This is a genomic window from Streptomyces sp. SolWspMP-5a-2 (assembly GCF_900091845.1).
Lineage (GTDB): Bacteria > Actinomycetota > Actinomycetes > Streptomycetales > Streptomycetaceae > Streptomyces > Streptomyces doudnae.
This window is the reverse complement of the sequence record NZ_FMCI01000224.1, coordinates 1-47,147: the sequence shown is the minus strand read 5'-3', so window position 1 is coordinate 47,147 and position 47,147 is coordinate 1. Positions and strand designations below refer to the sequence as shown.

Here is a 47,147-nt window from a genome sequence, read left to right as displayed (position 1 = left end):
CGCCGTCCGGCCTCGCCCGCGGCCCGCCCGCGCGGCGCTCACAGGACGGCGACGGGCGCCACCGGGGTGCCGGTCGCGCCGGCGAACGGCTCCGGCATCGCGGACAGCAGGAAGGTGTAGCGGCCGGTCTCTCCACAGGCTGTGGACAACTCTTCGAGATTCCAGTTCTGGCCCTGGAGCATCCCCATCTCCACCAGGTGCAGGGCGTGCACCGGCAGCCACAGGTCCTCGATCTCCGGCGGGAAGACCTCGAAGGTCAGCGTGTCGTTGGCGACGGCGGCCACGTCCCGGGCGTGGAACCACTCGGGCGTGCGCACCGAGAGCCCCGGCGACGGGTACGCGTACCCCTCCCGGTCCCCGGCGAGGTACGCCCGTATCTGGCCGGTCCGCACCAGCACCACGTCCCCCGCCCGCACCCGGGTCCCGGCCAGCTCCTGTGCCGCCTCCAGGTCCTCGGGCGTCACCGCGTGCCCGCCCGGCAGCCGGTCGGTGCCGTGCGCCCGCGCCACGTCGAGCAGCACCCCGCGCGAGACGAGGTGCCGGGCGGTGGCGATCGAGCTGAACGCGGCGCCGCCGTGCGCGGTCACCGAGTCGGCCGGGCGCCCGTTGTACAGGCGCCCCGAGTGCGAGACGTGGGGCAGCGCGTCCCAGTGGGTGCCGGCCTGGAGCCCCATCGTCACGGCGTCGTCGCTGCACGCGACGGTGCCGGGGCCGAAGATCTCCTGGTTGATCTGCACCATGGCGTGCAGCGGGTTGACCCGCCCCGGGATCAGCCCGCTCTGCACCCCGTCCTGGCGCAGCGGCAGGGCGAGCGGGACGCGGCGGCCGGTGCGGACCCCGGCCGCCGCGTCCCGCACGACGGCGTCGGTGATCAGGTTGAGGGTGCCGATCTCGTCGTCGCTCCCCCAGCGTCCCCAGTTGTTCACGCGCCGGGCGATCTCGTGGAATTCGGCGGGCAGCGACATCGGCTCTCCCCAGGGCTTGTCTCCGGGTGTCTGGCGGGTCAAAAATCTAACGGACCGTCAGAAACCGCGGGAAGGGGCCGGGCGTGGGGAACTTCTTGGCAGGCAGGGTGGTCGCCGTGACGGGCGCGGGACGCGGCATCGGCAGAGCGGTGGCGCTCGCCGCGGCGGCCGAGGGGGCCAGTGTCGTCGTCAACGACTACGGCGTCTCGGTCGCGGGCGCCGACCCCACCAGCGAGATCGCCGACACGGTCGTCAAGGAGATCGAGCAGGCGGGCGGCACGGCCGTCGCGGTCGCCGACGACATCTCCACCATGGCGGGCGGCCGTCGCGTCGTGGACACCGCGCTGGCCGCGTACGGACGGCTGGACGGCGTCGTCTGCGTCGCCGGCATCCTGCGCGAGCGGATGCTGTTCAACATGTCCGAGCAGGAGTGGGACCCGGTGATCGCCACCCACCTCAAGGGCACCTTCACCGTCTTCCGGGCCGCCTCCGCCGTCATGCGCGCGCAGCGCGGCGGCACCCTGATCGGCTTCACCAGCGGCAACCACCAGGGGTCGGTGTCGCAGGCCAACTACAGCGCGGCCAAGGGCGGGATCATCTCGCTGGTGCGCAGCGCCGCCCTCGGACTCCACAAGTACGGGGTGAGCGCCAACGCGGTCGCGCCGGTCGCCAGGACCCGGATGTCGGCCGGGGTGCCCATGGAGCTGGCCGAGATCGGCGAACCGGAGGACGTCGCCGCGCTCGTCGTCTACCTGCTCTCCGAGCGGGCCCGGGAGGAGGGCATCACCGGGCAGGTGTACACCGTCGCCGGACCCAGGATCGCGGTGTGGGCGCAGCCCCGGGAGCTGCGGGCCGCGTACGCCGAGGGGGGCTGGACGCCGGAGCGGATCGCCGCGGTCCTGCCCCGGACGGTGGGCACGGACCCGATGCCGCTGCTGGAGCGGGTGGCCGAGATGGGGCGGGCCGCGCGGGCGGGGGAGCGGCCGAACACATGACGGGCGGGGCGCGCGCGGAGCGCGTCCAGCCGCCCGGTCCGGTACGTCGGCGCCAGGAAGGGAACCTCGTGGACTTTGGATTCGCCGCCGGGGACGAGGAGTTCAGGGCCCGCGCGCGGGACTGGCTCGCGGCGCACGTGTCCGGTTCGGGCGACCGGCGCGGCTGGGAGCGCGTCCTCGGCCGGGACGGCTGGATCGGCCTCGGCTGGGGCGAGGAGGGGTACGGCAACCGCACCGCGTCCCTCACCGAACAGGTCGTCTGGGCCGAGGAGTACGCCCGCTCGGGGGCCCCGCCGCGCTCCGGGCACATCGGGGAGAACCTGCTCGCGCCGACGCTCCTCGCGCACGGCACCGACGCCCAGAAACGGCGCTTCCTGCCCGCCGTCGCCGCCGGTGAGGAGTGGTGGTGCCAGGGCTACAGCGAACCCGGCGCGGGCTCCGACCTGGCGGGGGTGCGCACCCGGGCCGAACGGCAGGGCGACGGCCACTACCGGATCACCGGGCAGAAGATCTGGACCTCCCTCGCCCACGAGGCCGACTGGTGCTTCGTGCTGGCGCGCACCGACCCCGACTCCCGGCGCCACCACGGGCTGGCCTTCCTGCTGGTGGCGATGGACCAGCCGGACCGGATCGAGGTGCGGCCGATCCGGCAGCTCACCGGCACCAGCGAGTTCAACGAGGTCTTCTTCGACGGGGCGCTGGCCCGCGCCGAGCACCTGGTGGGCGGCCCGGGGGACGGCTGGAAGGTCGCCATGAGCCTGCTCGGTTTCGAGCGCGGGGTGTCGACGCTGGCCCAGCAGATCGGGTTCGCGGCCGAGTTGGGGCGGGTGGTGCGCACCGCCGTGGAGAGCGGCGCCGCCGCCGACCCGGTGCTGCGCGAGCGACTGGTCGCCCTCTGGGCCGAGTTGCGGGCCATGCGCTGGAACGCCCTGCGCACGCTGGGGGGTTCGGGAGACGCCGGGGCGCCCTCGGTCGCCAAGCTGCTGTGGGCGGGCTGGCACCAGCGGCTCGGCGAGCTGGCGGTGGCGGTGCGGGGCGCGGCGGCCGGGGTCGGCCCCGCGGACTGGACGCCCGGGACGCCGTACGCGCTCGACGCGGCCCAGCACCTGTTCCTGTTCTCCCGGGCCGACACCGTCTACGGCGGCTCGGACCAGATCCAGCGCACGATCATCGCCGAGCGGGTGCTCGGGCTGCCGAGGGAGCCGAAGGGGGCCGTGTGATGCGCGGTGTGGTGTGGGACGGGACGCGGGTGGAGGTCGTCGACGACCTGGAGGTGCGGGACCCCGGCCCGGGGGAGGTGCGGGTCGCCGTGCGGGCGGCCGGGCTGTGCCACAGCGACCTGTCGGTGGTCGACGGCACCATCCCGTTCCCGGTCCCCGTGGTGCTCGGGCACGAGGGCGCCGGGGTGGTGGACGCGGTCGGGGACGGGGTCACGCACGTCGCGCCCGGCGACCACGTGGCGCTGTCCACCCTCGCCAACTGCGGGACCTGCGCGGAGTGCGACCGGGGCAGGCCGACCATGTGCCGCCGGGCGATCGGGCGGCCGGGGCGGCCCTTCACCCGGGGCGGGCGCCCGGTGTTCCAGTTCGCGGCCAACTCGGCGTTCGCGGAGCGGACCGTGGTGAAGGCGGTCCAGGCGGTGCGCATCCCCGCCGACCTCCCGCTGACGTCGGCGGCGCTGATCGGCTGCGGGGTGCTGACCGGCGTCGGCGCCGTCCTCAACCGGGCCGCGGTCGACCGGGGCGACAGCGTGCTGGTGATCGGCACCGGCGGGGTCGGCCTCAACGTCCTGCAGGGGGCGCGGATCGCGGGCGCCGTGACGATCGTCGCCGTGGACGCCAACCCGGCGAAGGAGGCGGTGGCCAGGGAGTTCGGGGCGACCCACTTCCTGACCTCCACCGAGGGCGTGCGGGAGATCCTGCCGACCGGGGTGGACCACGCCTTCGAGTGCGTGGGCAGGGTCGAGCTGATCCGGCAGGCGGTCGACCTGCTGGACCGGCACGGGCAGGCGGTGCTGCTCGGGGTGCCGCCCGCGACCGCCGAGGCGTCCTTCCTGGTCTCCTCCCTCTACCTGGACAAGTCCGTCCTCGGCTGCCGCTACGGCTCCTCGCGCCCGCAGCGGGACATCGCGCTCTACGCCGGGCTGTACCGCACCGGGCGGCTCCTGCTGGACGAACTCGTCACCGCCACCTACCCGGTGGAGGACTTCGCGAAGGCGCGCGCGGACGCGGAGGCGGGCCGGGTGGCACGCGGCGTGCTCACGTTCTGACGCCGCGTCAGAGTCGGGCCGTCAGGCCGCTGTCGGCGCCCGCCCGGAACGTCCGCCGGTAGGCCGTCGGCGTCACGCCCAGCACCGCCTGGAGGTGCTGGCGCATCGACTGCGCGGTGCCGAACCCGCAGTCCCGGGCGACCCGGTCGACGGACAGGTCGGTCGACTCCAGCAACTGCCGTGCCCGCTCCACCCGTTGCCCGGTCAGCCACTGCCCCGGGCTCACCCCGACCTCCTCGCGGAAGCGGCGGGTGAAGGTGCGCACCGACATCGCCTCCCTGGCCGCCATGTCCCGGAGCTGGAGCGGCTCGTGCAGCCTGCCCAGGGCCCAGGCGCGGGCCGCCGTGGTGCTCGCCGACCGGGGCTCGGGCACCGGTCGGCGGATGAACTGCGCCTGGCCGCCGTCCCGGTGCGGCGGGACCACCGTGCGCCGGGCCACCTCGTTGGCGACGGCGGCGCCGTGGTCGCGGCGGACCATGTGCAGGCACAGGTCGATGCCGGCCGCGACCCCCGCCGAGGTGAGGATGTCGCCGTCGTCGACGAAGAGCACGTCCGGGTCGACGGCGATCCGCGGGAAGAGGCGCTGGAGGCGGTCGGCGTCCGCCCAGTGCGTGGTCGCCGGACGGCCGTCCAGGAGCCCTGCGGCGGCCAGCACGTACACCCCGGTGCAGATCGAGGCGAGCCGGGTGCCGGGGCGGATCAGGGCCAGCGCCGCGGCCAGCTCGGGGGTGAGCACCCCGTCCTCGAAGACCGGCCCCAGCTCGTACGAGGCGGGGACGACGACGGTGTCGGCGCCCGCGAGCGCCTCGGGCCCGTGCGGGACGTCCACGGTGAAGTCGGCGTCGGTCTCCACCGGGCCCGGCGGGCGCACCGAGCAGGTCACCACCTCGTACAGCGGGCGCCCGTCGGCGTCCACCGGGCGGCCGAAGACCCGGTGCGGTATGCCCAGCTCGAAGGGGAGGAGGCCGTCCAGGGCGAGGACGACGACCCGGTGCGGGCGGTGCTCCGGTGCGCGGCTCATGGCCCGATCCTAGCGAACACTGTCCTTCGGGCCACTCGCTGCACGGGCGGTGCCGAACGGAAGCTCTACGACGTGACGCAGACAAACGACTCCGCCGCCGTCGCCGACCGGGCCCCGCGCGGTCCCGCGCCCGCCGCCCCCCGCGTCCACCGCGCGTGGTTCGTCGCGGCCGTGACCTTCGTGACGATCGTCGGCGCCGCCGCCTTCCGCTCCCTGCCCGGACTGCTCATCGACCCGTTGCATCTGGAGTTCGGCTGGTCACGTGGCACGATCGGGGCGGCCGTCTCGGTCAACCTCGCCCTGTACGGGCTCACCGCGCCGTTCGCGGCGGCCCTGATGGACCGCTTCGGCATCCGCAAGGTGGTCGCCGTCGCGCTGACCGTGATAGCCGTCGGCGCCGGGTCCACCGTCTGGATGACCGCCGCCTGGCAGCTCATGCTCAGCTGGGGCCTCCTGGTCGGCCTCGGCTCCGGGTCGATGGCGCTCGCCTTCGCCGCGACCGTCACCAACCGCTGGTTCGCCACCCGGCGCGGCCTGGTCACCGGCATCCTCACCGCCGCCTCCGCCTCCGGCCAGCTCGTCTTCCTGCCGCTGCTGTCCTGGATCGTCGAGACCCACGACTGGCGCCCGGCCGCCGTCACGGTCGCCCTCGCCGCGCTCGCCGTCGTCCCCTTCGTCTGGCTGCTGCTGCGCGACCACCCCGCCGACATCGGCCAGAAGCCCTACGGCGCCACCGCGTTCGTGCCCAGGCCCGCCCCCGTCAGGGGCGCCGCCCGGCGCGCGGTGACCGTCCTGCTCACCGCCGCCCGCACCGGCACCTTCTGGCTCCTCGCGGGCACCTTCGCGATCTGCGGCGCCTCCACCAACGGTCTGATCCAGACCCACTTCGTGCCCGCCGCCCACGACCACGGCATGCCGGTCACGGCCGCCGCCTCGCTGCTCGCCGTGATCGGCGTCTTCGACGTGGTCGGCACCATCGCCTCCGGCTGGTTCACCGACCGCTTCGAACCGCGCAGGCTGCTCGCCGTCTACTACGCGCTGCGCGGGGTCTCGCTCCTGTTCCTGCCCATGCTGCTGGCGCCCAGCGTCCACCCGCCGATGCTCTTCTTCATCGTCTTCTACGGCCTCGACTGGGTCGCCACCGTCCCCCCGACCGTCGCCCTGTGCCGCGAGCGGTTCGGCGACGACAGCGCGATCGTCTTCGGCTGGGTCCTCGCCTCGCACCAGGTCGGCGCGGCCCTGGTCGCCTTCCTCGGCGGCCTCGCCCGGGACGCCTTCGGCAGCTACGACATGGTCTGGTACGCCTCCGGCGCGCTGTGCGCGGCGGCGGCCCTGATGGCGCTGGTGATCCGCCGCCGGCCGGTCACGGTCCCCGGCTGAGCGGCCCGGAGCGGCCGGGGGGCCGCGGTCAGGGCAGGAAGCGGCCCCGGTGGAACAGCAGCGGCGCCGCCGAGCCGTTCCCGGTCCCCAGCGCGTCCACCCGTCCGACGACGATCAGGTGGTCGCCGCCGGTGTGCACCGCGTGGACCGTGCAGTCGATCCAGGCCAGGACGCCCGCGAGCAGCGGGGCGCCGGAGCACGGCGCCGGGGTGTGGGCGACGCCCAGGAACTTGTCCGTGCCGCTCGCCGCGAACGCCCGGCACAGCGGGCCCTGGTCCGCCGCGAGGACGTTGACGCAGAAGACGCCGGCGCGGGCGATCCTGGGCCAGGTCGTCGAGGCGCGGCCCACCATGAACGCGATCAGCGGCGGGTCGAGGGAGAGGGAGGTGAAGGACTGGCACGCGAAACCGGCCGGTGCGGAGTCCGGATCGGCGGGCGGCGCCGTGACGACCGTGACGCCGGACGCGAACTGGCCCAGGACCCGGCGGAACTCGGTGCGGTCGACCGGGGCCCGCTCGTCCTCCCGGACGCAGCGCAGGCCGGTCGCCCGGCGGGGGTGCGGCCGGGGGGCCGACCTGAGATAGCGCACTGCCGCTTCGGCCGTTCCCGCTTGTCCCATCACCCCTCCATTGAAACTGACGGAGTGTCAGATGGGAAGGCGGGCGGTGCGGGTACTTCGGGCCGTCCGCGGGCCCGGCGCCCGCCGCGCGGGGATCAACGGCCCCTGAACACCGGGGACTCGCGCGCGGCGAAGGAGCGCAGGCCCTCCTGGGCGTCGTGGGTCGCCATGTTCAGCTCCTGCGCCGCCGCCTCCGCCGCGAACGCCGCCGCGCGGTCCGTCTCCAGGGAGCTGTTGACCAACTGCTTGGTGAGCGCCAGGGCCCGGGTGGGACCGCTCGCCAGCCGGTCCGCCCACGCCGCCGCGGTCTCCGCCAGCTCCGCGTCCGGGACGACCCGGTTGACGAGGCCGAGGCGCTGCGCGTCGGCCGCGCCGAGGGCGTCGCCGAAGAACATCAGCTCCTTGGCGCGCTGCGGGCCGATCAGCCGCGGCAGCAGATAGGCGCCGCCCGCGTCCGGGACCAGGCCACGGCGGACGAACACCTCGATGAACCGGGCCGATTCGGCGGCCAGCACCAGGTCGCAGGCGAGCGCCAGATGCGCGCCGAGGCCCGCGGCCGTGCCGTTCACGGCGGCGATCACCGGCTTCTCGCAGTCCAGCACGGCCCCGATCAGCCGCTGGGCACCCAGGCGGAGCGTCCGGGAGACGTCCCCGGCGACCCGCCCGGTACGCGGAGGACGGCCGGACGTCTCCGCAGTAGCCGGGACGGTGGCGGGGGGCGGGGCGGTGCTGGGGTCGGAGGGGGCTCCGGGGCTCGGGGTGGTGCTGGGGTCCGAGACGCCGCCGGGACCCGGGGTGCCGCCGGGACCCGGCGGGTTGACCGGGGGCGGGGTGGGTGCCGGGGCGGGTGTCGGGTCGCCGCGGAGGTCCGCGCCCGCGCAGAAGCCGCGGCCGGTGCCGGTCAGCACCACCGCCCTGACCTCGGGGTCGGCCGAGAAGGCGGTGAACAGTTCGATGAGCCGGTCGCGCTGGGCGGGGGTGAGCGCGTTGAGCGCCTCGGGGCGGTCCAGGGTGACGGTCGCGACCCGGCCGCTCACCCGGTGGTGGACGGGGATCTTCACCGGCACACCGCCAGCGCGTCCAGTGCCACCGCGCCCTGCCCCTGGGGCAGCACCACGAGCGGGTTGATGTCCAGCTCGGCGAGGTCGGAGCCCAGCTCCAGGGCCATCCGCTGCACCCGCAGGACCACCTCGACGAGCGCCTCGACATCGGCGGGCGGGCGGCCCCTGACGCCGTCGAGCAGGGCCCGTCCGCGCAGGTCGCCGAGCATGTTCCTGGCCTCGTCCTCGCCGAACGGCGGCACCCGCACCGCGACGTCCCGCAGCACCTCGACCAGGACGCCGCCGAGCCCGACCGTCACCGTCGGCCCGAACAGCTCGTCGTGGGTGACGCCGACGACCATCTCGACGCCCCGCTCCACCATCTGGCACACCAGGACGCCGTCCAGCGCGATCCCCTGGAGGCGCGCGATGTCCGTCAGCTCCCGGTAGGCGTCCCTGACCTGGCTCGCCGAGGTGAGCCCGATCCGCACCAGGCCCAGCTCCGTCTTGTGGCCGAGCCGCGCGCCGGACGCCTTCATCACCACCGGGTAGCCGACCAGCCCCGCCGCCCGGACGGCCGCCGCCGCGCTGGTCACCAACTGCTCGCGGGGCACCCGGATGCCGTACGCGCGCAGCAGTTGCTTCGCCGCGTGCTCGCTCAGCTGCTGCCCGGGGGTCATCAGGGCGCGGGCCTTGCGGAAGGACGGCGAGGGGGTGCGCGGCGCCTCGTCGAAGGGGGAGCGGTAGCCGGCCGTGAAGCGGTGGTGGGCGAGGTAGGCGCGGACGGCGGTGATGCAGTTGCCGACGGTCCGGAAGGTCGCCACCCGGGAGGAGCCCAACAGGACCTCGCGGTAGGCCGGTTCGGTGCCCACCGGTGAGCCCCACACCACGCACACCAGCTTGTCGGTGTGCTCGGCCGCGTCCACCAGGTCCCGCACCAGCCGGTCGCTGAGCGGCGGGAAGGGGCCGGTGACCGGGCAGATCAGCACGCCCACCGACGGGTCGTCGAGGAGCGCGTCGATGATCTTGCGGCCGCGGTGGTCGCCGACCGGGTGGCCGCCGTTGTCGACCGGGTTGGCCACGTCCAGGTACTCCGGTATCCACTGGTGCAGCTGCGCCTGCCTGGCCGCGGAGAGCGCGGGCAGCCGCAGCCCCGCCTCGGTGGCGAGGTCGGCGAAGTGGGCGCCGGTGCCGCCGGAGATGGAGTAGACGGCGACGCCGTCGGTGACCGGTGGCCTGGCCCGCGCCAACAGGGCGGCGGTGTCCTGGAGTTCGTCGAGGGCGTCCACCCGGATCACGCCGAACTGCCGCATGGCCGCGTCCACCACGGCGTCGGCGCCGGTGAGTTTGCCGGTGTGGGAGGCGGCGGTGCGCGCCCCGGTCTCGGTGCGGCCGACCTTCACCGCGACGACCGGCACCCCGCGCCGGGCGGCCCGGTCGGCGGCGAGCAGGAAGGACCGGCCGTCCTTGAGGCCCTCCAGGTAGCAGGCGATGGCGCCGACCTCGGGCCGCTCGGCGAAGTAGGAGAGGAAGTCGGCGCTCTCCAGGTCGGCCTCGTTGCCGGTGGGCGCCCAGTGGGAGAGCCGCACGCCGAGTTCCTGGAGGGCGAAGACCGGGCGGCCCTGGTGGCCGGACTGGGTGATCAGGGCGATCGCCGGGCCGTCGAGGTCGTCCCGGAAGCGCTCGAAGGCGTTCAGGTTGGTGTTGGGCCCCAGCAGCCGCGTGCCGGTGCGCCGCACGGCGTCGGCCAGCCGCTCCTGGGCGGCCCTGCCGTCGGCGCCGGTCTCCGCGAAACCGGAGGCGAAGACGACCGCGAAGCGCGCCTTGGCCTCGGCGAGCCGCTCGATCACCGGGACCGGGTCGGCGACCAGCAGGACCGCGAGGTCGACCGGTTCGGGCAGGTCGGCGACGGAGGGCAGGCACGGGATGCCGAAGACGGACGGGCGGGTCGGGTGGACCGGGTGGATCCGGGCGCCGACCCGCCGGGCCCACTCCACGAGCTGCCGGGTGACGCCGGTGTTCGGGCGCCCCTCGGCGTCCGAGGCGCCGACGACGGCGACCGATCCCGGCCGGAAGAACCGGTCGAGGTCGGGGACGTCGGCGTGCAGGGGCCGGCCGCCGACGTCGAGATCGCCGACGTCGGCCGGCCTGCCGTGGACGGCCGGTCCCGGGTGCTCGCCACAGGCGATGACCCGGGCCCGGCGGGAGTCGGTGGTGAGGGTGCCGTGGGTTGATCCAAGCATCGGTCCGCCCGCTCCTGTGTGACAGCCATTATCTGACGCACTGTCAGATTACTGAACTGACAGTCCGTCAGGAACGGGTGTGCACGCAAAGTCGAACATCGGGGCGGACCGTTGCCACCGGCGCCGCGCGGTGCCGTGGGCGGATGACCGCACGCGTCCCCGGCCGCCGGCCGGGCGGGCGGCGCCGGAAAGCTGAGCGGCGCTCACATTCTGGCCCCGGCGGACGGTCCCGCACAGCCCCCCGGGCCGCATCGGCCGCGCGGGCGGCGGAAGTCGGCCACGGGCGCCACCGCCCGCGCCCGGAGCCCGGACACGCCCCAGAACGTGTCTGACCGTGCGCGTCGTTGCCCGGAGGGCGGAGGGAGATGGTCGGACGCGCCCTAGGAGGCCGTCCGGCGGCGGGCCGCGCGGCGCTGGTCCCGGACGACCGCCTTCGCTATCTTCTCCGCGTCGCGGGCCAGTTCCCGCAGCATGCCGCTGATCGGGTTGGTGAACCCGGTGAAGTGCAGCCCCGGCGCCCCGGACGCGGTCCGCGCCCCGTGGGCGACCGGCCGGCCGCGCCCGTCGAGGACGTCGAGATGACCGACGAGGTTCTCCAGGCCCCGCGCGTACCCGGTGGCCGCGATCACCGCGTCCGGCTGGAGCAGGGTCCCGTCGGCGAGCCGCACCTTGCCGTCCTCGAAGCCGTCGACGGCGGCCACCACCTCGACCGACCCGGTGCGCACGGCGTCCACGAGGCCGACGTCGAGCACCGGCACCGCGCCCTGCCTGACCCGGCTGTAGAGGCCGGTGTCCGGGCGGGGCAGGCCCTGCGCGGTGAGGTCGGGGACGCTGATCCGGCACATCGTCCTGGCCAGCCGGTCCACCAGCCGCACCGGCAGCCGCCTGACCAGGACGCTGGAGTACTGGGCGGCCCAGCCGAAGGTCGAGCGGCGCACGATGTGCGGGGTGGTGCGCACCGCGAGCCTGACCCGGGCCGCGCCGCCCTCCACCAGGTCGACGGCTATCTCCGCGCCGGTGTTGCCGACGCCGACGACGAGCACGTCACGGCCCGCGTACGGCTGCGCGTTCCGGTACCGCCCGGCGTGCGTCAACTCGCCCCGGTAGCCCTCGCGTCCGGGCCAGTCGGGGACGCGAGGGGTGTGGTTGAAGCCGGTGGCGACCACCACCGCCGAGCCGGTCAGCTCCCGCCCGCCGGTGGCCCGCAGCAGCCAGCCGGTGCCGTCGGGCGCGGGCTCCACCCGGGAGACCTCCACCCCGGTGACGATCTCCAGCTCGTGGTGCTCCGCGTACTTCTCCAGGTACCGCACCACGTTGTCCCGGGCCACCCAGCGCCCGAACCGCCGGGGCATCGGCAGCCCCGGCAGGGCGGAGAGGCGCCGGGTGGTGTGCAGGCGCAACCGGTCGTAGTGGCCGCGCCAGGACGCGCCGACCGCGCCGCTGCGCTCCAGGACCACGGCGCGCACGCCCCGGGCGCGCAGCGCGTGGGCCACGGAGAGTCCGCCTGGACCGCCGCCGATGACGTATACGGGGCGGTCTGCGTGCTTCGGTCCGGCGGTCGGTGCGGACGGTGTGGAGTCGGCCATGAGCGCGAGCGTAATCACGTACGGGGTTGATGGGTCTCGGTCAAGACCGGAATTGGTTGCTAATTGATCACGCCTGGGGACACGGCGGTGCGCGCGCGGGGTGCCCCAACTACGGCGATCCGGCCGCGCGCGGGGCCCCGACGGCGTACCCCGGCCCGCCGCGCGGACCTCCCGCCCCCGCCGATTCCGGCCCGACCCCTCGGCAACCGACCGCAACTGACGTACCGTCAGATTTATGGATGCGATCTGGCTCGACGGGGCCGAGTGGCTCGCGATACTCCGCATCGGCCTCGGCCTGTGGTGGCTGGAGAGCTGGCGGCACAAGGACAGGAAGGGCTGGTTGGAGCGGGGCACCGGCATCGCCTGGGCCGCCGACGTGGCGTCCGGACACCGCTGGAAAGCGGTGCGCACCGGCTTCGCCGCCGTCGTCGAACCCCGGCCGCGCGTGATGGCCCACCTCGTGGTCCACGCCGAACTCGCCCTCGGACTCGGCCTCGTGGCCGGTCTCCTGACCCCGGTCGCGCTCGCCTGCGGCCTGCTCCTGAACGTCCTCTACTTCACCCTCATGATCCACGACTGGGCCGAGCAGGGGCAGAACGCGATGATGGCGCTCATCTCGGCCGTCGCCCTCTTCGCGATGTCCTGGCAGAGCTGGTCCGTGGACAGCGCGCTCGGACTCTTCCGGTGACCGCGCCGCGCCACGACCTCCCCGAGGCCGACGCCTTCACCCGCGCCTACTGGGAGGCGGCGGCCGGGGGACGGCTGCTGCTGCGCCGGTGCGGGGCGTGCGGACGGGCCCACCACTACCCGCGCGAGTTCTGCCCGCACTGCTGGAGCGAGGACGTGACCTGGGAGACCGCGAGCGGCCTGGCGACCCTCTACACCTGGTCCGTGGTCCACCGCAACGACCTGCCCCCCTTCCGCGACCGCACCCCGTACGTCGCCGCGGTGGTCGACCTGGCCGAGGGGCCGCGGATGATGACCGAGCTGGTCGGGGCGGACAGGGACCGGCTGCGCGCCGGGGCCCGGCTGCGGGTGGCGTTCCGGGACGGCGTGCCGGTGTTCCGGCCCGGGGACGGGTGAGTGCGCCCCCGCGCCGGGCGGCGGGCGGCGGCCGAGCGGCGATCCCGGCGCGGGAATGTCCGGGAACGGCTTGAATAGGCTGATGGCCTCCAGCGAACAGCACCTCTTCCCGCCCTCCGCCCCCTTCCCGGTCCTGCACGGACACGGGCTGCGCCTGCGGCACTGGGACGCCACCTCCGAGGCGGACGTCGAGACGTGGCTGCGGGGCAGGACCGACCCGGAGTTCCAGCGCTGGAACACCCCGCTCAAGGCGATGAACGACCTGGTCGACGCCCGCGCGTCCCTCGCGGAGAAGGCGCTGGCCGCCCCCGAGCGCACGGTGGCCGACTACTGCGTGACGGACGCGGCCACCGGAGCGGCCCTCGGACACATATCGGTGGACGCGATCAACCCCGTGATGCGGACCGGCAGGATCGGCTACTGGGTGCTGCCCGAGGCGCGCGGACGCGGCGTCGCCAGCCGGTCCCTGGCCGTGGTGTCCCGCTGGGCGCTGGACGAACTGAAGTTGCAGAGGCTGGAGTTGGGACACGCCCTCGGCCACGAGGCGTCCTGCCGGGTGGCCGAGCGGTGCGGGTACGGCTACGAGGGGACCCTGCGCGGCGCGATGTTCGCGGAGGGCCGGGTCGACCGCTTCAGGGACATGCACCTGCACGGCCGGGTGGCAGGCGACCCGGAACCCCGGCTGCGCCCCCACCCGGCGGACGCCGACCCCACACGGCAGAACTGACAGGGACCCCGCGGCCGGGACGGCGCGAGGAGGCCGACACGGGTTCCGCGACCGGAGGGGCCGGGACGGGACGGTCGGCGAGTGATACTCGGCACATGCCGGCAACCGATCTCCACGCCCTGCTCCGGACGCTCCGCGTCTGGCCCCCCGACGCCACCGAGCTGCGCCCCTTCGACCCCGCCGCGGCCCCCGCCGACCCGCTCGTCCTCTTCGCGCGCTGGTTCGCGGACGCGGTCGCGGCCGGACAGCCCGAGCCGCACACCATGTCGCTGGCCACGACCGACGCGGACGGCCGCCCCGACGCCCGGATCGTCATGCTGCACGGCGCGGACGCCGACGGCTGGGCCTTCGCCTCCCACGCGACCAGCCGCAAGGGCCGTCAACTGGCCGCCCTGCCGTACGCGGCCCTCGTCCTGTACTGGCCGGTCCTCGGCCGCCAGGTGCGGGTGCGCGGGCCGGTCGAAGCGGCGCCGTCCGGGGAGGGCCAGGCCGATCTGCACGCCCGGTCGACCGGCGCGCTGGCGGCGGCCCTCACCGGACGGCAGAGCGAGCCCCTCGACTCCCTCGGCACGCTGGAGCGCCGCTCGCGGGAGGCGTGGGAGCAGGCCGACTCCGACCCGCGGACCCCGGCGCCCACCTGGACCCTGTACCGGCTGCGCCCCACCGAGGTGGAGTTCTTCCAGGGCGACCCGGACCGCCGCCACGTCCGGCTGCGCTACGAGACGCGGGAGGACGGCGGGGACGGCACCGGCGCGGACGGCACCGGCGGGGGCACCGGCGCGGACGGCGGCGGCTGGCGCCGGGTGCTGCTCTGGCCCTGACCGGCACCGACCGGCCCTGACCGGCACCGACCGGCCGTTCCCCCGGGGGAGCGGCCCGCTGGGGGAGCGGGCGGGCCGGGGCGGTGCGGGCGGTGGGCCGTCGGCTCCCGGGAGCCGCCGGACGCGGCGGGGGGCTGTTCACTTGCCCAGCACCACCGTTCCCGACGAGCAGAACCATCCCCCGGTCCCCGACGCCACCCCCAGCCGGGCGATCTCCCCGTCGCGGCCCCGCACCTGCCGGGCCCCCGCCTCCCCGCGCAGTTGCCGCACCGCCTCCACCAGCAGGAACAGGCCCCGCATGCCGGGGTGCTGGCAGGAGAGGCCGCCGCCGTCGGTGTTCACCGGCAGCTCCCCGCCCGCCACCCGCAGCCGTCCGCCCTCCACGAACGCCCCGCCCTCGCCCTTGGCGCAGAAGCCGAGGTCCTCCAGCGTCACCAGGGTCATGTACGTGAAGGCGTCGTACAGTTCGGCGAAGTCCATCTCCCCCGGGCCGACCCCGGCCCGCTCGAAGGCCAGCCTGCCGCTGACCGCCGCCGGGGAGACCGTGAAGTCGGGCCACTGCGACATCGCCGCGTGCGAGACGTGCTCGCCGGTGCCCAGCACCCAGACCGGCGCGGTCCGGCAGTCGCGCGCGTACTCCTCGGCCGCCAGCAGCACCGCCGCCCCGCCGTCGGAGCGCAGGCAGCAGTGCAGCTTGGTGAACGGGTCGGCGATCATCGGCCCGGCCAGCACCTCGTCCACGGTGAGCGGGGTGCGGAACATCGCCTCCGGGTTCAGCGCCGCGTTCGCCCGCGCGTCCACCGCGACCCGCGCCAACTGCTCGACGGTGGTGCCGTGTTCGATCATGTGGCGGCGGGCCGCCATCGCGTACTTGGCGATCAGCGTGTGCCCGTAGGGGACCTCGAACTGCAACGGCCCGCGGGCGCCGAAGGAGAGGTCGCCGGTGCGGCGGCCCGCCCGGATGTCGGCGCGGGCGGTGGAGCCGTAGACCAGCAGCACCGCCTCCGCGTGGCCCGCGGCGATCGCGTCCGCCGCGTGCGCGGCCATCACCTCCCAGGTCGAGCCGCCGACCGCGGTGGAGTCGACCCAGGTGGGACGCAGGCCCAGGTACTCGGCCACCTCGACCGGCGCCAGGGTGCCGAGGCCCGCCGAGCCGAAGCCGTTCACGTGCCGCCGGTCGAGCCCCGCGTCGGCCAGCGCCCTGCGGGCCGCCTGCGCGTGCAGCGCGTACGGGGTCGCCTCGTCCAGGCGGCCGCAGTCGGACAGCGCCGCCCCCACCACCGCGACCCGCCTGCCGCCCGATGCCACGACCGCAGCCATGTACGGCCACCTCCCTCGCTGCTCTGTCCAACTCGTGCCCCGGCTCCTAATATGACGGACCGTCAGATCCGGAGGGAAGTGCCATGGACGCCAGCTTCACCGCCGAACAGGACGAGATCCGCCGCACCCTGCGCGACCTCCTGCGCGCCCGCTGCGGCCCCGAGGAGCTGCGCGCCGCCGTCGACCGGCCGCAGGGCCACGACCCCGCCCTCTGGGCCGACCTCGCCGAACGGCTCGGGCTGCCGGGCCTCGCCCTCCCCGAGCGGTACGGCGGCGTCGGCTGCCCCGTCGCCGACCTGGCCCTGGCCTGCGAGGAGACCGGCCGGGCCCTCGCCCCCTCCCCGCTGCTGGCCACCGCCGTGCTCGCCGCCCCGCTGCTGCTCGCCCTCGGCACCGGGGAGCAGCGCGCCCGCCTGCTGCCCCGGCTGGCCGCGGGCGACCTCACCGCCGCCCTCGCCGTGCCGGGCCGCGACCTGGCCACCGCCCTCGCCCTGACCGGCGGCAACGGCGGCGCGTGGGCGGGCGGGGCCGCGCGGGGGGCGTGCAGGCCGGGCGGACGGACACCGGGTGGCGGCTGTACGGGGAGGCGGACCAGGTGCTCGACGGGCACAGCGCCGGGCTGCTGCTGGTCGCCGCGCACACCGGCGGGTTCGCCCGCTCCAGGACGCTCCTGTTCCTGGTGCCGGGGGACGCGCCCGGGGTGACCAGGACGCGGCGCACCGCCCTGGACGCCACCCGGCCCCAGGCCCGGGTGCAACTGCGGCAGGCCGGGGCGGAGTTGCTGGGCGGGGAGGACGCCGACGTGCTCGGGGCGCTGGCCGCCACCGGGGACCTGGCGGCGACCGTGCTCGCCTGCGAGGCCGTCGGGGCGGCCGGGCGGGCCCTGGAGCGGACGGTCGAACACGTGGCGCGGCGCGAGCAGTTCGGCCGCCCGATCGGCTCCTTCCAGGCGGTCAAGCACCGGCTGGCCGACGTCCACGTCCGTCTCCAGGCGGCCCGCTCGGCGGCGTACTACGCGGCCTGGGCGACCGGGGCGGGGGAGCGGGCGGGCGGGGCCGCAGGACGGGTCGGCGGCCTCGCCCTCGCCCAGGCGCTGGACGCGCTGCGGTGCGCCGCGGCCGAGGGCATCCAGCTGCACGGCGGGATCGGGTTCACCTGGGAGCACGAGGCGCACCTGTACTTCAAGCGCGCGGCGGGCGACGAGCTGCTGTTCGGCCCCGCGCACCGCTTGCGGGCCCGGTCGGCGGAGGCGGCGCTGCTCTTCGGGGGAGGGGAGGTGCGGGTGTGAGCCGCGCGGGCGCCGCCCGGCCGGAGATCAGGGGCAGAACCGCCAGCGGCCCTCGGAGATCACGTCCGGCTCGCCGTCCCTGACCCGGACGGCCGTGTCGTCGTCGATGAAGTAGATCGGGAAGTCGGCCCGCGCGGCGATGCGGTCGGCCCAGGCGTCGTCCCGCTCGGGGAAGTCCGGCGAGTACAGGTGGGGCTTGAGGTACCAGTCGAAGAGGCCGAACGGCGGGGCCACGGTCGTCGCGCCGAGCGCGTGCAGGTCCGCGGTGTCCCCGATGACGTCGGCGGAGCGCTCGTCGAGGCGCTTGCTGAAGATCATCGAACCGGCGCTGACCCCCACGTAGACCCGGTCCCGCAGCGCCTCCAGGAACCCGTCGGCCAGGCCGTTGCCGGTGATGCTGCGCGCGAGGTGGTAGTGGCTGCCGCCCTCCACGTAGACGGCGTCGGCGTGCAGCAGCCGGTCGAGCACCGTCGTGCGGGGCAGGCCGTTCAGCTCCAGGACGTCGAACTCCCGCCAGCCGAGGCTGCGCAGCCGGTTCAGGTCCTCCACGAACCACCCGTGGTCCCCGGGCTCGGCGACCGACGCCGTCGGGACGAACACGACGTTCGCCGAGCCGAACGGCTTTCCCAGCATGTCCCGCAGGGCGTCGCGCAGCGTCTCGTTGCGCAGGCCGGCCGCCGTGAGCAGTAGGTTCATCGGGCGAGCCAAGCACGCCCGGCGCGCGGGCGCAAAGCGCGTGCCCCCCCGCCGTCCGCCGGGCGGGTGCGGGCCCCCGGACAACAGCGCGGCAGGCGGCGGCCGCCCCAGGCCGGGGCCACCACCGCCTGCCAGACAGGACTTGAGCCGGCAGCCGTCCGTACGGCTACTTCGTCGGCTTCTTGCCGGTCACGCCCAGATGGACCAACAGCGCCAGGTTCGGCTTCAGTTCGGCCTGCTTCACACCCCAGCTCTGGAACCCCTTCTGGTGCGAGGCGACCGCCGCGAGCATCGCGACCAGCGAACCGGCGACCGCCGCCGGGTTCACGTCCTTGTCGACCCTGCCCTTGGCCTGCAACTCCGCGACGGAGTCGGCCAGGGAGTTGTTCACGGAGTTGAGGATCTTCATCCGGATCTTGTAGAACCGCTTGTCGCCCTCGGCCGCGCCGAGGTCCACGACCCTGAGGATGGCGTCGTTCTTCCGCCAGAACTCCAGGAAGCCGTCCACGAGTTCCTGCGCTGTCTGCCAGCCGGCCTTTCCCACCCAGCTGCGGCCGGCCAGCAGCTCGGTCAACCCGGCTCCCTCGGCGGCCATTTGATCGGCGATCTCCAGGACGGCACCCTCGACGTCCGGGAAGTACTGGTAGAAGGTCGCGGGCGAAGTCCCCGCCTTCCGGGCGACATCGATGACCTTGACGTCCCGGTAGGGGGAGGAGCTGAGCATCTCGCTGAGGCAGTCGAGCAGCTTCTGCCGGGTCGCCTGCCCACGTCGGCCGGCCACGCGGCCGTCGACGGTACGCACTTGTCCTGTCATGCCGTCAGCTTACCGAGGGGTGATGGGAGCGCGATTCGGCCGACTGCAAATGGGGTGCACGAGGGGATGGAGGAGGCTGTGCCTGGTCTGCGGGGTGCGCGCGTCGCCGTTACTTTGGCGCTATGGCCGAAAACAGGGCATCCGCATACGGAGAGGGCGTCCCCTGCTGGGTGGACGCGCAGCTTCCCGACGTCGCCGCGGGCAAGCGGTTCTACGGTGATCTCTTCGGGTGGACCTTCGGGGAGCCCGGCGACCGCGAGGCCCCCGGCGCGGGCGTGTGGGCCCGGCTCGGCGGGGAGCCCGTCGCCTCGCTCGCGCCGAAGCGGGACGGGCGGATGCCCACCGTCTGGACGGTGTACTTCGCCACCCCGGACGCCGAGGCGCTCGCCGACCGGGTCTGGGCGGCCGGGGGACAGGTCGTCACCGCCCCGCTGCCGGTCGCGGACCTCGGTGTGACCGCCCTGGTCACGGACCCCGAGGGGGCCGTCTTCGGGCTCTGGCAGCCCGGCCGGCACCCCGGCTTCGGGCGCCGCCACGAGCCCGGCACGTTCGCCTGGGCGGAGCTGTACGCGCGCGACACCGAGGCCGCCGACGACTTCTACGGCGGCCTCTTCCACGACGCCCTGTTCGGCCCCGGGGCGGAGCCCGACTTCGGGCGGGCCGCGGTCGGCGAGGTGTTCGCCGCCGAGATGCCCCCGCACTTCGTCGTGCACTTCCGGGTGGAGGACTGCGCGGCCGCCGTACGGAGCGCCGTCCGGCTCGGCGGACGGGTGCAGGTGCCGCCATTCGAGACGTCGTACGGAAAAGTGGCGGTCGTCATCGACAATCAAGGGGCGTCCTTCGCCGTTCTCCAGCGCTGACCAGGCATTGTTTGTGTCGGTATGGGGGGAGGCACCCAGATTCGTTCCCGGGTTCGCAACCTGTGGCCCGGACAGGAAGAATCAGGGTGCGTGCCGCCATGGCGGTGCGGTGGTGAGACGCTGCACGGGGTCGTGCCCATAAGTCGGTGGCGCGGCCCGTACGGGGAGGTGGCAGGCAAGTGGTGGATCAGCTGACGCAGCACGATCCGCGGCGGATCGGGCCGTTCGAGGTGCTGGGACGGCTGGGTGCGGGCGGCATGGGGCTGGTCTATCTCGCGCGCTCGGCGTCCGGGCGGCGCGTGGCGATCAAGACGGTGCGCACGGAACTCGCCGAGGACCAGTTGTTCCGGGTCCGCTTCACCCGCGAGGTGGAGGCGGCCCGCGCGGTCTCCGGGTTCTACACGGCGGCCGTGGTCGACGCCGATCCCCGGGCGGCCGTGCCCTGGCTGGCCACCGCCTACGTCCCGGCGCCGTCGCTGGAAGAGATAGTGAACGAGTGCGGGCCGATGCCCGCCCAGGCCGTGCGCTGGCTGGCGGCGGGGGTCGCCGAGGCCCTCCAGTCCATCCACGGCGCGGGCCTGGTCCACCGCGACCTCAAGCCGTCGAACGTCCTCGTCGTCGAGGACGGCCCGCGCGTCATCGACTTCGGCATCGCCTCCGGCGTCTCCAACACCCGGTTGACGATGACGAACGTCGCCGTCGGCACCCCCGCCTACATGTCCCCCGAGCAGGCCAAGGACTCACGCAGCGTGACCGGCGCGAGCGATGTCTTCTCGCTCGGCTCGATGCTGGTCTTCGCCGCCACCGGACACCCGCCCTTCCACGGCGCCAACCCGGTCGAGACGGTCTTCATGCTGCTGCGCGAGGAGCCCGACCTGGAGGGCCTGCCGGACGAGCTGCGCCCGCTGATCGACTCCTGCATGCAGATGGAGGCCACCGGCCGCCCCAACCCGGCCGACCTCCAGTCGCAGCTCGCCCCGCACCTGTTCGGGTCCGGGTCGGACGACAGCGGCACCGCCTCCGCGTGGCTGCCGGAGCGCGCGGTCGGGCTGATCGAGGCCCGCCGCAACGGCCGTCCCGCCCCGAAGCCCGGCCAGCCGCCCGCCCGCGGCGGCGGCCGTCCCGCGCCGCTGCCGATCCCGCCGCCGCCCTCGCACGACCCGGTCGTCCCGGCGCCCCCGGTCCGGTCGGCGCCCCGGCGCCTGGCCCGGTCCGGCTGGCCGGTGCCCAGGTGCCGATCGGCCCCGGCCCGCGCGTCTCGGACGTCCGCGCCGCCGCCGTCAAGGCACCGCCCCCCGAGTCGGCGCTCGCCGCCTCCTGGTCCAAACCGCGCCCCGGCGTGAACGGCGCGGACCCCGTCGTCCCCACGCCCCCCGCGCTGCCCCCGGAGACCGTCAACGGCGCCTGGCGCCCCTGGCGGTTCCGGATGTCGAACGACGTCTGGGGCACCCCGTCCGTCGACGGCGACCTCGTCTACGTCACCTCCTTCGAGGTGCACGCGCTGGACGTGGCGACCGGCCGCCGCCGCTTCAAGACCCGGGACGTCGCCTGGTCCATGGCGGTCGCCGACGGCCGCATCCACGCCTCCGACGGCCCCACCCTGTTCGCGCTCGAGGCCCGCGAGGGCGGCGACCTGTGGCGGGTGTCCACCGACGCCTGGGTGTACTCCATCCAGGCGGACCGCGGCACGGTCGTCACCGGCAGCCGCGGCGGCGGGGTCCAGGCGTGGGAGGCGTCCAGCGGCCAGAAGCTCTGGGAGGCCACCGGCTGCCAGACGGACTTCGAGTCGCCCGAGGCGGGCCCCGCCGTCCACGACGGCACCGTCTACATCTGGCAGGACGCCCGGCTGCGCGCCCTGGACGCCCGCACCGGCGACGAGCGCTGGTCCTACCCGATCGGCGACGCGGCCTCCTGCGGCGGCGTGCCGGTGCGCCTCACGCACGCCCCCGACGGGTACGTCTACGTCTCGGCCGGCACCCGGGTGCTCGCCATCGACGTCGCCGCCGGGCACGTGAAGTGGCACTTCGAGGCCCCGGCCGCGTTCCTCTCGCCGCCCGCCTTCGTGCCGGGCCCGGCCGTCACCGGCGGCGGCGTCTACCTCGCCGACTACCTCGGCACCGTCTACGCCCTCGACGCCACCGACGGCCGCGACCGCTGGCGCATCGCCACCGAGTCCCGCGCCTCCGTCGACCCGGTGCTGGTCGCCGCCGGCCATGTCCACGTCGGCAGCGGCAAGGGGCTCTACACCCTGGACGCGGTCACCGGTACACCCAAATGGCGGTTCCAGTCCGGCGGCGAGATCGTGGGCGCCCCCGCGGTCGCCGAGGGCCGCATCCACTTCGGCTCCACCGACCACCTGCTCTACACCCTGAAGGCCGACGACGGCCGCCTCCGCTGGAAGCTCGCCACCGGCGGCGAGATCACCGGCTCACCGGTGGTCCGCGACGGCGTGGTCTACGCCTGCAGCAAGGACCGCTGCGTGTACGCCCTGGACGCGGAGAAGGGGACGGGGACGGCGCGGACGGCGTGAGCACGCGCCGGGCCGTCCGCCCGGATCTTCGCCGACTGCGCGCACGACGGTGACGTGACCGTGACAGATCGTCATTACTGTTCCCCGCATGCAGTCACGGGGAAGCACGATCAAGTTCACGGCCGTCGTCGCGCTCACGGTCCTCGCGCTGTCCGGGTTCTCCACCGGGCGGCACACCAACCGGCACCACCACGGTGGCGGCGGGGGGTGCAGCAGCTCCCGGCAGGACCACGACACCTCGACCTCCCGGAGCAACGACGGCTACGGCGGCGGGAGTTCCTACGACCGGCGGCCCGGGTACCGCTCCACGCCCACCTCCTCGTCCTCGTCCGGCGGCCGGGCGGGCGACGGGCGGGCCGAGCTGGTGCGGTGCGCCACCGGGCGGGAGCCCGTCACCACCGTCCGGGTCACCAACTCCGCGAGCCGCAGCGGGACGTTCACGGTCCGGGTGACCTTCGAGGACTCCGCCGGGCTCACCCTCGCCACCGGCACCGGCCGGACCTCCGTCGGCGCCCGGGGCAGCGCCACCGCGCGAGTGACGGCCCCGGCCGGGGTCGCCGGCCGGATCGAGCGCTGCGTCGTCGACCCGGTGGCCACCGCCGGGTGACGGCGTCCGGCGCGCTCCCGGGCGCCGTGCGGGTCAGCGCACCCTGAACTCCCGCCGCCGGGCGCCGAACAGCTCCGCCTGCTCGTGCGGCGGCAGGTTGCCCAGCGCGATCAGGTGCGGGGCCTGGGCGAACCCGGCGGCCACGGCCGCCTCCCGGGCCGCCCACAGGGCCCGCACCGTGCCCTGCACGGCCGCCGCCGGATGTCCGGCGACCACGGCCGCGCTCGCCAGCGCCGACGCCAACGCGCCGCCCGGGGACGTGACTTCGGAGACCAGGCCGATCTGGTGCGCCCGGGCCGCGCCGATCCGCTCCGCCGTGCCCAGCAGCGCCATCCTGGCCGCCTCCCCGTACGGCATCCGCGCCGCCATCAGCATCGACTCGTAGGCGCTGACCATCCCGTAGGCGGTGTGCGGGTCGAAGAAGGTGGCGCCGGGGTCGGCGACCACGAACTCGGCCTCGCCCAGCAGGTAGAAGGCGCCGCCGCAGGCCATCCCGGTCACCGCCGCGATCACCGGTTTCCACAGGTCGTTGGATTTCGGGCCGACTTGCAGCAGCGGATCGTCCGTCATGTAGGGGGAGTCGGGCTGCGGGACCTCCGCGCTCCGGTCGAGGCCGGTGCAGAACGCCCGGTCCCCGGCCCCGGTGAGGACGATCGCGCGCACCGAGGTGTCGAACCGCAGCGCCCGCCACACGGAGCGCAGTGCGTCCCGGGTCGGCAGGTCGATGGCGTTCAGGCGCTCGGGGCGGTCCAGGGTGACCACGGCCACGCCCGCCGGGTCCCCGGTGCTCAGCCGGACCGTCACGACCGCTCCAGCACCCATTGCGGCAGGCCCGCGGGGTCGAACACGACCCGCACCCTGGCCCCGATCCGCAGGCGCTCGGGCGCCACCGAGTCCAGCCGGGCCCCGGCCCGCGCGACGAGGTTGCCGACCAGCCGGATGCGCGGGGCGTCGGCGAGTTCGACGACGATCACGTTGTAGGGGGCCTGCGCGGCGTAGTCGGGCAGCAGCGGCGGGTGCGGCACGACGTACGACCAGATCCGGCCGTGGCCGCTCACCTCGCGCCACTCCCGCGCGAACGACTGGCAGTGCGGGCAGCAGGGGCGGGGCGGGAAGCGGAACGTGCCGCAGTCCGCGCACGCCTGGATGTGCAGCCGTCCCGCGCGGGCGTGCTCCCAGAAGGGGGCGCCCTCGGGGTCGGTGACCGGGGTCAGCAACGTCATCAACTCCTGTTCCTGAACATGCTGTCGGCCTCCATCGCCGGGACCGCGCCCGGCCGTCAGTCCCCCCTGCGCAGCAGCAGCGCCGAGGTGGGGACCCCCTCGCCCGCCGTCACCAGGCACGTCGACGCCCCCGGCACCTGGGCCGTGCTGGTGCCGCGCAGTTGTCTGACGCCCTCGGTGATCAGGTTGAAGCCGTGCACGTACGCCTCGCTGAGGCCGCCGCCGCCGGTGTTGATCGGCAGCCGACCGCCGGTCTCCAGGGCGCCCTGCTCGGTGAACGCGCCGCCCTCGCCGCGCCCGCAGAAGCCGTAGCCCTCCAGGGAGAGCGGGACCAGGGCGGTGAACGCGTCGTAGATCTGGGCGACGTCGACGTCCTCGGGGGTGAGGTCGGCGTGCTTCCACAGGTGCCGGGCGGCCGTCCAGGCGGGTCCGGTGAGCGGGTCGTCGTTCCAGTAGTTGACCATGCCGTGGTGCTGGGCGGGCAGGCCCTGGGCCGCCGCGTGGATCAGGACCGGCGTCCGGCGGCAGTCCCGGGCCCGCTCGGCGCCGACCACCACGCACGCCAGCGCCCCGTCCGTCTCCAGGCAGTTGTCGAAGAGGCAGAGCGGCTCGCTGATCCACCGGGAGGTCATGTACATCTCGCGGGTGAGCGGGCGGTCGTACATGATCGCGTCCGGGTTCTGGTTGGCCCGGTTGCGGCAGGCGAGCGCGACGTTGAAGAGGTGGTCGCGGGTGGCGCCGTACTCGTGCAGGTAGCGCCGGGTCAGCATGGCGATCTCGTCGACCGGGCGCAGCAGTCCGAAGGGGCGCGTCCACTGGGCGGGGGTGGGCAGTTGGCGCACGGTGTCGGTCCACGGGCGGGCCCCGCTGCCGCGTTTGCGCGACCGCCAGGCGACGCCCACCCGGGCCTGCCCGGCGGCTATCGCGGCGGCGAGCTGGGCGACCGTCGCGCAGGAGCCGCCGCCGCCGTAGCCGATCCGGCCGAACCAGGTGAGGTCGCCGAACCCCACCGCCTTGGCCAGCTCGACCTCGTCGGTCTCCTCCATCGTGTAGGAGGCGAGGGCGTCGACCTCGGCGGGCGCGATCCCGGCGTCGTCGAGGGCGGCGAGAACGGCCCGGCAGGCGAGGGTGCGTTCGTCCTCGGGCAGGTGCCGGGCGAAGGCGGTCTGTCCGATGCCGACGACGGCGGTCGCGTCCTTGATGCCCGCTGCGGCCATGCTCTGCCCACCTCCGTGCCGTGCGACGGTTGCTGACAGTTCGTCAGGCTACAGCTAATCTGATGGTCCGTCAGCTACGGGTGTGCGGGACGCTGGAGGCCGGTCGTGCGTGGTGACGTGGAGTGGGGCAGCATCCCCGGACTTGTCCGGTCGGCGGCCGAGCGGTACGGCGGCACCGAGGCGGTCGTCGAGGGCCGGACCCGGATCTCGTACGCCGAACTCGGCGCCCGGGTCGAGCGCGCGGCCGCGTCCGTCGTCGCCCACGGGCTCGCGCCGGGCGACCGGGTCGCGGTGTGGGCGCCCAACTCGCTCGACTGGATCGTCGCCGCCCTCGGCGCGGTCTCGGCGGGCGCGGTCCTGGTCCCGCTCAACACCCGCTTCAAGGGCGCCGAGGCGGTCTACGCGCTGCGCCGCAGCCGGGCCAGGCTGCTCTTTGTGACGGGCCCCTTCCTGGGCACCTCGTACGTGGCGGCGCTGCGCCGGGCGGCCGGTGAGGGGCCGGGCCCGGGGCCGCTGCCGGGACTGCCCGAACTGCGCGAGGTGGTGGTGCTGTCCGGGGACGCGCCCGCCGGCTTCCGCACCTGGAAGGACTTCCTGGCCGACGGCGAGGGGACCGGCGCGGACGTCACCCGGGCGCGGGCGGCGGCCGTGCGCGGCGACGGGCCGTCCGACATCGTCTTCACCTCGGGGACCACGGGAGCCCCCAAGGGCGTGGTGATCACCCACGCGCAGAGCCTGCGCGCGTACGAGATCTGGAGCGACCTCGCGGGCCTGCGGCACGGCGACCGCTACCTCATCGTCAACCCGTTCTTCCACACCTTCGGCTACAAGGCCGGGGTCCTCGCCTGCCTCACCCGGGGCGCGACGATGATCCCGCAGCCCGTCTTCGACGTCGACACCGTGCTGGCCAACATCGCCGCGGAGCGGGTCTCGGTGCTGCCGGGGCCGCCGACCCTGCACCAGGCGCTCCTCGACCACCCGGCCCGCCAGGCGTACGACCTGTCGGCGCTGCGGCTGGTGGTGACCGGCGCCGCGGTGGTCCCGCTGCGCCTGGTGGAGCGGCTGCGCGGCGAACTCGGCGTCGGCACGGTGCTCACCGCCTACGGCCTCTCCGAGGCGAGCGGCATCGTCACGATGTGCCGCCGGGGCGATCCGCCGGAGGTCGTCGCGTCGACGTCGGGCCGCGCCGTTCCGGGCACCGAGGTGCGGGTCGCCGACGCGCGGGGCGCCGCGCTGCCGCCGGGCGTCCCCGGCGAGGTGCTGGTGCGGGGCTTCACCGTGATGCGCGGCTACGACGGCGACGAGGGCGCGACCCGCGGGGCCGTCACCGCGGACGGCTGGCTGCGCACCGGGGACGTGGGCGTCCTGGACGACGCGGGCAACCTCCGCATCACCGACCGGATCAAGGACATGTTCATCGTCGGCGGGTTCAACGCGTACCCGGCGGAGATCGAGCAACTCCTCGCCCTGCACCCGGACGTGGCGGACATCGCGGTGGTCGGGGTGCCCGACGAGCGGCTCGGCGAGGTCGGCAGGGCGTACGTGGTGCGCAGGCCGGGCGCGCACTGCACGGCCGAGGACCTGATCGCCTGGTCGCGCCGGGAGATGGCCAACTACAAGGTGCCCCGGCAGGTCGAGTTCGTGGCCCGGCTGCCGCGCAACGCGGGCGGCAAGGTCGTCAAGGGCGAACTGCGCGGGCGCGGGGCGAGGTGACGCACCGCGGCCGCGACAGCTCCCCTCCGTGCTGTCGCGGCCGGTCGTCCCCCGGAGCGTCGCTCACTTCGACGGCGTGCCCGGCTTGGACGTGGCGTGCAGGTCGCCGGTGGCGTGCAGATCCCCCGTGGCGTGCAGGTCCCCGGTGGCGTGCAGGTCGCCGTCCGTCCCCGCCTGCTCCTCGGCCTCGTCGGGCTCCGGGTCCGGCACCCGGTGCAGACCGAGCACCGCCGGTTCGGAGGTGGCGTGCAGATCCTTCGCCTCCACGGCCTCGGCGGCGGGCTCGTCGGTGGCGTGCAGGTCCTGTGACGTGAGCTTCTCGCTCATGGGTGTCAACTCCCCTTGAAGTCGGCCAGGGGGCCGATGGGACAACGCCCGCCTGGTCACTCCCCCGGAAGTGACCAGGCGGGTCTCACGGGACGTCACCGCCTGCGTGCGAGTGAGGTCCCCGCGGCGATCCGTCTGCCCCCCGACGCGACGGATCGACAGGAAAAAGCATGCCTCACGTGCATAAACGAATGATGAACGCCCCCCCAGGACCGGCCGGGGACACCCCTGCCCGCGCTCCGGGGAAAGGCGTCAGGCGGCCTGCGCCGGGGTCAACAGCGCGCGCACCTGCGCCAGTTCGGGGGAGCCGAGTCCCTCGTAGATGGCGGCCGCGTCCTGCCAGCACACCTGCGCCCGGCCGGTCTGCCCGATCCGGGCCAGCGCCCGGCCGAGCACCGTCAGGACGTTGCCGCGCCGCCACTCCCCGCCGATCCCGCGCAGCACGGTCAGCGCCATCTCCGCGTTGGCCGCCGCCTGCGCCGGGCGCCGCGCGGCCAGGTCGACCTCGGCGAGCCGGAACAGGCTCATGCCCTCCCACAGCCGCTGCCTGCTGTCGCGGAACACCTCCAGCGCCTCCTGGAGCCGCTCGGCCGCCGCCGTCAGTTCGCCGCTCTGGGTGAGCGCGAGACCCAGCGCGTACCGGGCGTTGGCGCCCCGCAGGGCGTTGTCCATGGCGTCGTAGACGGAGATGCCCTGGCGGGCCAGCGCGACGGCGCTCGCGGTGCGGCCGGTGGCGAGGTGGATGCGGGAGAGGTTGCACAGGGCGCTGGCCTCGCCGGGGCGGTCGCCGAGGGTGCGGAAGTGCTCGATGGCCGCGGAGAGATGCTCCTCGCCGTCGTCGTGCCGGTTCTGGTAGAGCGCGATGATGCCGCGCGCGTTGCGGGCCCAGCACACCGGCAGCAGGTCGTCCGCGCCCAGGGCGAGCGAGGCGGCCCGCTCCGCCTCCCGGTCCGCCTGCTCGAACCGGCCGCCCACGTGGTGGACGTTGACGAGCGTGGTGAGGGCGCGGGCCTCCGCGCGCGGGTCACCGGCCAGGCGCGCGGCGTCGAGCAGCGCCTCCGCGGTCGCCTCGTACGCCCGCGCGTTGGCCCCCGACTCGGAGAGGTCGTGCGCCGCCCACAGCAGGTCGATGGCGCGGGCCAGACCGCCGGGCCTGGCCGCGCACTGGCGGACGCAGGCCAGCAGGCAGATCGCCTCCGCGTACAGCCAGTCCTGGGCGGCGTGCCGGTCGGTGAAGGCGAGACCGGGGTGGGCGGCGGGCGCCAGATGGTCCACCAGCCGGTCACCGGGCCGCTCGATCGCGTACACGGCGGCGGCGCTGGCCAGGTAGAAGTCCAGCAGCCTGGAGAGCGCGGCGGCGGGCTCCTCGGGCGGCCACTCGTCGCGCTCGGCGCAGGCACGCGCGTAGAGCCGGACCAGATCGTGGTAGCGGTAGCGGCCGGGCGCCGCCGACTCCAGCAGCGAGGTGTCGACGAGGGCCTCCAGCAGGTCCTCGGTCTCCTCGGCCGGCAGATCGAGGACGGCCGCGGCGGCGGCCAGCGAGATGTCGGGGCCGTCGGCGAGCCCCAGCAGCCGGAACGCGCGCGCCTGCGCGGGCTCCAACTGGCCGTAGCCCAGCTCGAAGGTGGCCTTGACGGCGAGGTCGCCCGCCTGCAGCTCGTCCAGGCGGCGGCGTTCGTCGGCGAGCTTGGCCGCCAGCACCGAGACGGTCCAGGTGCGCCGGGCGGCCAGCCGGGACGCGGCGATGCGGATCGCCAGCGGCAGGAAGCCGCAGGCCCCCACGACGTCCAGGGCCGCCTCCCGCTCCGCGGCCACCCGCTCGGCGCCGACGATCCTGGTGAACAGGGCCAGCGCCTCGTCCGGGGACATCACGTCCAGGTCGACCAGGTGCGCGCCCGCGAGGTCGAGCATCCGCACCCGGGAGGTGACGAGCGCGGCGCAGCCGTCGGCGCCGGGCAGCAGCGGGCGCACCTGGGCCGCGTCGCGCGCGTTGTCCAGGAGCACCAGCACCCGGCGCCCGTCGAGCACGGAGCGGTACAGGGCGGCCCGGTCCTCCAGGGAGTCGGGGATCGCGGTGTCGGGGGTGCCGAGGGCGCGCAGGAACGAGCCGAGGACGGCGTCCGGTTCGGCGGAGCGCGGCCCGGTGCCCTGGAGGTCGACGTAGAGCTGGCCGTCGGGGAAGGCGCCGCGGGCGCGGTGGGCGACGTGCACGGCGAGGGTGGTCTTGCCGACGCCGCCGATGCCCGCGAGCGCCGACACCGCCATCACCCGGCCCTCGACCGACGTCAGCACCTCGGCCAGCTCCCGCACATGGGCCGCGCGGCCGGTGAAGTCGGGGACGGTCGCCGGGAGTTGCGCGGGGCGGGTCGGGGCGGGCGGCGGGGCGGCCCGGGGTGCGGGCGGCTCGGCGAGCTCCGGGTCGGCGCGCAGGATGCGCTGCTGGAGCAGGCTCAGGCCGGGGCGCGGGTCGACGCCCAGCTCCTCGGCGAGCAGCCGCCGGGTGTCCGCGTACACGGCGAGCGCCTCGGCCTGCCGTCCGCTGCGGTACAGGGCCAGCATCAGCAGCTCGCGCGGGCGTTCGCGCAGCGGGTGCTCGGCGGTGAGCGCGGTCAGCTCCGAGACGGCCTCGGCGTGGGCGCCCTGCCCGAGGTCCAGGTCGAGGCGGGTCTCCAGGAGTTGCAGGCGCCACTCCTCCAGGCGCACCCGCTGCGCCTCCGCGTACGGTCCGGGCACCCCGGCGAGGGCCTCGCCGTCCCAGAGGGCCAGCGCCCGGCCGAGCGCCTCCCTGGCCCGGTGCGGGTCGCCCGCGGCGCGCGCCTTCTCCGCCTCGGCGGCCAGGTCCTGGGCGACGCTCACGTCCAGCGCGCCGTCCCCGAGGCCGCGCACGGCGTACCCGCCGGACTCGCTGACCAGCACCTCGGGGCCGAGCGCCTTGCGCAGCCGGGAGGCGTAGGTGCGCACGGCGGCCAGCGCCTGCGAGGGGGGCTCCTCGCCCCACAGCGCGTCGATCAGTTCGGCGGAGGTGGCGGTGCGGCCCTCGCGCAGCAGCAGCGCGGCCAGCAGGGCGCGCTGCTGCGGGGAGCCGGTGTTCAGCTGCTGCTCGTCACGCCAGGCGCGGACCGGTCCGAGCACGCCGAAGCGGGCCGCCGCGGCCGGGGCCGGCCGGCCAGGACGCCTCTGCTCGGGTACGCGCGGCACCTCTGGCTCCCGCGGTACGTCCATCGCCGTCCCCCTAAACACTGTGAGCAACTCCGCCAGTTTGCCTTGTCCGTGGGAGATGCGTCAGCTCTGGAGAGCGCAATCACACGCGGGCGCGCGGGATGTCACAAACCCCTCACACGGAACACGCCGCACCGGTACCTGAGCGGCCGCCGACCGCGTAGCTGACGGGTCGTCAGATCGGCGCTACCGTGGGAGCCATGGACACCGACGCCGCGTTTCCGCTGATCATCTCCGTCGACGACCACACGGTGGAGCCACCGACCGTGTGGCAGGACCGGCTGCCGAGGAAGTACCTGGACACCGGCCCGCGGGTGGTCCGCGCCCCGCTGAAGGACATGACGTTCCTCGGCGGCCGGTTCAAGCCGGTGATGGGCGGTCCCGGCGACGAGGGGCCGGTGGGCGACTGGTGGGTCTACGAGGACCTGCGCCGCCCCCTCACCCGGCTCGACACCGCCGTCGGCTACGACCGCGACGAGATCCGCCTGGAGGTCATCACCTACGAGCAGATGCGGCCCGGCTCCTTCGACGTGCCGCGGCGGCTGGCCGACATGGACGTCAACCACGTCCAGTCGGCGCTGTGCTTCCCGACCTTCCCGCGCTTCTGCGGCCAGACCTTCACCGAGGCCGCCGACCGGGAGCTGGGCCTGCTCGCGGTGCGCGCCTACAACGACTGGATGGTGGAGGAGTGGTGCGGGCCCGACGCCCGCGGCCGGCTGATCCCGCTCACCCTCATCCCGCTGTGGGACGCCGAGCTGGCCGCCGCCGAGGTGCGCCGCAACGCGGCCCGCGGGGTGCGCGCCGTCGCCTTCTCCGAGATACCCCCGCACCTGGGGCTGCCGTCCGTGCACACCGACGCCTGGGACCCCTTCCTCGCCGCCTGCGACGAGACCGGCACGGTCGTCGCCATGCACATCGGCTCCAGCAGCCGGATGCCGTCCACCTCCGAGGACGCGCCCCCAGCGGTCGGCTCCACCATCACCTTCGCCAACTGCTGCTTCTCCATGGTCGACTGGCTGCTGAGCGGCAAGTTCGAGCGCTTCCCGAACCTCAGGGTCATGTACGCCGAGGGCCAGATCGGCTGGATCCCCTACATCCTGGAACGCGCCGACGTGGTCTGGGAGGAGAACCGGGGCTGGGGCGGGGTCGCCGACAAGGTCCACCGCCCGCCCTCCGAGCTGTTCGCCGACCACGTGTACGGCTGCTTCTTCGACGACGCGTTCGGCCTGCGCAACCTCGACGCGATCGGCGTCGGCAACGTCCTGTACGAGACGGACTACCCGCACTCCGACTCCACCTGGCCGAAGTCCCGCGAGGTCGGCGAGGCGCAGATGGGGCACCTGGCGCCGGACGTGGTGGAGCGCATCGTCCGGGGCAACGCGATCGACCTGCTCGGACTCACGCCGCAGGGCCTGTGGCGGTGAGCGCCCCGGCGTACGGCATCCAGCTCCCCGTCCAGTCGCAGAGCACCCTGTACGCCGAGCCGTGGGAGGCGGCGGCCGGTCCCGAGGACCTCGCGGAGATCGCCCGCGCCGCCGACCGCGCCGGTTTCGACTACGTCGCCTGCTGCGACCACGTGGCGGTCCCGCGCCGCCTGGCCGCCGCGATGAGCACCGTCTGGTACGACCCGGTCGCCACCCTCGGCTTCCTGGCCGGGGTGACCGCGCGGGTCAGGCTGCTCAGCCATGTCGCCGTGGTCGGCCTGCGCCACCCGCTGGTCACCGCCAAGCAGTACGCCACCCTCGACCGCCTCAGCGGCGGGCGGCTGGTCCTCGGGGTCGGCGCCGGGCACGTCCGCGAGGAGTTCGAGGCGGTGGGCGCCGACTTCGACCGGCGCGGGGCGGTCCTGGACGAGTGCGTGGACGCCCTGCGGGCCGCCCTCGGGCCCGAGGAGTACCCCGAACACCACGGCAAGCGCTACGACTTCGCGGACCTGGGCCAGCTCCCGCGCCCCGCCCAGGAGCGGGTCCCGCTCTGGGTCGGCGGCTCCTCGCCCGCCGCCGTGCGCCGGGCCGCCCTCAAGGGCGACGGCTGGCTGCCGCAGGGCGACCCGCGCGACCGGCTGCCCGGCCAGCTCGCCCGCATCCGGGAGCTGCGCGAACGGGCGGGTCTGGACGGCCCGTTCACGGTCGGCGCGATCACCGAGCCGCTGTACGTCGGCGTGCCGGGCCGGGACGTCGGGCGGCGCACCCTCAGCGGCCCGCCGCAGGCCCTCGCCGCCTCCCTGCGCGCCTACCGGGAGATGGGCGTGGACCAGATCCAGGTGCGCTTCCGCAGCCGCGGCCGCGACGAACTCATCGACCAGATGGCCGCGTTCGGCGCCGACGTGGCGCCCCACCTCTAGGAGTCAGGCATGGGCAAGCTGGACGGCCGCGTGGTGCTCGTCACCGGCGCGGCACGCGGGCAGGGCGAGCAGGAGGCCCGCCTCTTCCGGGCCGAGGGCGCGGAGGTCGTCGTCGCCGACGTCCTGGACGAGCAGGGGCGGGCGCTGGCCGGGGAGCTGGACGCCCTCTACGTCCACCTCGACGTGGGCGACGAGGCCGACTGGCGGGCGGCCGTGGACACCGCGAGGGAGCGGTACGGGCACCTCGACGGGCTCGTCAACAACGCGGGCATCCTGCGCTTCAACGCCCTGGTGGACACCCCCCTCGACGAGTTCATGCGGGTGGTGCGGGTCAACCAGGTCGGCTGCTTCCTCGGCATCAGGACGGTCGCGCCCGCCCTCCAGGACGGCGCCACCATCGTCAACACCGCGTCCTACACGGCCGTCACCGGCATGGCCGCGGTGGGCGCCTACGCGGCCACCAAGCACGCGATCCTCGGGCTGACCCGGGTGGCCGCGCTGGAGCTGGCCCACCGGCGCATCAGGGTCAACGCGGTCTGCCCCGGCGCGATCGACACGGCGATGTCCAACCCCTCCCTGCTCGACCCGGAGGCGGACCCCGAGGAGACCGGGCGGGCGCTGGACGAGCTGTACCGCAAGCTGGTGCCGCTGGGCCGGATCGGGCGGCCCGAGGAGGTGGCCAGGCTGGCGCTGTTCCTCACCGCCGACGACTCCTCGTACGTCACCGGGCAGCCGTTCGTCATCGACGGCGGCTGGCTGGCCGGGGTGTCGGTGCTCTGAACCACATCTGACTGCCCGTCAGCTATTGACGGTGCATGCGGCCGGTGCCACAGTCGGGCGGCAGACCGTATCTGACGGAGCGTCAGAAATACTGCGGACGACAGGGGACGGTGACCCTCCTTGGAATTCGGGCTCTTTGTACAGGGATACGTGGGCAAGCGCGCCGAGACCGACCCGCTCGCCGAGCACAAGGCGCTGATGGAGGAGACCGAGTACGTCATCCAGGCGGACCGCTCGGGCTTCAAGTACGCCTGGGCCTCCGAGCACCACTTCCTGGAGGAGTACTCGCACCTCTCCGCCAACGACGTCTACCTCGGCTACCTCGCCCACGCCACCGAACGCATCCACCTCGGCTCCGGGATCTTCAACCCGCTGGCCCAGGTCAACCACCCGGTCAAGGTGGCCGAGAAGGTCGCCATGCTCGACCACCTCACCGGCAACCGCTTCGAGTTCGGCAGCGGACGCGGCGCCGGGTCCCACGAGATCCTCGGGTTCCTGCCGGGCATCACCGACATGGACTTCACCAAGGAGATCTGGGAGGAGACCATCGCGGAGTTCCCCAAGATGTGGCTCCAGGACGAGTACGCCGGGTTCCAGGGCAAGCACTGGCAGCTCCCGCCGCGCAAGATCCTGCCCAAGCCGTACGGGAAGTCCCACCCGGCGATGTGGTACGCGGCCGGGTCGCCGCCGTCGTACGCGATGGCCGCCCGCAAGGGGCTCGGCGTCCTCGGCTTCAGCATCCAGAAGGTCTCCGACATGGAGTGGGTGCTGGAGCAGTACAAGTCCGCGATCGTGGACGCCGATCCCGTCGGCGCCTTCGTCAACGACAACGTGATGGTGACGACGACGGCGATCTGCGCGCCCACCCACGACGAGGCGATCGCGACGGCGGTCAGCGGCGGGCTGCACTACCTGCCGTCGCTGGTCTTCCGCTACCACGACACCTTCCCGCGCCCCGAGGGGTTCCCCGAGTGGCCCGAGACGCTGCCCGAGTACACCCCCGAGTTCGTCGAGCTGCTCATCGAGGAGGAGCTGCTGATCTGCGGCGACCCCGACGAGGTGCTCACGCAGTGCAAGCGGTGGGAGCAGGCCGGGGCCGACCAGTTGAGCTTCGGGCTGCCGGTGGGGGTGCCGAAGGAGGAGACGCTGCGCACGATCCGGCTGATCGGGGAGCACGTGATCCCGCGGATCGACACGGATCCCGTGCATCGGACCTCGCGGTTCAGGGCTTCGTCGTAGGCGGTCGCGCGGGGCGGGGCGGGGCGGTGCGTGGTGCGGGGGCGTCCGGGGGCGTCCAGGGGGTGCGGGTGCGTCGCGGGGTGCGGGTGCGTCGTGGCCGGGCGCGCAGTTCCCCGCGCCCCTGGGTGGGTGGGGCGGGCCCGGGGAGTCAGGGGCCGTCGGGGTCCTGGGCGCCGGGTGGGTCGGGGTGGCCTCGGGCGTGAGGGGCCGTCGGGGTCCTGGGCGCCGGGTGGGTCCTGGTGGCCCGGGGAGTGAGGGGCCGTGCTGGTGCTGATGGGGGCCGGGCGGGGTGTGATCTGTTGACGTGGGACTGGAGTTGACGGGATGTTCGATCATGTCATTCACGGGGTCACCGTCGTCGACGGGACCGGGCGGGCCGCCTTCGTCGCCGACGTGGCCGTGCGGGACGGGCGGATCGCCGGGATCGGGGACCTCGACGGGGACTCCCGCGGCCGGGAGGACGGCACCGGCCTGATCCTCGCCCCCGGCTTCGTCGACCCGCACACCCACTACGACGCCCAGCTGTTCTGGGACCCCTACGCCACCCCCTCCCTCAACCACGGGGTGACCACCGTCGCCGCGGGCAACTGCGGCTTCACCCTCGCGCCCCTGCACCCCGACCGGCCCGAGGACGCCGACTACACCCGCCGCATGATGTCCAAGGTCGAGGGCATGTCGCTGGTCGCCCTCGAAGAGGGGGCGCCCTGGACCTGGCACGGGTTCGGCGAGTACCTGGACGCGCTGGAGGGCCGCATCGCCGTCAACGCCGGTTTCATGGTGGGCCACTGCGCGCTGCGCCGGTACGTGATGGGCGCCGACGCCGTCGGCGGACAGCCCACCGAGGCCCAACTCGACGCGATGCTGCGGCTGTTCCACGAGGCGATGGACGCGGGCGCCTGGGGCCTGTCCACCACCCAGTCCAGCACCCACTCCGACGGCGACGGCAGGCCCGTCGCCTCCCGGCACGCCCGGCCCGCCGAACTCCTGGCGCTGGCCGCGGCGGTGGGCGAGCACGAGGGCACCCAGATCGAGGCGATCACGGCCGGCTGCCTCGACCAGTTCAGCGACGCCGAGATCGACCTCCTCGCCGACATGAGCGCCGCCGCCGGACGCCCGCTGAACTGGAACGTCCTCACCATCGACGCCGCCGTCCCGGAACGCGTGCCCCGCCAGCTGTACGCGAGCGAGCGGGCCAGGAAGGCGGGCGGCCGCGTCGTCGCCCTCACCATGCCGATCCTCACCCCGATGAACATGTCCCTCGGCACCTTCTGCGCCCTCAACCTGATCCCCGGCTGGGGGCCGGTCCTCGGGCTGCCGGTGCCCGAGCGCATCGCCCGGCTGCGCGACCCCCAGGTGCGGGCCGAGATGCTGCGCCGCGCCGACTCCCGGGAGGCGGGCGTCTTCCGGCGGCTCGCCGACTTCGCCCGGTACGTCATCGGCGACACCTACAGCGACGCCAACGAGGGGCTCGCGGGCCGGGTCGTCGGGGACATCGCCGCCGAACGCGGCCAGGACCCCTTCGGCTGCCTGGTGGAGATCTGCGCCGCCGACGGACTGCGCACCGTCCTGTGGCCCATGCCCACCGACAACGACCCCGCCTCCTGGGCGCTGCGCGCCGAGACCTGGCGGCACGAGGACGTCCTGCTCGGCGGCTCCGACGCGGGCGCCCACCTGGACCGGATGTGCGGGGCGCCGTACACCACCCGCTTCCTCGGGGACTGCCTGCGCGGACGCCGCCTGGCCGGGATCGAGCAGGCCGTGAAGATGCTCACCGACGACCCCGCCCGCCTCTTCGGACTGCGCGAGCGGGGCCGGATCGAGGTCGGGTACCACGCGGACCTGGTGCTGTTCGACCCGGAGCGCATCGACGCGGGCCAGGCCACCCTGGTCCACGACCTGCCCGGCGACAGCCCCCGCCTGGACGCCAGGGCGATCGGCGTGCGGGCCGTGTGGGTCAACGGCGTCGAGGCCATCCGCGACGACGTGGTGAGCGGCGCCGTACCGGGCCGCGTGCTGCGCTCCGGACGCGACACCAGGACGGTGGCCACCCGGTGACCCCGGCACCCCAGCGGCTGTTCGTCGGCGGCGCGTGGACCGAGCCCGACGGCGGCTTCCACGACGTCGTCGACCCGGCGACCGAAGAGCGCGTCGGCCTCGCCCCCGAGGCGTCCCCCGCACAGGCGCGCGCGGCCTGCGCCGCCGCCCGGGAGGCGTTCGGGCCCTGGTCGCGCATCCCGCCCGAGGAGCGGGCGGCCGTCCTCGGACGGGCCGCCGACCTGATCCGCGCGCAGGCCGCCGCGCACGCCGCACTGGCCAGCGCGGAGAGCGGCGCCACCCTCGCCACCGCGCGCGGCATGCAGGTCGCGGTGGCCGCCGCCCGCTTCCGCCGCTACGCGCGCGTGGAGCACCACGAGTGGGCGATCGAACCGCAGATCAGCGAGGCCGGACCGATGGGCCGGGCCGGGGTCATCGGCGCGCTCGCCGCGCGCCGCCCGGTCGGCGTCGTCACCTGCGTCACCTCCTACAACAACCCGTGGGCCAACCCGGCCGGCAAGGTCGCCCCGGCGCTCGCCATGGGCAACACGGTGGTGGTGAAACCGGCGCCGCAGGACCCGCTGTCGGTGTACCGGATGGCGGCGGCGCTGGAGGCGGCCGGGGCGCCCCCCGGGGTCGTGAACGTCGTCTCCGGGCAGGACGTCGCGATCGGCGAGGCGGTCGTCGCCTCGCCGGACGTCGACATGGTCAGCTTCACCGGCTCCACCGCGGTCGGGCAGCGCATCGCCGAGGTGTGCGGGCGGTCGATGAGACGCCAGCTGATGGAGCTGGGCGGTAAGGGCGCGGCGATCGTCCACGACGACGCCGACCTCGCCTCGGCGGTGGCCGGCATCGGCACCACCTTCTCCTTCTACAGCGGCCAGATCTGCACCGCCCCCACCCGGGTGCTCGCCCAGCGCCCGGTCTACCAGCGGCTCGTGGACCAACTGGCTGCCTACGCAAGCCGGTTGAAGATCGGGGACCCGCGTGCGCGGGACACCGTCGTCGGCCCGGTGATCTCCGCCGCCCACCGCGACCGCGTCGAGGCGTACGTCGAACTCGGCCGCAAGGAGGGCGCGGTGGTCGTCACCGGCGGTGAACGGCCGCCGTCCGAGCGCGGGTTCTGGGTGGCGCCCACCCTGCTCGCCGACTGCGCCAACGACATGCGGGTGGCCCGCGAGGAGATCTTCGGCCCGGTCGTGGTCGTCGTCCCCTTCGACGACGACGAGGAGGGCGTCGCCCTCGCCAACGACAGCGACTACGGCCTGATCGACTACGTCTGGTCCGGCGACGTCGCCCGCGCCTTCCGCACCGCCCGCGGGCTGCGCGCCGGAGGGGTCGGCGTGAACACCGTGGCCCGCAACATGGAGGCGCCCTTCGGCGGGTTCAAGCGCAGCGGGGTGGGCCGGGACGTCGGCTCCTACGCCCTGCACGCCTACGGCGAGGTGCAGTCGATCGTCTGGCCCGGCTGACCCGACCCCACCACCGGGGTTTTCCCGCTCCCCCGTCCGGGGACGACGTCTGTGCTCTCGCCCGACTCCGTTCGGGGCAGGGGCACTTCGCCGACGAACGACGGGGGACGGTGGCCGATGCGGGTCGTGACCTGGAATCTGTGGTGGCGTTTCGGCCCGTGGGAGGAGCGGCAGAAGGCCGTCCGCACGGTCCTGCGCGAGCTGCGCCCCGACGTCGTCGGCCTCCAGGAGGTCTGGTCGGCGGACGGCGTCAACCTCGCCGCCTGGCTCGCCGACGAACTCGGCCTGCACTGGACGTGGGCCGCCTCCGACGCCTCCGAGCGCTGGCAGCGGCGGCTCGGCCGGACCGGCGTGGAGATAGGCAACGCGGTGCTCAGCCGCTGGCCGGTCACCGAGCGCGCGGTGCTCAGGCTGCCCGCCCCCGCCGACCTCGACGACGGGCGGCTCGCCCTGTACGCGCGGCTCGACGCCCCCGGCGCCCCGGTGCCGTTCTTCACCGCGCACCTCGCCTCGCCGCCGCACGCCTCGGCGGTCCGTCGCGACCAGCTCACCGCCCTCGCCCGGTTCGTCGCCGCCCACCGGGACGGCACCGGCTTCCCGCCCGTCGTCACCGGCGACTTCAACGCCCCGCCCGACGCCGACGAGGTCCGCCTCTTCGGCGGGGTGCGCACCGCGCCCGTCGTCCCCGGCCAGGTCTTCTTCGACGCCTGGGAGTACGCGGACCCGGCCGCGCCCGCCGCGACCTGGAACCACGACACCCCGTACGCGCGGCCGGGCCTTGGCCCCGCCGCCCGCATCGACTACGTCCACGTCGGAGGCCCGGCCGGACCCGGCGGCCTCGGCACGGTGCTGCGGGCGGCGCGCGCCGGTCACGGCGCCGTCGACGGCGTCTGGCCCTCCGACCACGCGGCGGTGGTCGCCGACCTCGCCTCCCCGGCCACCGCACCGGCGCCGGACACCCCCTGATGCCGTGACCGGAAAGGCGCGCCGGAAAGGCTGCCGGGCGTCGCGAGCCGGTGGACTCTCCAGGTCAGGGCACTAGCGCGCGCCCAGGAAGATCGGGTTGGTGAGCGCCGCCGGGGGCCCCGGCAGCGGGGGCGCCGTCGCCGGGTGGCGGACCTCCGCGCGCACGTACGCCGCGTACGCCGCCGTCGTCCGCCACTGAAGGACGCCCGTCCCGCCGGACGGCAGCGGGTCACCGGTGAGCAGCACGCCCTCGTCGGTCACCAGGCGCGGCACGCACCCCGGGGCGCCGTCGACCTCCAGGCGGACGGTGACCGGCGCGTCGGGCGCGACCCGCAGGCGTTCGCCGATGCCCGCGCGCAGCCCCCGCCCGCCGGTGGCGGTGAACGCCAGGGAGACGTCCCTGGACTCGGCGAGGTAGGAGCGGCCCGCGCGGATGCCGTCCTGGATCGCCGTCCGGGTGAGGTCGTCGGCGAGCACCACCGTCTGCGGCAGCCCCACCACGTCCGGATCGCGGTGCGCGTCGCTGCTGCCCATCGCGGGCAGCCACTCCCGCCCGCCGCGCGCCGCCGCCACGAGCAGGCCGTCCCACGCGGCCAGCGCCACCTCGTCGTCGGCGGTGAAGGGGCCGTTCCACACCTCCACCGCGTCCGCCTCGCCGAAGCCGAACTTCCAGCCGCAGCCGACGCAGGTGGCGTGCGGGTGGGCCGGGACCACCAGGCCGCCGGCCCGTCTGATCTGCCGGGCGTACTCCCCGAAGCGGTTGTCGCGGGCCCGGTAGCGCCAGTCCACGAAGGTGCCCGGGTCGGTGCCCAGCGCCACCACGTGGCCGTTGCGGGTGGTGATCTCCTCGCCGAGCAGGATCAGCAGGTCGTCGCCCGCCTCGTCGGCCCAGTGCGGGTGCGCCGCGTGGGTGTTGTGGTCGGAGGAGTTGATGAAGTCGAGCCCGGCGGCCCTGGCCAGCGCCGCGATCTCGGCCGGGGTGCGGCGGCCGTCGGAGTACCAGGAGTGCAGGTGGCAGTCGCCCCGGTACCAGGCCCGCCCCCGGCCCCTGGCCCGCTCCGGCGGGTAGCGGCGCACCGGGGCTGCGCCGGGCTCGCCGTGCTCCAGGGTCACCGTCAGCTCGTACGCCAGGCCCTGCGGGGCCACCGTGTACGGGCCGAGCGCGATGGACCAGGTGCCCGCGCGCACCGGGCCCGGCAGATAGCCGGGGGTCGCGTCGTCGGCCCGGACGAAGAACTCCGTGCGGGCCCCGCCCGACCAGCCGCGGAAGCCCCGGCCGCCGAGCGCGGTGCCCCGCTCGTCGAAGAGGCCGATGTCCAGGGCGTTGCCCGCCGTCCCGGCCGGTACCGCGGGCCGGTCGTAGGCGTAGGCGACGCGCAACTCCCGTACCCCGGCGGGGACATCGACGGGCACGTAGACGAAGTCGGGGGATCCGGCGGGCAGCGTGCCGCGGACCGTGCGGGTCTGCCGCCGCTGTCCCGCGGCCGAGGCGAAGGTCACGCTCCCCAGGGTGAGCGCGGTCGCGGCGCCCGCCACGAACACCGCGCGCCGCCCGGGGCCGCGGCCGGATTCCTCGATGCCGTCCTGGTCGTCGTCACCCATGGGGCCACCTTCCGGTACGGGGGTGAACTCCCGCCGTCAGGGAGGGGATCGGCGCGACGATAGGGCATGTACGCGCACTCGGCAGCCCCCCTTTCACGCCAGCCGCCCACCCGGCAGCCGCCTTTCACGCCAGCCGCCTTCCATACCGGCCGCGCACCCGGCAGCCCCCTTCCACGCCGGCCACCCACCCGCTCCCGGCCCCGTACCCCCACCCCACCCCCGCTCCCACCCCCGCCTCCCTCTCCACCCGATCCCGACCGGTCGGTATGGACATCTCGCCGGGGGAGCGGTAGAGAAGGGGCATGCGCATCTCCGTAACGATCTTCCTCACCGACGAGACGATCACTCCGACCCGGCTCGCCCGTGAGCTGGAACAGCGCGGATTCGCCGGGCTCTACCTGCCCGAGCACACGCACATCCCCACCGAACGCACCTCCCCCTACCCGGCGGGCGGCGACCTGCCGCCCGAGTACGGGCGCACCCTCGACCCGTTCGTCGCCCTCGGCCAGGCCGCCGCCGTCACGGAACGCCTCGCCCTCGGCACCGGCATCACCCTGGTCGCCCAGCACGACCCGATCGACCTCGCCAAGCAGATCGCCACCCTCGACCACCTCTCCGGCGGCCGGTTCACCCTCGGCCTCGGCTACGGCTGGAACGTCGAGGAGGCCGCCGACCACGGCGTCGCCTGGCGCACCCGGCGCGACCTGGTGCGCGACCGGATGGCCCTGATGCGCGCCCTGTGGAGCGAGGAACCCACCCCGCACCAGGGCGAGTTCGGCAGCGTGCGGGCCAGCTTCGCGCACCCCAAGCCCGTCCAGAAGCCGCGCGGCCCGGTGACCGGACCGCGCACCCTGGTCGGCGGCGCCGCGGGGCCGAAACTCTTCGCCCACATCTGCGAGTTCGCCGACGGCTGGCTGCCCATCGGCGGCCGCGGACTCGGCGAGTCGCTGCCGGTGCTGCGCGCCGCCTGGGCGGAGGCGGGCCGCGACCCGGCCGCCCTCCAGGTCGTCCCCTACGCCGTGTTCCCGACCCCGGGCAAGCTCGACCACTACGCGGGCCTCGGCATCGAGGAGGTCGTCGTGCAGCTGCCGCCCGCCGGGGAGAGCGAGGTGCTGCGCGCGCTGGACGGATACACGGCCTTCCTGCCCGCCGCCAGTGACACCGTGTGACGCGCGGCGCTCCGGGACGAATCGGACGTCGCCTGTCTGCGCAGTTCAGGGCGCTCGTATGCTCGAAGGATGACGACTTCCGCGACCTCCGGAACCGGCCCCACCGAGAACTCCATGCGTCGCGCCCTCAAACGAGCCAGGGACGGCGTGGCCCTCGACGCCACCGAGGCCGCCGTCCTGCTCCAGGCACGCGGTGAGGCCCTCGACGACCTCACCGCCTCCGCCGCCCGGGTGCGCGACGCGGGCCTCGAAGCGGCCGGCAGGCCCGGCGTCATCACCTACTCCAAGAGCGTCTTCGTCCCGCTCACCCGGCTCTGCCGGGACAAGTGCCACTACTGCACCTTCGTCACCGTCCCCGGCAAGCTGCGGCGGGCCGGGCACGGGATGTTCATGTCCCCGGACGAGGTCCTCGACGTCGCCCGCAAGGGCGCGGCCCTCGGCTGCAAGGAAGCCCTCATCACCCTCGGCGACAAGCCCGAGGAACGCTGGCCCGAGGCGCGCGAGTGGCTCGACGCGCACGGCTACGACGACACCATCGCCTACGTCCGCGCGATCTCCGTCCGCATCCTGGAGGAGACCGGCCTGCTGCCGCACCTCAACCCCGGGGTGATGTCCTGGACGGACTTCCAGCGGCTCAAGCCGGTCGCGCCGTCCATGGGGATGATGCTGGAGACGACCGCGACCCGGCTCTGGTCCGAGCCCGGCGGCCCGCACCACGGCTCGCCCGACAAGGAACCCGCCGTGCGGCTGCGGGTGCTGGAGGACGCCGGGCGCTCCTCCGTGCCCTTCACCTCCGGCATCCTGCTCGGCATCGGCGAGACGTACGAGGAGCGCGCCGAGTCGCTCTTCGCGCTGCGCCGGGTCTCCCGCGCCTACCACGGCGTCCAGGAACTGATCATCCAGAACTTCCGGGCCAAGCCCGACACCGCCATGCGCGGCATGCCCGACGCCGAACTCGACGAACTGGTCGCCGCGGTGGCCGTCGCCCGGCACATCATGGGCCCGGCCGCCTGCATCCAGGCCCCGCCCAACCTGGTCGACTCCGAGTACGAGCGGCTCATCGGCGCGGGCGTCGACGACTGGGGCGGGGTCTCCCCGCTCACCATCGACCACGTCAACCCCGAACGCCCCTGGCCGCAGATCGAGGAGCTGGCCGAGCGGTCCCGCGCGGCCGGGTTCGAACTGCGCGAACGGCTCTGCGTCTACCCGGAGTTCGTGCGCCGGGGCGAGCCGTGGCTCGACCCGAGGCTGCGCCCGCACGTGACGGCGCTCGCCGACCCGCTGACCGGGCTCGCCCTGCCGGACGCGGTCGTCGAGGGCCGCCCGTGGCAGGAGCCGGAGGAGGCGTTCGTCTCCTCGGGGCGCACCGACCTGCACGCGTCCATCGACACCGAGGGCCGCACCGGCGACCGCCGCGACGACTTCGACGAGGTGTACGGCGACTGGGACGCGCTGCGCGAGGCGGCCGTGCCCGGCATGGCGCCCGAGCGCATCGACACCGACGTCAGGGCGGCGCTCGCGACCGCGGCCGACGACCCGACGAAGCTGACCGACGCGGAGGCGCTCGCGCTGCTGCACGCGGACGGCCCGGCGCTGGACGCGCTCACCGGCATCGCGGACGACGTGCGCCGGGCGGCGGTCGGCGACGACGTCACGTACATCGTCACCCGCAACATCAACTTCACCAACGTCTGCTACACCGGCTGCCGGTTCTGCGCGTTCGCGCAGCGCCGCACCGACGCCGACGCCTACACCCTCTCCCTCGACCAGGTCGCCGACCGGGCCCAGCAGGCGTGGGAGGTCGGCGCGGTCGAGGTGTGCATGCAGGGCGGCATCCACCCGGACCTGCCCGGCACCGCGTACTTCGACATCGCGAAGGCGGTCAAGGAACGCGTCCCCGGCATGCACGTGCACGCGTTCTCCCCGATGGAGGTCGTCAACGGCGCGACCAGGACCGGCCTTTCGGTCAAGGAGTGGCTGACGGCGGCCAAGGAGGCGGGCCTCGACTCCGTGCCCGGCACCGCCGCCGAGATCCTCGACGACGAGGTCCGCTGGATCCTCACCAAGGGCAAGCTGCCCGCGGCGACCTGGATCGAGGTCATCACCACCGCCCACGAGCTGGGTATCCGCTCCTCGTCGACGATGATGTACGGCCACGTCGACCAGCCCCGGCACTGGCTCGGCCACCTGCGCACGCTGGCCGGCATCCAGCAACGCACCGGCGGCTTCACGGAGTTCGTGACCCTGCCCTTCATCCACACCAACGCGCCGGTCTACCTCGCGGGCATCGCCCGCCCCGGCCCCACGATCCGGGACAACCGGGCGGTCACCGCGATGGCCCGCCTGCTGCTGCACCCCTGGATCCCCAACATCCAGACGAGCTGGGTGAAGCTGGGCACGGAGGGCGCGGCGGAGATGCTGCGCTCCGGCGCCAACGACCTGGGCGGCACGCTGATGGAGGAGACGATCTCCCGGATGGCGGGCTCCTCCTACGGCTCCTACAAGTCGGTGCGGGACCTGATCGCGGTCGCGGACGCGGCCGGACGCCCGGCGAAGCCCCGTACGACCCTCTACGGGGAGGTCCCCGAGGAGCGGCGACGGGCCGCCGCCGCCTCCGACGGGCATCTGCCGGAACTTCTGCCCGTGCTGGAGTGAGTACGATGATCCGACCTCTGTTTGACGAGGACGTGTAGCTGAGGAGTTGCGTGCCCGTGCCAGCCCGACTGCCCTCATGGGTCTGGGTCACCGGTCTGACCGCGGGAGCGGTCGCGGCGGTCGTCGTCCTGGCCGTACAGGCGGACCGGGGTCCGCACCCGGCCCCCACGGCGGCCGCCAGCCCGACACCGCGGGCGACGGCGTCACCGTCGCCCTCGGCGTCCCCCGCGCCCACGGGGGTGCCGGACGACTCGGGCACGGGCCGCAGAATCGTCTACTCCGTCGACCGGCACCGGGTCTGGCTGATCGACGCCAGCGACGCCTCCCGCCGCACCTTCTCGGTCTGGCCGGGGACGGTGGCCCCCGACCCGGGCAGCTACACGGTCTCGCTGCGCAAGGAGGGGCCGATCACCGGCTCCGACGGAGTGAAGATCCAGAACATTCTGTACTTCGGCGTGAAGTCGGGCGTGAACCTGGCGTTCTCCAACGCCCTGGACGGCGCCTCCCCGCCGCCCGCCGCCACCCAGACGACGGGCGGCATCCGCCTGCGCACGGCGGACGGCACCGCCCTCTGGGCGTTCGGGACGACGGGCACGAAGGTGACGGTCGTCGAGTAGAAAGACGTCAGGGCGCCCGCACTCCGCGGGCGCCCCGCCCCGCCGTCAGTCCGTCTCCCGCGGGCGGTCACCGGTGAGCTGCACGACGACCAGCACGACCCCGCTGACCAGGAAGACCCGGGTCGCCGCGTCGAGGCCGTTCCAGTCCTTCGACTGCCACATCGAGAACCACTCGCCGCCGATCGCGAGGAACCCGGCGCCGAACAGCAGCATCAGCATGAGCAGCCCGTACGTCGACAGCGTCCGGGCCCGGCCCACGTCCCGGCGCCCCCAGAACCAGGTCCCGGCGCCCAGCACGAGCGCGGCGACCCCCTCCCAGACGATGATCGCGACATAGGCGGCGTCCTGGAGCCACCGGCTGGTCATGGCCCGCCACATCAGATCGTCGTCCCCGAACGTGGTGTCCATGGCGAGCACGTGCCGCACGAACTGCCGGTTGGTCCCGAAGTCGGTGACGTTCCCGAGGACCACGAGCCCGATGTAGAGCGCGACGATCCCGGTGAGAATCCCGGCAGCGAGAACGAGGGGGGAGCGCGGGGCGCGTGTGGTGGTCATGCGGGGTTCTTTCCCGGCGCACGGACTTCATGCCCACACCGTCCTCCCACCGGGAGCGTGCTTCCCTCACCGCATCCCCCGCAACCGCGACCCGGTAGCCGGGTGCGCGGGGGCGGGGGCGGGGCGGGGGACCGGCGGTCCGTGCGGGGGGCCTCCGGGTGGGGCTCCGGTTCGGGTCCTGTCATGGTTCCCGGGCGGCTCGTGCCGGGTCGGGGGTGGTCGGGACCCGGTCCCGCTCGACGCCAGAGAAGAAAGAAACCGGGAAAGAACCAACCCCGTCCCTTCCCAAACCTCCGGCGGTCACCCTCAGGGGTGAACTTCCTCAACTCCGCTGGCGCGCACGGGATTCGGTGGTGCAGCCTCAGCCTCACCACGCCGAGCATGAAACGGCCCCCGCCGGGACGGCAATCCCGGAGCGAGGGCCTGATCACCAGAGAAGGAAAGCCCCTTCCCGATGACTGTGCGTCAGCCTATCGCGCCCTCCCGTTCCCGGTCCGGCCCTTCCGGCAGCGGGGTCGGTCATGTCACCGAACGCCATCACGACCACTTCACCGTGGTCGGGAACCACCTCGCCCAGCACCCCGACCTCTCCCTCGTCGCGATCGGGCTCGCCACCCACATCCAGTCGCTGCCCCAGGGAAGTCCCGTCGGGATCAAGGCGATCGCCGCGCGCTTCCCCGAGGGCGAGATCCGGATCGCCGCCGCGCTGCGGGAGTTGGAGGCCCACGGGTACCTGGCCCGCCGCAAGGAGCGCTTACCGTCCGGCCGCGTGGTGACCCGCACGTTCTCCTACAACAAGCCCAGGGCCGCGACCCCGAACACCCCGGCGACCGCCCCCACCGCCGTCCCGGAGCCCCGGCCTGACCCCGGCACCGTCCCCGTCTCCGTACCGGCCCCCGCCCCCACCACCGCCCCCGGGGCCCCTCCCGTCTCCGCGCCCCGCTCGCCCGCCGCCGACCTCCTCTGCGGGCTCCGGGCCCTCGACTCCCGCCTGCTGCTCTCCGAGCGGGACGTGCTGCGGCTCGTGCCCGCGGTGCAGGAGTGGCTGGCGCGCGGGGTTCCCGCCGGTGCCGTCCAGCGGGCGGTGACCGCCGGGCTGCCCGACGACCCCATCCGCCACCCGGCCGGATTCCTCGCCCGCCGCCTCGCCG

The 47,147-nt window shown here is 74.6% G+C and carries 38 protein-coding genes and 2 pseudogenes; 24 read left to right on the top strand and 16 right to left on the bottom strand.

Translation table 11 applies throughout. The features are described from left to right. Nucleotides 1–38: 38 nt before the first annotated feature. Nucleotides 39–965, bottom strand: a complete 927-nt coding sequence (locus GA0115242_RS22770) for a cyclase family protein (RefSeq protein WP_093831380.1) — start codon at nt 963–965, stop codon at nt 39–41. A gap of 83 nt (nt 966–1,048) precedes the next feature. Here GA0115242_RS22770 and GA0115242_RS22765 point away from each other — a divergent pair, with 83 nt between their 5' ends. The 3 genes from GA0115242_RS22765 to GA0115242_RS22755 all read left to right on the top strand — a co-directional run bounded on the left by GA0115242_RS22765 (nt 1,049) and on the right by GA0115242_RS22755 (nt 4,229). Continuing rightward, entirely contained in the window at nt 1,049–1,960 is a 912-nt protein-coding gene (locus GA0115242_RS22765) for an SDR family NAD(P)-dependent oxidoreductase (protein WP_093831378.1), read from the top strand. Between the two features lie 68 nt (nt 1,961–2,028). Then, nucleotides 2,029–3,180, top strand: a complete 1,152-nt coding sequence (locus GA0115242_RS22760; protein WP_093831376.1) for an acyl-CoA dehydrogenase family protein — start codon at nt 2,029–2,031, stop codon at nt 3,178–3,180. Then, on the top strand, nt 3,180–4,229 hold the full coding sequence (locus tag GA0115242_RS22755) for a Zn-dependent alcohol dehydrogenase (protein WP_093831374.1): 1,050 nt from the start codon (nt 3,180–3,182) through the stop codon (nt 4,227–4,229). Before GA0115242_RS22760 ends, GA0115242_RS22755 begins: the two co-directional genes overlap by 1 nt. 7 nt (nt 4,230–4,236) lie before the next feature. Here the strand turns inward: GA0115242_RS22755 and GA0115242_RS22750 are convergent, their stop codons facing one another. Next, nucleotides 4,237–5,250: a GlxA family transcriptional regulator gene (locus tag GA0115242_RS22750; protein ID WP_093831372.1), complete on the bottom strand. Its 1,014-nt coding sequence runs from the start codon at nt 5,248–5,250 to the stop codon at nt 4,237–4,239. 72 nt (nt 5,251–5,322) lie between these two features. On the opposite strand from GA0115242_RS22750, the gene GA0115242_RS22745 reads away from it, so the two are divergent. Then, complete coding sequence (locus GA0115242_RS22745; protein WP_093831370.1) at nt 5,323–6,630, top strand: MFS transporter; 1,308 nt, start codon at nt 5,323–5,325, stop codon at nt 6,628–6,630. 28 nt (nt 6,631–6,658) lie between these two features. On the opposite strand, the gene GA0115242_RS22740 is transcribed toward GA0115242_RS22745, so the two are convergent. From GA0115242_RS22740 to GA0115242_RS22725, 4 genes are all read right to left on the bottom strand, one after another. Further along, nucleotides 6,659–7,249 (bottom strand): flavin reductase family protein, encoded by a 591-nt coding sequence (locus GA0115242_RS22740; RefSeq protein ID WP_093831368.1) that lies wholly within the window; start codon nt 7,247–7,249, stop codon nt 6,659–6,661. Nucleotides 7,250–7,344: 95 nt separating this feature from the next. Next, nucleotides 7,345–8,316, bottom strand: coding sequence for an enoyl-CoA hydratase/isomerase family protein (locus GA0115242_RS22735; RefSeq protein ID WP_093831366.1), 972 nt, complete (start codon nt 8,314–8,316; stop codon nt 7,345–7,347). After that, the gene (locus GA0115242_RS22730) at nt 8,307–10,532 is read right to left on the bottom strand and encodes an acetate--CoA ligase family protein (RefSeq protein WP_093831364.1); all 2,226 of its coding nucleotides are present in this window, start codon (nt 10,530–10,532) and stop codon (nt 8,307–8,309) included. Before GA0115242_RS22730 ends, GA0115242_RS22735 begins: the two co-directional genes overlap by 10 nt. Before the next feature lie 380 nt (nt 10,533–10,912). Continuing rightward, the gene (locus tag GA0115242_RS22725) at nt 10,913–12,118 is read right to left on the bottom strand and encodes a flavin-containing monooxygenase (RefSeq protein ID WP_093831362.1); all 1,206 of its coding nucleotides are present in this window, start codon (nt 12,116–12,118) and stop codon (nt 10,913–10,915) included. 235 nt (nt 12,119–12,353) lie between these two features. Between GA0115242_RS22725 and GA0115242_RS22720 the strand changes: the two genes are divergently transcribed. The 4 genes from GA0115242_RS22720 (at nt 12,354) to GA0115242_RS22705 (ending at nt 14,749) form a co-directional block, all read left to right on the top strand. Then, complete coding sequence (locus tag GA0115242_RS22720) at nt 12,354–12,806, top strand: DoxX family protein (protein ID WP_093831360.1); 453 nt, start codon at nt 12,354–12,356, stop codon at nt 12,804–12,806. Then, nucleotides 12,803–13,201, top strand: a complete 399-nt coding sequence (locus GA0115242_RS22715) for a Zn-ribbon domain-containing OB-fold protein (protein WP_093831358.1) — start codon at nt 12,803–12,805, stop codon at nt 13,199–13,201. The genes GA0115242_RS22720 and GA0115242_RS22715 overlap by 4 nt, the downstream gene beginning before the upstream one ends. Before the next feature lie 82 nt (nt 13,202–13,283). Next, nucleotides 13,284–13,928: a GNAT family N-acetyltransferase gene (locus GA0115242_RS22710; protein WP_093831356.1), complete on the top strand. Its 645-nt coding sequence runs from the start codon at nt 13,284–13,286 to the stop codon at nt 13,926–13,928. Between the two features lie 95 nt (nt 13,929–14,023). Continuing rightward, nucleotides 14,024–14,749: a pyridoxal 5'-phosphate synthase gene (locus GA0115242_RS22705; protein ID WP_093831354.1), complete on the top strand. Its 726-nt coding sequence runs from the start codon at nt 14,024–14,026 to the stop codon at nt 14,747–14,749. 138 nt (nt 14,750–14,887) lie between these two features. Here GA0115242_RS22705 and GA0115242_RS22700 read toward each other — a convergent pair whose 3' ends face one another. Then, nucleotides 14,888–16,069, bottom strand: coding sequence for a thiolase C-terminal domain-containing protein (locus tag GA0115242_RS22700; protein ID WP_202555632.1), 1,182 nt, complete (start codon nt 16,067–16,069; stop codon nt 14,888–14,890). A gap of 83 nt (nt 16,070–16,152) precedes the next feature. On the opposite strand from GA0115242_RS22700, the pseudogene GA0115242_RS22695 reads away from it, so the two are divergent. Next, nucleotides 16,153–17,357: pseudogene (locus GA0115242_RS22695) on the top strand (acyl-CoA dehydrogenase family protein). 27 nt (nt 17,358–17,384) lie between these two features. On the opposite strand, the gene GA0115242_RS22690 reads toward GA0115242_RS22695, so the two are convergent. Both GA0115242_RS22690 and GA0115242_RS22685 read right to left on the bottom strand, forming a co-directional pair. Then, a complete protein-coding gene (locus GA0115242_RS22690) occupies nt 17,385–18,053 on the bottom strand; it encodes a Type 1 glutamine amidotransferase-like domain-containing protein (RefSeq protein WP_093831352.1) in 669 nt (222 codons plus the stop codon). A gap of 166 nt (nt 18,054–18,219) precedes the next feature. Continuing rightward, entirely contained in the window at nt 18,220–18,867 is a 648-nt protein-coding gene (locus tag GA0115242_RS22685; protein ID WP_202555631.1) for a TetR family transcriptional regulator, read from the bottom strand. Between the two features lie 122 nt (nt 18,868–18,989). Here GA0115242_RS22685 and GA0115242_RS22680 point away from each other — a divergent pair, with 122 nt between their 5' ends. The 3 genes and pseudogenes from GA0115242_RS22680 to GA0115242_RS22670 all read left to right on the top strand — a co-directional run bounded on the left by GA0115242_RS22680 (nt 18,990) and on the right by GA0115242_RS22670 (nt 22,864). After that, nucleotides 18,990–19,727 (top strand): VOC family protein, encoded by a 738-nt coding sequence (locus tag GA0115242_RS22680; RefSeq protein WP_093831348.1) that lies wholly within the window; start codon nt 18,990–18,992, stop codon nt 19,725–19,727. 179 nt (nt 19,728–19,906) lie between these two features. Next, nucleotides 19,907–22,257, top strand: a pseudogene (locus GA0115242_RS22675) (PQQ-binding-like beta-propeller repeat protein). An 88-nt stretch (nt 22,258–22,345) separates the two neighbouring features. Further along, on the top strand, nt 22,346–22,864 hold the full coding sequence (locus tag GA0115242_RS22670; RefSeq protein ID WP_093831346.1) for a hypothetical protein: 519 nt from the start codon (nt 22,346–22,348) through the stop codon (nt 22,862–22,864). Nucleotides 22,865–22,897: 33 nt separating this feature from the next. On the opposite strand, the gene GA0115242_RS22665 is transcribed toward GA0115242_RS22670, so the two are convergent. The 3 genes from GA0115242_RS22665 to GA0115242_RS22655 all read right to left on the bottom strand — a co-directional run bounded on the left by GA0115242_RS22665 (nt 22,898) and on the right by GA0115242_RS22655 (nt 25,304). Further along, nucleotides 22,898–23,686: an enoyl-CoA hydratase/isomerase family protein gene (locus tag GA0115242_RS22665; RefSeq protein WP_093831344.1), complete on the bottom strand. Its 789-nt coding sequence runs from the start codon at nt 23,684–23,686 to the stop codon at nt 22,898–22,900. Beyond that, nucleotides 23,665–24,081, bottom strand: a complete 417-nt coding sequence (locus GA0115242_RS22660; protein WP_093831384.1) for a Zn-ribbon domain-containing OB-fold protein — start codon at nt 24,079–24,081, stop codon at nt 23,665–23,667. Before GA0115242_RS22660 ends, GA0115242_RS22665 begins: the two co-directional genes overlap by 22 nt. Nucleotides 24,082–24,143: 62 nt before the next feature. After that, complete coding sequence (locus GA0115242_RS22655; protein ID WP_093831342.1) at nt 24,144–25,304, bottom strand: lipid-transfer protein; 1,161 nt, start codon at nt 25,302–25,304, stop codon at nt 24,144–24,146. Nucleotides 25,305–25,409: 105 nt separating this feature from the next. Here GA0115242_RS22655 and GA0115242_RS22650 point away from each other — a divergent pair, with 105 nt between their 5' ends. Further along, complete coding sequence (locus GA0115242_RS22650) at nt 25,410–27,017, top strand: FadD3 family acyl-CoA ligase (protein WP_093831340.1); 1,608 nt, start codon at nt 25,410–25,412, stop codon at nt 27,015–27,017. A 63-nt stretch (nt 27,018–27,080) separates the two neighbouring features. Here the strand turns inward: GA0115242_RS22650 and GA0115242_RS22645 are convergent, their stop codons facing one another. Both GA0115242_RS22645 and GA0115242_RS22640 read right to left on the bottom strand, forming a co-directional pair. Next, nucleotides 27,081–27,344 carry a hypothetical protein gene (locus GA0115242_RS22645; RefSeq protein ID WP_093831338.1) on the bottom strand — a complete coding sequence of 88 codons (264 nt, stop codon included), beginning with the start codon at nt 27,342–27,344 and terminating at the stop codon, nt 27,081–27,083. 252 nt (nt 27,345–27,596) lie between these two features. Further along, nucleotides 27,597–30,566 carry an AfsR/SARP family transcriptional regulator gene (locus tag GA0115242_RS22640; RefSeq protein WP_093831336.1) on the bottom strand — a complete coding sequence of 990 codons (2,970 nt, stop codon included), beginning with the start codon at nt 30,564–30,566 and terminating at the stop codon, nt 27,597–27,599. Between the two features lie 197 nt (nt 30,567–30,763). Between GA0115242_RS22640 and GA0115242_RS22635 the strand changes: the two genes are divergently transcribed. From GA0115242_RS22635 to GA0115242_RS22605, 7 genes are all read left to right on the top strand, one after another. Further along, nucleotides 30,764–31,987: an amidohydrolase family protein gene (locus tag GA0115242_RS22635; RefSeq protein ID WP_093831334.1), complete on the top strand. Its 1,224-nt coding sequence runs from the start codon at nt 30,764–30,766 to the stop codon at nt 31,985–31,987. Then, nucleotides 31,984–32,907, top strand: a complete 924-nt coding sequence (locus GA0115242_RS22630) for an LLM class F420-dependent oxidoreductase (protein WP_256089531.1) — start codon at nt 31,984–31,986, stop codon at nt 32,905–32,907. Before GA0115242_RS22635 ends, GA0115242_RS22630 begins: the two co-directional genes overlap by 4 nt. A gap of 9 nt (nt 32,908–32,916) precedes the next feature. Then, the gene (locus GA0115242_RS22625; protein WP_093831330.1) at nt 32,917–33,687 is read left to right on the top strand and encodes an SDR family NAD(P)-dependent oxidoreductase; all 771 of its coding nucleotides are present in this window, start codon (nt 32,917–32,919) and stop codon (nt 33,685–33,687) included. Nucleotides 33,688–33,807: 120 nt separating this feature from the next. Further along, nucleotides 33,808–34,926, top strand: a complete 1,119-nt coding sequence (locus GA0115242_RS22620) for an LLM class flavin-dependent oxidoreductase (protein ID WP_093831328.1) — start codon at nt 33,808–33,810, stop codon at nt 34,924–34,926. A gap of 324 nt (nt 34,927–35,250) precedes the next feature. Beyond that, nucleotides 35,251–36,981, top strand: coding sequence for an N-acyl-D-amino-acid deacylase family protein (locus GA0115242_RS22615; protein WP_093831326.1), 1,731 nt, complete (start codon nt 35,251–35,253; stop codon nt 36,979–36,981). After that, the gene (locus GA0115242_RS22610; RefSeq protein ID WP_256089528.1) at nt 36,978–38,432 is read left to right on the top strand and encodes an aldehyde dehydrogenase family protein; all 1,455 of its coding nucleotides are present in this window, start codon (nt 36,978–36,980) and stop codon (nt 38,430–38,432) included. The genes GA0115242_RS22615 and GA0115242_RS22610 overlap by 4 nt, the downstream gene beginning before the upstream one ends. A 117-nt stretch (nt 38,433–38,549) precedes the next feature. Beyond that, nucleotides 38,550–39,398 (top strand): endonuclease/exonuclease/phosphatase family protein, encoded by an 849-nt coding sequence (locus tag GA0115242_RS22605; protein WP_093831324.1) that lies wholly within the window; start codon nt 38,550–38,552, stop codon nt 39,396–39,398. A 72-nt stretch (nt 39,399–39,470) separates the two neighbouring features. Here the strand turns inward: GA0115242_RS22605 and GA0115242_RS22600 are convergent, their stop codons facing one another. Next, nucleotides 39,471–41,000: a CehA/McbA family metallohydrolase gene (locus GA0115242_RS22600; RefSeq protein ID WP_093831322.1), complete on the bottom strand. Its 1,530-nt coding sequence runs from the start codon at nt 40,998–41,000 to the stop codon at nt 39,471–39,473. A gap of 302 nt (nt 41,001–41,302) precedes the next feature. Here GA0115242_RS22600 and GA0115242_RS22590 point away from each other — a divergent pair, with 302 nt between their 5' ends. From GA0115242_RS22590 to GA0115242_RS22580, 3 genes are all read left to right on the top strand, one after another. After that, entirely contained in the window at nt 41,303–42,169 is an 867-nt protein-coding gene (locus GA0115242_RS22590) for an LLM class F420-dependent oxidoreductase (protein ID WP_093831318.1), read from the top strand. 69 nt (nt 42,170–42,238) lie between these two features. Further along, the gene (locus tag GA0115242_RS22585) at nt 42,239–44,824 is read left to right on the top strand and encodes a bifunctional FO biosynthesis protein CofGH (protein ID WP_093831316.1); all 2,586 of its coding nucleotides are present in this window, start codon (nt 42,239–42,241) and stop codon (nt 44,822–44,824) included. A 50-nt stretch (nt 44,825–44,874) separates the two neighbouring features. Then, nucleotides 44,875–45,441, top strand: coding sequence for a hypothetical protein (locus GA0115242_RS22580; RefSeq protein WP_093831314.1), 567 nt, complete (start codon nt 44,875–44,877; stop codon nt 45,439–45,441). Nucleotides 45,442–45,486: 45 nt separating this feature from the next. Here GA0115242_RS22580 and GA0115242_RS22575 read toward each other — a convergent pair whose 3' ends face one another. Next, a complete protein-coding gene (locus GA0115242_RS22575; protein ID WP_093831312.1) occupies nt 45,487–45,996 on the bottom strand; it encodes a DUF2165 domain-containing protein in 510 nt (169 codons plus the stop codon). A gap of 454 nt (nt 45,997–46,450) precedes the next feature. Here GA0115242_RS22575 and GA0115242_RS40370 point away from each other — a divergent pair. Continuing rightward, the coding region (locus tag GA0115242_RS40370; RefSeq protein ID WP_176729884.1) for a helix-turn-helix domain-containing protein at nt 46,451–47,147 on the top strand (697 nt) is incomplete at its 3' end.

What these genes read in the sequence shown, in the direction of transcription:
- GA0115242_RS22770 (WP_093831380.1), bottom strand. Translation starts at nt 965, where the DNA reads ATGTCGCTGCCCGCCGAATTCCACGAGATCGCCCGGCGCGTGAACAAC.
- GA0115242_RS22755 (WP_093831374.1), top strand. Translation starts at nt 3,180, where the DNA reads ATGCGCGGTGTGGTGTGGGACGGGACGCGGGTGGAGGTCGTCGACGAC.
- GA0115242_RS22750 (WP_093831372.1), bottom strand. Translation starts at nt 5,250, where the DNA reads ATGAGCCGCGCACCGGAGCACCGCCCGCACCGGGTCGTCGTCCTCGCC.
- GA0115242_RS22740 (WP_093831368.1), bottom strand. Translation starts at nt 7,249, where the DNA reads ATGGGACAAGCGGGAACGGCCGAAGCGGCAGTGCGCTATCTCAGGTCG.
- GA0115242_RS22730 (WP_093831364.1), bottom strand. Translation starts at nt 10,532, where the DNA reads ATGCTTGGATCAACCCACGGCACCCTCACCACCGACTCCCGCCGGGCC.
- GA0115242_RS22725 (WP_093831362.1), bottom strand. Translation starts at nt 12,118, where the DNA reads ATGGCCGACTCCACACCGTCCGCACCGACCGCCGGACCGAAGCACGCA.
- GA0115242_RS22720 (WP_093831360.1), top strand. Translation starts at nt 12,354, where the DNA reads ATGGATGCGATCTGGCTCGACGGGGCCGAGTGGCTCGCGATACTCCGC.
- GA0115242_RS22710 (WP_093831356.1), top strand. Translation starts at nt 13,284, where the DNA reads ATGGCCTCCAGCGAACAGCACCTCTTCCCGCCCTCCGCCCCCTTCCCG.
- GA0115242_RS22705 (WP_093831354.1), top strand. Translation starts at nt 14,024, where the DNA reads ATGCCGGCAACCGATCTCCACGCCCTGCTCCGGACGCTCCGCGTCTGG.
- GA0115242_RS22700 (WP_202555632.1), bottom strand. Translation starts at nt 16,069, where the DNA reads ATGGCTGCGGTCGTGGCATCGGGCGGCAGGCGGGTCGCGGTGGTGGGG.
- GA0115242_RS22690 (WP_093831352.1), bottom strand. Translation starts at nt 18,053, where the DNA reads ATGAACCTACTGCTCACGGCGGCCGGCCTGCGCAACGAGACGCTGCGC.
- GA0115242_RS22685 (WP_202555631.1), bottom strand. Translation starts at nt 18,867, where the DNA reads ATGACAGGACAAGTGCGTACCGTCGACGGCCGCGTGGCCGGCCGACGT.
- GA0115242_RS22680 (WP_093831348.1), top strand. Translation starts at nt 18,990, where the DNA reads ATGGCCGAAAACAGGGCATCCGCATACGGAGAGGGCGTCCCCTGCTGG.
- GA0115242_RS22670 (WP_093831346.1), top strand. Translation starts at nt 22,346, where the DNA reads ATGCAGTCACGGGGAAGCACGATCAAGTTCACGGCCGTCGTCGCGCTC.
- GA0115242_RS22665 (WP_093831344.1), bottom strand. Translation starts at nt 23,686, where the DNA reads ATGGGTGCTGGAGCGGTCGTGACGGTCCGGCTGAGCACCGGGGACCCG.
- GA0115242_RS22655 (WP_093831342.1), bottom strand. Translation starts at nt 25,304, where the DNA reads ATGGCCGCAGCGGGCATCAAGGACGCGACCGCCGTCGTCGGCATCGGA.
- GA0115242_RS22645 (WP_093831338.1), bottom strand. Translation starts at nt 27,344, where the DNA reads ATGAGCGAGAAGCTCACGTCACAGGACCTGCACGCCACCGACGAGCCC.
- GA0115242_RS22640 (WP_093831336.1), bottom strand. Translation starts at nt 30,566, where the DNA reads ATGGACGTACCGCGGGAGCCAGAGGTGCCGCGCGTACCCGAGCAGAGG.
- GA0115242_RS22635 (WP_093831334.1), top strand. Translation starts at nt 30,764, where the DNA reads ATGGACACCGACGCCGCGTTTCCGCTGATCATCTCCGTCGACGACCAC.
- GA0115242_RS22625 (WP_093831330.1), top strand. Translation starts at nt 32,917, where the DNA reads ATGGGCAAGCTGGACGGCCGCGTGGTGCTCGTCACCGGCGCGGCACGC.
- GA0115242_RS22615 (WP_093831326.1), top strand. Translation starts at nt 35,251, where the DNA reads ATGTTCGATCATGTCATTCACGGGGTCACCGTCGTCGACGGGACCGGG.
- GA0115242_RS22605 (WP_093831324.1), top strand. Translation starts at nt 38,550, where the DNA reads ATGCGGGTCGTGACCTGGAATCTGTGGTGGCGTTTCGGCCCGTGGGAG.
- GA0115242_RS22600 (WP_093831322.1), bottom strand. Translation starts at nt 41,000, where the DNA reads ATGGGTGACGACGACCAGGACGGCATCGAGGAATCCGGCCGCGGCCCC.
- GA0115242_RS22590 (WP_093831318.1), top strand. Translation starts at nt 41,303, where the DNA reads ATGCGCATCTCCGTAACGATCTTCCTCACCGACGAGACGATCACTCCG.
- GA0115242_RS22585 (WP_093831316.1), top strand. Translation starts at nt 42,239, where the DNA reads ATGACGACTTCCGCGACCTCCGGAACCGGCCCCACCGAGAACTCCATG.
- GA0115242_RS22575 (WP_093831312.1), bottom strand. Translation starts at nt 45,996, where the DNA reads ATGACCACCACACGCGCCCCGCGCTCCCCCCTCGTTCTCGCTGCCGGG.